Annotated in this window: 45 protein-coding genes (2 of these 45 cut by a window edge); 30 read left to right on the top strand and 15 right to left on the bottom strand. The window is 36.7% G+C overall.

All coding sequences use genetic code 11. The features are described 5' to 3' along the window. The 3 genes in view from AC0L6O_RS06945 to AC0L6O_RS06935 are tightly spaced (at most 37 nt apart) and all read left to right on the top strand, a layout consistent with a single transcriptional unit that may run on beyond the window. A protein-coding gene (locus AC0L6O_RS06945) for a response regulator (protein ID WP_473307344.1) crosses the window boundary here: on the top strand, nt 1-481 show its 3' end. It extends 662 nt beyond the left edge of the window; the window shows 481 of its 1,143 coding nt (coding positions 663-1,143); its start codon lies off the left edge, out of view; it ends in the stop codon at nt 479-481. Between the two features lie 11 nt (nt 482-492). After that, the gene (locus tag AC0L6O_RS06940; RefSeq protein WP_473307343.1) at nt 493-765 is read left to right on the top strand and encodes an STAS domain-containing protein; all 273 of its coding nucleotides are present in this window, start codon (nt 493-495) and stop codon (nt 763-765) included. A 37-nt stretch (nt 766-802) separates the two neighbouring features. Beyond that, nucleotides 803-2,044, top strand: a complete 1,242-nt coding sequence (locus tag AC0L6O_RS06935) for an oligosaccharide flippase family protein (RefSeq protein WP_473307341.1) — start codon at nt 803-805, stop codon at nt 2,042-2,044. A 55-nt stretch (nt 2,045-2,099) separates the two neighbouring features. Here AC0L6O_RS06935 and AC0L6O_RS06930 read toward each other — a convergent pair whose 3' ends face one another. The 5 genes from AC0L6O_RS06930 to AC0L6O_RS06910 all read right to left on the bottom strand — a co-directional run bounded on the left by AC0L6O_RS06930 (nt 2,100) and on the right by AC0L6O_RS06910 (nt 12,900). Further along, the gene (locus AC0L6O_RS06930) at nt 2,100-3,290 is read right to left on the bottom strand and encodes a glycosyltransferase (RefSeq protein WP_473307340.1); all 1,191 of its coding nucleotides are present in this window, start codon (nt 3,288-3,290) and stop codon (nt 2,100-2,102) included. Continuing rightward, nucleotides 3,287-4,981, bottom strand: a complete 1,695-nt coding sequence (locus AC0L6O_RS06925) for a cellulase family glycosylhydrolase (RefSeq protein ID WP_473307339.1) — start codon at nt 4,979-4,981, stop codon at nt 3,287-3,289. The genes AC0L6O_RS06930 and AC0L6O_RS06925 overlap by 4 nt, the downstream gene beginning before the upstream one ends. After that, nucleotides 4,974-6,221, bottom strand: coding sequence for a hypothetical protein (locus tag AC0L6O_RS06920; RefSeq protein ID WP_473307337.1), 1,248 nt, complete (start codon nt 6,219-6,221; stop codon nt 4,974-4,976). Before AC0L6O_RS06920 ends, AC0L6O_RS06925 begins: the two co-directional genes overlap by 8 nt. Next, entirely contained in the window at nt 6,221-9,340 is a 3,120-nt protein-coding gene (locus AC0L6O_RS06915; protein ID WP_473307336.1) for a hypothetical protein, read from the bottom strand. Before AC0L6O_RS06915 ends, AC0L6O_RS06920 begins: the two co-directional genes overlap by 1 nt. An 86-nt stretch (nt 9,341-9,426) precedes the next feature. Further along, on the bottom strand, nt 9,427-12,900 hold the full coding sequence (locus AC0L6O_RS06910; protein ID WP_473307334.1) for a M4 family metallopeptidase: 3,474 nt from the start codon (nt 12,898-12,900) through the stop codon (nt 9,427-9,429). Between the two features lie 274 nt (nt 12,901-13,174). Here AC0L6O_RS06910 and AC0L6O_RS06905 point away from each other — a divergent pair, with 274 nt between their 5' ends. From AC0L6O_RS06905 to hpf, 3 genes are all read left to right on the top strand, one after another. Further along, nucleotides 13,175-14,623, top strand: coding sequence for a TonB-dependent receptor (locus tag AC0L6O_RS06905; RefSeq protein ID WP_473307332.1), 1,449 nt, complete (start codon nt 13,175-13,177; stop codon nt 14,621-14,623). Further along, on the top strand, nt 14,623-16,176 hold the full coding sequence (locus AC0L6O_RS06900; protein WP_473307330.1) for a hypothetical protein: 1,554 nt from the start codon (nt 14,623-14,625) through the stop codon (nt 16,174-16,176). The genes AC0L6O_RS06905 and AC0L6O_RS06900 overlap by 1 nt, the downstream gene beginning before the upstream one ends. Nucleotides 16,177-16,283: 107 nt before the next feature. Next, nucleotides 16,284-16,634, top strand: a complete 351-nt coding sequence (hpf, locus tag AC0L6O_RS06895) for a ribosome hibernation-promoting factor, HPF/YfiA family (protein ID WP_341227094.1) — start codon at nt 16,284-16,286, stop codon at nt 16,632-16,634. 33 nt (nt 16,635-16,667) lie between these two features. On the opposite strand, the gene tsaB is transcribed toward hpf, so the two are convergent. The 4 genes from tsaB to rpmH all read right to left on the bottom strand — a co-directional run bounded on the left by tsaB (nt 16,668) and on the right by rpmH (nt 19,707). Then, on the bottom strand, nt 16,668-17,360 hold the full coding sequence (tsaB, locus tag AC0L6O_RS06890) for a tRNA (adenosine(37)-N6)-threonylcarbamoyltransferase complex dimerization subunit type 1 TsaB (protein WP_473307328.1): 693 nt from the start codon (nt 17,358-17,360) through the stop codon (nt 16,668-16,670). Next, nucleotides 17,360-19,009 carry a S41 family peptidase gene (locus AC0L6O_RS06885; RefSeq protein WP_473307326.1) on the bottom strand — a complete coding sequence of 550 codons (1,650 nt, stop codon included), beginning with the start codon at nt 19,007-19,009 and terminating at the stop codon, nt 17,360-17,362. Before AC0L6O_RS06885 ends, tsaB begins: the two co-directional genes overlap by 1 nt. Nucleotides 19,010-19,077: 68 nt before the next feature. After that, nucleotides 19,078-19,437 (bottom strand): ribonuclease P protein component, encoded by a 360-nt coding sequence (gene rnpA, locus AC0L6O_RS06880; RefSeq protein WP_473307325.1) that lies wholly within the window; start codon nt 19,435-19,437, stop codon nt 19,078-19,080. Between the two features lie 114 nt (nt 19,438-19,551). Beyond that, nucleotides 19,552-19,707 (bottom strand): 50S ribosomal protein L34, encoded by a 156-nt coding sequence (gene rpmH / locus AC0L6O_RS06875; protein WP_341227090.1) that lies wholly within the window; start codon nt 19,705-19,707, stop codon nt 19,552-19,554. A gap of 86 nt (nt 19,708-19,793) precedes the next feature. On the opposite strand from rpmH, the gene AC0L6O_RS06870 reads away from it, so the two are divergent. The 6 genes from AC0L6O_RS06870 (at nt 19,794) to ytxJ (ending at nt 26,699) form a co-directional block, all read left to right on the top strand. Beyond that, a complete protein-coding gene (locus tag AC0L6O_RS06870; RefSeq protein WP_473307323.1) occupies nt 19,794-21,218 on the top strand; it encodes a M61 family metallopeptidase in 1,425 nt (474 codons plus the stop codon). Nucleotides 21,219-21,347: 129 nt separating this feature from the next. Next, nucleotides 21,348-22,157 (top strand): glycogen/starch synthase, encoded by an 810-nt coding sequence (locus AC0L6O_RS06865; protein ID WP_473307321.1) that lies wholly within the window; start codon nt 21,348-21,350, stop codon nt 22,155-22,157. 25 nt (nt 22,158-22,182) lie between these two features. Continuing rightward, nucleotides 22,183-23,508: a DUF4270 family protein gene (locus AC0L6O_RS06860; protein ID WP_473307319.1), complete on the top strand. Its 1,326-nt coding sequence runs from the start codon at nt 22,183-22,185 to the stop codon at nt 23,506-23,508. Nucleotides 23,509-23,603: 95 nt separating this feature from the next. Then, nucleotides 23,604-25,442 (top strand): glutamine--fructose-6-phosphate transaminase (isomerizing), encoded by a 1,839-nt coding sequence (gene glmS / locus AC0L6O_RS06855; RefSeq protein WP_473307318.1) that lies wholly within the window; start codon nt 23,604-23,606, stop codon nt 25,440-25,442. A gap of 8 nt (nt 25,443-25,450) precedes the next feature. After that, complete coding sequence (panC, locus tag AC0L6O_RS06850) at nt 25,451-26,293, top strand: pantoate--beta-alanine ligase (protein WP_473307316.1); 843 nt, start codon at nt 25,451-25,453, stop codon at nt 26,291-26,293. Nucleotides 26,294-26,363: 70 nt separating this feature from the next. Then, entirely contained in the window at nt 26,364-26,699 is a 336-nt protein-coding gene (gene ytxJ / locus AC0L6O_RS06845; RefSeq protein WP_473307314.1) for a bacillithiol system redox-active protein YtxJ, read from the top strand. Here ytxJ and AC0L6O_RS06840 read toward each other — a convergent pair. Continuing rightward, a complete protein-coding gene (locus tag AC0L6O_RS06840) occupies nt 26,696-27,319 on the bottom strand; it encodes a 4'-phosphopantetheinyl transferase family protein (protein WP_473307312.1) in 624 nt (207 codons plus the stop codon). The two genes, ytxJ and AC0L6O_RS06840, sit on opposite strands and share 4 nt — an antisense overlap. Before the next feature lie 43 nt (nt 27,320-27,362). On the opposite strand from AC0L6O_RS06840, the gene AC0L6O_RS06835 reads away from it, so the two are divergent. The 3 genes from AC0L6O_RS06835 to folB all read left to right on the top strand — a co-directional run bounded on the left by AC0L6O_RS06835 (nt 27,363) and on the right by folB (nt 30,026). Next, the gene (locus tag AC0L6O_RS06835) at nt 27,363-28,277 is read left to right on the top strand and encodes a WD40 repeat domain-containing protein (protein ID WP_473307310.1); all 915 of its coding nucleotides are present in this window, start codon (nt 27,363-27,365) and stop codon (nt 28,275-28,277) included. A gap of 93 nt (nt 28,278-28,370) precedes the next feature. Beyond that, nucleotides 28,371-29,660, top strand: coding sequence for a DivIVA domain-containing protein (locus AC0L6O_RS06830; RefSeq protein ID WP_473307309.1), 1,290 nt, complete (start codon nt 28,371-28,373; stop codon nt 29,658-29,660). Between the two features lie 15 nt (nt 29,661-29,675). Then, nucleotides 29,676-30,026, top strand: a complete 351-nt coding sequence (gene folB, locus AC0L6O_RS06825) for a dihydroneopterin aldolase (protein ID WP_473307308.1) — start codon at nt 29,676-29,678, stop codon at nt 30,024-30,026. 6 nt (nt 30,027-30,032) lie between these two features. On the opposite strand, the gene AC0L6O_RS06820 is transcribed toward folB, so the two are convergent. Together AC0L6O_RS06820 and AC0L6O_RS06815 are read right to left on the bottom strand one after the other, a co-directional pair. After that, nucleotides 30,033-31,889, bottom strand: a complete 1,857-nt coding sequence (locus tag AC0L6O_RS06820) for a M1 family metallopeptidase (protein WP_473307306.1) — start codon at nt 31,887-31,889, stop codon at nt 30,033-30,035. 5 nt (nt 31,890-31,894) lie between these two features. Further along, complete coding sequence (locus tag AC0L6O_RS06815) at nt 31,895-32,674, bottom strand: TatD family hydrolase (RefSeq protein ID WP_473307304.1); 780 nt, start codon at nt 32,672-32,674, stop codon at nt 31,895-31,897. A gap of 141 nt (nt 32,675-32,815) precedes the next feature. Here AC0L6O_RS06815 and AC0L6O_RS06810 point away from each other — a divergent pair, with 141 nt between their 5' ends. From AC0L6O_RS06810 to AC0L6O_RS06800, 3 genes are all read left to right on the top strand, one after another. Further along, nucleotides 32,816-35,263 carry a bifunctional UDP-N-acetylmuramoyl-tripeptide:D-alanyl-D-alanine ligase/alanine racemase gene (locus AC0L6O_RS06810; protein ID WP_473307303.1) on the top strand — a complete coding sequence of 816 codons (2,448 nt, stop codon included), beginning with the start codon at nt 32,816-32,818 and terminating at the stop codon, nt 35,261-35,263. 293 nt (nt 35,264-35,556) lie between these two features. Further along, a complete protein-coding gene (locus tag AC0L6O_RS06805; RefSeq protein WP_473307301.1) occupies nt 35,557-36,492 on the top strand; it encodes a helix-hairpin-helix domain-containing protein in 936 nt (311 codons plus the stop codon). A gap of 1 nt (nt 36,493) precedes the next feature. Further along, the gene (locus AC0L6O_RS06800) at nt 36,494-37,870 is read left to right on the top strand and encodes a vanadium-dependent haloperoxidase (RefSeq protein ID WP_473307300.1); all 1,377 of its coding nucleotides are present in this window, start codon (nt 36,494-36,496) and stop codon (nt 37,868-37,870) included. A gap of 2 nt (nt 37,871-37,872) precedes the next feature. On the opposite strand, the gene AC0L6O_RS06795 is transcribed toward AC0L6O_RS06800, so the two are convergent. After that, the gene (locus AC0L6O_RS06795) at nt 37,873-38,592 is read right to left on the bottom strand and encodes an LOG family protein (RefSeq protein ID WP_473307299.1); all 720 of its coding nucleotides are present in this window, start codon (nt 38,590-38,592) and stop codon (nt 37,873-37,875) included. Between the two features lie 79 nt (nt 38,593-38,671). On the opposite strand from AC0L6O_RS06795, the gene rpiB reads away from it, so the two are divergent. Further along, nucleotides 38,672-39,103, top strand: a complete 432-nt coding sequence (gene rpiB, locus AC0L6O_RS06790) for a ribose 5-phosphate isomerase B (RefSeq protein ID WP_473307298.1) — start codon at nt 38,672-38,674, stop codon at nt 39,101-39,103. Between the two features lie 261 nt (nt 39,104-39,364). Here the strand turns inward: rpiB and AC0L6O_RS06785 are convergent, their stop codons facing one another. After that, on the bottom strand, nt 39,365-40,774 hold the full coding sequence (locus AC0L6O_RS06785) for a hypothetical protein (RefSeq protein ID WP_473307296.1): 1,410 nt from the start codon (nt 40,772-40,774) through the stop codon (nt 39,365-39,367). A 115-nt stretch (nt 40,775-40,889) separates the two neighbouring features. Between AC0L6O_RS06785 and rbfA the strand changes: the two genes are divergently transcribed. From rbfA to AC0L6O_RS06750, 7 genes are all read left to right on the top strand, one after another. After that, nucleotides 40,890-41,279 carry a 30S ribosome-binding factor RbfA gene (gene rbfA, locus AC0L6O_RS06780; RefSeq protein WP_473307295.1) on the top strand — a complete coding sequence of 130 codons (390 nt, stop codon included), beginning with the start codon at nt 40,890-40,892 and terminating at the stop codon, nt 41,277-41,279. Between the two features lie 9 nt (nt 41,280-41,288). Then, nucleotides 41,289-42,518 carry an FtsX-like permease family protein gene (locus AC0L6O_RS06775; protein ID WP_473307294.1) on the top strand — a complete coding sequence of 410 codons (1,230 nt, stop codon included), beginning with the start codon at nt 41,289-41,291 and terminating at the stop codon, nt 42,516-42,518. A gap of 3 nt (nt 42,519-42,521) precedes the next feature. Beyond that, the gene (locus tag AC0L6O_RS06770; RefSeq protein ID WP_473307293.1) at nt 42,522-42,980 is read left to right on the top strand and encodes a hypothetical protein; all 459 of its coding nucleotides are present in this window, start codon (nt 42,522-42,524) and stop codon (nt 42,978-42,980) included. Nucleotides 42,981-42,990: 10 nt separating this feature from the next. Further along, entirely contained in the window at nt 42,991-45,462 is a 2,472-nt protein-coding gene (locus AC0L6O_RS06765) for a M1 family aminopeptidase (protein WP_473307292.1), read from the top strand. After that, a complete protein-coding gene (locus AC0L6O_RS06760; protein WP_473307290.1) occupies nt 45,462-46,472 on the top strand; it encodes an SPASM domain-containing protein in 1,011 nt (336 codons plus the stop codon). The genes AC0L6O_RS06765 and AC0L6O_RS06760 overlap by 1 nt, the downstream gene beginning before the upstream one ends. Before the next feature lie 85 nt (nt 46,473-46,557). Beyond that, complete coding sequence (locus AC0L6O_RS06755; RefSeq protein WP_473307288.1) at nt 46,558-49,518, top strand: T9SS type A sorting domain-containing protein; 2,961 nt, start codon at nt 46,558-46,560, stop codon at nt 49,516-49,518. 93 nt (nt 49,519-49,611) lie between these two features. Next, nucleotides 49,612-53,892, top strand: coding sequence for a T9SS type A sorting domain-containing protein (locus AC0L6O_RS06750; protein ID WP_473307286.1), 4,281 nt, complete (start codon nt 49,612-49,614; stop codon nt 53,890-53,892). A 2-nt stretch (nt 53,893-53,894) separates the two neighbouring features. On the opposite strand, the gene AC0L6O_RS06745 is transcribed toward AC0L6O_RS06750, so the two are convergent. Then, nucleotides 53,895-54,734, bottom strand: coding sequence for a sulfurtransferase (locus AC0L6O_RS06745; RefSeq protein ID WP_473307284.1), 840 nt, complete (start codon nt 54,732-54,734; stop codon nt 53,895-53,897). Nucleotides 54,735-54,901: 167 nt separating this feature from the next. Here AC0L6O_RS06745 and AC0L6O_RS06740 point away from each other — a divergent pair, with 167 nt between their 5' ends. The 4 genes from AC0L6O_RS06740 to AC0L6O_RS06725 form a co-directional block, all read left to right on the top strand. Beyond that, a complete protein-coding gene (locus AC0L6O_RS06740) occupies nt 54,902-56,386 on the top strand; it encodes a glycine--tRNA ligase (RefSeq protein ID WP_473307282.1) in 1,485 nt (494 codons plus the stop codon). Nucleotides 56,387-56,496: 110 nt separating this feature from the next. Then, complete coding sequence (gene parS / locus AC0L6O_RS06735; RefSeq protein WP_473307280.1) at nt 56,497-56,907, top strand: type II RES/Xre toxin-antitoxin system antitoxin; 411 nt, start codon at nt 56,497-56,499, stop codon at nt 56,905-56,907. After that, nucleotides 56,904-57,362 carry an RES family NAD+ phosphorylase gene (locus tag AC0L6O_RS06730; protein WP_473307278.1) on the top strand — a complete coding sequence of 153 codons (459 nt, stop codon included), beginning with the start codon at nt 56,904-56,906 and terminating at the stop codon, nt 57,360-57,362. Before parS ends, AC0L6O_RS06730 begins: the two co-directional genes overlap by 4 nt. A gap of 113 nt (nt 57,363-57,475) precedes the next feature. Continuing rightward, nucleotides 57,476-57,671: the 5' portion of an SMP-30/gluconolactonase/LRE family protein gene (locus AC0L6O_RS06725; protein ID WP_473307277.1), read on the top strand. The gene runs 680 nt beyond the window's last position; the window shows 196 of its 876 coding nt (coding positions 1-196); its start codon is at nt 57,476-57,478; its stop codon lies off the right edge, out of view.

Below are 57,671 nucleotides of genomic sequence, written 5' to 3'. Positions count from 1 at the left end.
GCAAGACCGCTCTTTAGATTACCTTGGTTTTTTAGATGCCGACCTTTCTACCAACTTTGCAGATTTTGAAGATTTAGTAAAAACACTTTCTGGCTCCGAATACAAATTAGTGGCCGGCTCTAGAATTCAACGAATAGGTGCTTCTATTTTCAGACAATCTTCAAGAGGAATTATTAGTAAAACGGTCAATTGGGTGATTAGAAAAATTCTTGGAATGGAGTTTCAAGATACCCAATGTGGTGCCAAAGTAATGCGACGAGAAGTAGTAGAAAATCTTTTCAATGAGAAATTTCTAACCCGTTGGATTTTTGATGTAGAGATATTCTTAAGAATGAAAAAATTCTATGGAGCTGACAAGGTTCAATCCATGATTTGCGAACAGCCATTAAAAAGATGGGTGCATGAAGATGGCTCAAAACTATCTATGAGAGACTCGATAACAATTTTAGGGCAGCTGCTTCAAATAGCTATTAAATATTAAACGGTACAGAAATGGAAACAATGATAATAGAAGGTGATTTCACCACTGAAAAAGCCTTAGAATGGAAAAAACTGCTTAACAAAGCAGCTCAAAGAACATCCACACTTCACCTAGACCTTAGTGCTACAGAAGATGCGGACATAGTAGGTGTAAATGCCATTGCTACCACATTTAAAATGCTTCAAGATAAAGATGGAAGTATGAAACTAAAAATAAACGAGGATAGTACTATCTATAAACTACTGAGCCAAACCAAGTTTTTAGATATGATTAAGAAGTCTTAAAAGAATTAAGATTTAAACCACATTAAAATCAATTAGGATGGCATCCACACAGAAAAAACTTGTTACCGATGGCAGTATACTTTTTGCGAGTACTTTACTGGTAAACGCAGGAAACTATGCCATTAATTTAGTTTTTGGAAGGTGGTTGGGTCCTTCAGACTTTTCTGAGGTCAGTCTTTTAGTAACCTTAATTCTTATGGTTTCGTTTTTTGCTTTAGCTTTCCAGCTTACCGCTGCAAAGTATGTAGCCTCTTACGAGGCCGAAGGAAAACAAAGCTTAATTACAGGAATAAGTGCTTGGTTAAATAGACGTGCTGTTATAGGTGGAATAGCCATGATGGTGATTGTGGTATCAATGTCTGTTTTTTGGCAAGACTTTTTCCAAACCTCCTCTTACCTCCCTTTTGCCATTTTAGGAATAGGAATGCCATTTTATATGCTCATGAGCGTAAATAGAGGTATACTTCAAGGTAAATTGAATTACAAAAAACTGGCACTTACATATCAAAGCGAAATGTGGGTACGACTAATAGTCTCCATGGCTTTGGTCTATTTAGGTTACCGTGTAAACGGTGTGGCCTGGGGACTTACACTTTCCCTTATAGCTACCTGGTGGATTTCTAGAGTAAAAACAGAGAGTTCTACTAGCGAAACCACTTTTGACCAAAAAGATGTTCTGAAGTTTCTTTTGATGATTTTGCTTTATGAGTGCAGTCAAATATTGATAAATAATAGCGACATCATTTTGGTTAAACATTTCTATGAGCCAGAAGAAGCAGGTCTTTATGCTGCTATGGCTCTTATTGGCCGTATCGTTTATTTTGGAACGTGGACGGTAGTAACCCTACTTTTCCCAATAGTGGTAAAACTAGAAAAAGAGGGGAAAGACCATACTCTTTATTTTGTAGGTGGTTTAGCTGTAGTAGGTATTATAGCAGCTGGTATAGTGCTCTTCAGTTATCTATTCCCTGAAATGATGGTTAACATACTTTTTGGTGAAGCCTATATCTCTATAGCTCCTTTGCTTTGGAAATACGCATTGGCTACTGCACTATTTGCCCTTTCTAATGTCTTTGTTTATTACCATATTTCCCTCGACAGAGTTTTACCTGTTTGGATTACCATTTTAGGTGGTATAGCCCAAATTGTACTTATCACACTCTTCCATGCTGATTTTGAACAAATTATTAACGTTCAAATTTACTTAATGATGGGCTTAATGACTTCTATGATTCTCTTTCACTTCGGGCATACGTTTCTTAAAAGCAGTAAATCTTAAAACAAAAAAAATGCACACCTAAAGGCATGCATTTCAAAATCAATCAAAAAAAGTGCTAGTCAACCAGCAACTTTTGAAAATGGAGGTAGTACCAGTCTACCAAATCTTCCATAGGAAGTGAAGCTGCCGCAAAGTAGTTTCTTCTACCCAACTGCAATCTATATTCCTCATTTTCTAAAACCTTTTGAATGGCATCGGCTAAACTCTCAACAGAATCTGGCTCAAAAAACTCGCCTGCATAACCTTCTTCTTCTACCAGCATGGCCAAATCGCCAAGCATAGGCATCACCACGGCGTTACCATAACTACCAGCTTGATGAAGTACCCCTGAGCTACCTGTGGTAGATGTGTAAGGAAATACTGAAACAGCAGACTCGCCAAAAATCACTGGCACATCTTCTTCTGCCACATAACCGGTAAATCTTAACTGAGATACCTCTTTATATTTTTCTTTGACACCCTCTAAATACCCTGGAGTATTAGGACTGTCTGTTCCCGCTACCACAATTTCTATGTCTAAAGATGTTCTTTTTCTGATAAGCTCTACAGCTTCAATCATCCCTTCCACCTTTTTATAGGTTCCAAACTTACCAAATGCCATTACTTGAAGAGGCCCTTCTGGTAGTTTGAACGTAGGCATGGGAGGAACTTCAAAACTTCCATGTGGAATAAGGGCTACATTTTTAGCTCTATATTTCTTCTCTAAAATTTCAACATATTTTGGAATAGTTACTGCCAAAACATTGGCAGAAAGAATAAAACGCGTAAGCATGGTGCCTATCATGTTATAAATTCCTGAAACCAACTTATTTTTTGTAATTCCTGCCTCGTTAAGATCTACCTGCTCTAAAATATTATGCAGAAGCACCACAGACGGCACACCACTCATTCTAGTAAGTAGCGGTGTCAAAAGCCCTAAAGCTGCAGGTATTTTTTTGTCTCCAAAAGAAAGAAACTGAATATTATAAAGTACAATATCAGCCTGTGAGCGTTTTACCGCTTTCAATATTTTTAAGGGATTAGTCCACCAGTTAAAATCCCATACTTGATGATCTTCAATAGGTACTGGCTGGTCTAAAAAGTCAAACGTTTTCCCATCAGGAAGTTGGTCTGAAAGAAGGATAATTTTCTCATAATCTTCCGGCTTATTCCTAAAATGATTTATGAGATAATACCCATACTCATTTAAGGTACGCTTACCCGGAGGATAACTCGAAACTACTGCAATTTTAAGTTTCTTTTTCATTTGTTAAATCTCTTTATCGTGCGAACAATGGATTTCCTAAAAATCAAAACACTCGCAGCTAGTACAGAAAAGATGAGGTATACAAAAACAAATTTTGGAATCTTACTCAATTTAGAAAACTGATGCGTTTGTTCTGGATTTACCAGCACCTCATACACTTTCTTAGGCTTCCCTTTTTGATTCAATACACCAAAACCTTTCTGAGGACCTTTTTGCCAAGGCATACTCCCAGCCACATCTCCTGCTACTTCTGAAAAGTCGTAGAGTGTCCAATACATGTATGGAATATCACCCTTACTTTTAAGAATATCTTGAACGCTCTTTAAATGCTCTGCTTGTTGACTTTGTGTTTTACCCAGTGGCATAATGCTACTTTGATAAGACGACAAACCGAATTCCTCTAAAAGAAGTGTTTTTTGATTGGTTTCCTCTTTTAATCTATCAATATCCTTGCCTAAATTCTCTAAATCTCGATAATAATGGAAAGATACAAAATCTAAACTATCTGCCAGATACTGAGCACTTTCCGGATATGCCCACCCTACAGTGATAGGATGACTTGGGTCATACTTTCTCGCTTTGCTAATTATAAACCGTAACCACTGCTTCACATCGTCAGGGTTTTGATAGTGATAATCTATGTCTGGCTCGTTTTTTAAGTCATAAGCCAATATCGCTGGATGATTTTTGAATCGCTTCATTATCACCTCCAATTGCCTATCTGTGTTTGCGAAGTTTAAAAGGTTGTAATTAGAGTTAAAATCAAACATTGTGACCAATACTTGAAGCTCATTTGCCTCCGCAGTGTTTAATAAATGCTCTAACCTTAAAAGCATTTCTGGCACTACCACACCTTTACCAAACTGCTCATAATTGATAAAAACACGAACTGTGTTTAAGTTCATTTCTTTTATCAACTCAAAATCACTTTCTACTGCCGAGGTGTCATAATTTATCCAAAAATCTTTAAAAGGATGGTCTTTGGGGTAGTAGTTAATGCCTTTTATTTTAGGCACTTTGGCCAATAATGAATCACGATGTTCTTGAAATATCACTAATGAATCCTGTACAAAATCTGGATATAACTCTTCAAAAATGCCTCTTTCTAAATGCTTTATTCGCCAGTAACCATCATCTAGCTGCATGATAACTTTATAAGAAGACGTATCTGCGGTAGAGAGTATACGTTCGTTTTTTGAGGTATTTAATCGTTTTAAAGTTTGAACTTCATAATCGGTAAAAGAAACGATTTGCCCATCAGCAGAGTAAAAATGAAGTTTTAGATTATGATTGAGTTCTACTCGCTCCACACTCATCTTTTTCTCATTCACCAAGCTTATTTGATGAAAGATTTTAGGACGAGCTTCTCTGGTATAATACTCTTTTACCCCATCTGAATTACCTGTAAACAAACTCAAATCTCTTTGATATAATGCTCTCACATAACCTCCTGCTATAATATCACGACTAAAAACCTCCATAGGTCTCCCAGTATTAGCATCATCAGGAAGCCAATTTATTTCTGGATTTATTTCATCTGGCAAAACCTCCGCTAGTTTCAAAAGGTCTTCCCTATCCCCTCCAGAATTAAAATAGGCTAAGAATTTAGCAGCTCCACCTGCCAAAAGCCCAAGCAAAAGCATGACACCAATGGAGAACACTATTTTGAAAAATAACTTATCCTTATTCATTGGTTTTTAATTTAATATCAACTTCGCTTTCCAGTCCTCCAGAACTTACTAACCCTTTATAGTTGCCAGCCTTCATGTCTGTCAAATCAATTTTGGCGTAGCCATTTTTCACCACGCCTATTTTCAGCATGTCCAAAGATTCTATATACATTTCTATTTCGGCTCCGTCAGACATATATTGTTTCAGTGGTCCTACTAATGGTCCTACTATTACCGCTTTTTCCTCGGCACTAAATCTCACAGGCAATATGGCTAAATACTTTTTGAAAGAGAGCTCAAGTTTGTTGCTTTTAGCATCACCATAAATACTTCCATTTATTGATATTTTACCTGCTAGAGAAGGATTTTGGATATCTAATTCTGCCACGCCATCCATGGTATAGCTGGTCAATATTCTTTTTGAATTATCACTATCAGTCACATCAATATTTAAGAGTGTTCCATCAGCCACAATATTTCCGTATTTGTCTTTAATCACGGAAGTCTTTAAATGAAAATTCTGACGTTTATCAGCATACGAATACACCCGTTCTGCATAAATTTTAAAGTTTACAGGAAAGCCTGGCATCTCTAAAAGCTCCTTTTCTTTAGCAGTGGCTGCCCCAGCCCTTACTCCTATAATCGTCTTCCCTACCTTGCTTTTACTATAAATTTTATGATAAGCTACACCATGCTCGGTATTCCTATTAAGCTTTTCAAAACGCTCATCTGGCCTATATAAACTAAAATTTACTAGCGTTTTATCGGCAGTTAAGTTTTCAAAAGTATCGGTAGGTATAGCCAATATCATAGCCCAATGCCCTCCATTATCTGCCTCTATAGATTTGGAACCTATAAATGCCTCAAGCGGCTCAGCTGGCAAACCACTAAAAACCTGCATCTGCTTACTTTTTATAAGCCTGCCTGCACAGGCCAAATCCAAAATATAAACACCAGCCGTTTGCGTTAAACTATCTTCAATCGCAAAAAACCATTTATCATTTTCTTGCTGCGGTTCTACCACATAATTACCCCATGATGTACTTAGTAACAAATGACAATTAGAAGCATCAAAACCCACCTCATGCCTAAGTTTTCTCCCCACAGAAATACTGTCTGGAAAACTTAAATCCTTTATTTCGCTCGGAACTAAAGTTGGCTCCTCCACATGCCCACCTTTGCTAAAAACAAACAAATAGCAAAACACCATCAGTAAAAATGATGCTATAAAAATGGTCGCTATTTTTAATTTCTTTGTCATTAATAAATGGTAGGGCTACCCAAATAGCCGTCTATTCTTAATCCTAGTTTATCATTATTCCCTAGTGGTATTTTATGCGTCATTTTTTGGGTTTGCGGCACGCTTATATAGGAAATACTTGGTAAGCCATTGACATAAAAATCGGCCTCAGTTCCTTCATAGATTATACTATAGTCTGAAAAATCAGCGAGTTTATGCTTTAGCTTTCGCTTTCTCTGCTGTCTTATTCCCTCTCTCATAAAGAAAACCTCCACCCATTTCACTTTTTCATCATTATCATAATAAGACACCAGCACCTTAGGTACACTCACCTCTTCTGTACCATAATTAAAGCCTTCTCCTTCCAGTATATTATCATGAATCTGCACGTTTTGTAAACCTACAGAGCGGTATAAGTCATTTTTGTCAATTACGGCTCTTGCCAATATTTTAAATTTGACGGGTGCCATAGGAAAATCATATTCCGTAAACTCTTCTGGGTTAAACTCCCCTGGGTCTAAATCATCGGTTTTTACCCAGGCTGTTGATTCAAAATTGATTCTGAAAGAAACTACCTCCTTTGGCATAATGCGGTGAATACTGCCATATTTCACATTATAACTCACCAGTTTTCTATTGTACTCGTCATACAAATCTGCCAATACAGTTATATGAGCAGGATAATTATCAATATTTTGAAGCTCACCCACCACCGTGTAGCTGCTATCCTTTTTTACCAATCTCGCATTTAAAATCTTAAGCTCTGGCCTGTCCATTACGTCATCATGCTGAGTTGGGTCTGTGCCCGTTTGCCTCTTCCCCTGACTGTGCATGCTTAATAAAGACTCCTCCACAAAAGTGTCAGGCGGAATACTGTTGTCAAATTTCGGGGCTATTATATACCACTTTCCTTTTACTTTGGTAACTCTATGCTCGTTATGCGTCATGTATTGCTCCACAGGCGTAATCCACTCGGCATCTACTTTCGCCAAATAATTATTCTTATCAATTTTCTCTGTAGATATGACCATGTTATCCAGTTTGGCGTATGACGCCACAATACCGTCTTCTACCGAAAGCTTAATAAAATAGTCTTCAAAACTAGGACGTGTCTCGGGCTCAAAAAACTCATAAGCTGCTCCAAAATATTTAAAATCAACAGCATCATAGTAGGCCTCCACCACACTTTCAGGGTCGTCATAAGGCGAGTGAAACAAACCTTTGATAATTACTACACTAGTCACTGTCACAATTACTCCTATCCAAACTCCCAAGAAAATAAAAGTCCATTTGCTTAATGGAGCTATTAAAAAATTGTCGTTCCGGTATTCGTCATCAAACTCGTGATTTTTCTTTATTCGAGTATACCATACATAAACGAAATTAACCCCAAAAGCTATCAAAAGCGAAAGTACCGGCATAATACCCCACCAAAGTTTCATGATTTTAGGTAGCTCTTTTTTCTTCAAAGCAGAAGGCAAGGGAGGCACGTCTTGTTTTTGCCAAACCATAATTCCGTTTTCTAAACGCTGCACTCTTTCCCAGCCTGAAAAGTATAAAATGGGGTCATAGAATTTGTCGTTTGAAAAAACGTACTTCAAATAATATTTTTCTGGCACCGTGAGAAATTGCTGCAAAGAACCTAAACCTTGAACACCTTTAAACTTTGAATTTTCTAACCTTTCTAAGGGTCTTGTGGTCATTTCTGGCAGTCGCCTTGCCGAGTGATAATTTCCATCTACGGATTGTGCTTTGGTCTGAGCAGAAAGCCAAGCCATTTGGTCACCAAAACCCAAAGTCATGTAACGCCATTTGTCATGCTGGTCTCTTTCCAGAAACTGAAGCATTGGTTTTGTATCTATGCTTTGGGGCTGTAAAGGCCTAAATGTACCTAAGTTGATAATAAAAGTAGTCAGTATACTTAAAATCCCCGCCAACAGAATCCAAGTTAATCGATGTGGCCAAACACCTAACTTTTCTCTCAAATAGTCTTTTAAGTCAGCTTCTAATAAGCGATAAAAAAACTCGCCAATAAACGGAATACTAATTATGGTAGCCCAAAAGGTAAACCTATCAAGCGTTAAGATATTAAAGGCATTTTCGCCCAACATTAGCTTAGGTAAAGGCGTGGTTCCTCCGGTACCTAAAAGCACCATGAGTGTAAAAGAAAGACCAATGAAAAAGTTTCTTCTGGTCCAAACCCGTATAAAGATGTACGGCATGAGGAGCAGGATAATTCCCATGGGAATCAAAAAGAACATTAAGCCAGAAGATGTAACCTCAATAAAAGAATCACGAGAGCCATGCGGAATAGAAACCTGATTTATTGGGTCGGTGGCCGACCAATAAAAATAAGGAAATATCAGCATCATAATTAAAGGAACACTACCCACAAAAAGCACCAGCTCTTTCCTTTTATTCCATGTCTCTTCCAGAAACCCTCTAAGCGTAATTTTGAATTTTGATACGTTCTGCTCCACAAAACTGTAATACCATTTATCAGCCCCTTCTACGTCCTTATTTTTAGCAATAATAGTATCTACCACTGCCAAACCCATTACAGGGGCAATGAAGAAGACCATTCCAAAAATAGTAGTTACATGGTGAGAGGTAACTCCCACTCCCATGATAGACAATGCAGTAGCCAATCTATAATACTTCCCATACCGCATCCATCTATAAACTTCTGGTAAGGCATTAAGAAGACAGGCAATACCCATTAGCGTGGGTAGCTGGCCAAAAAGATGTAATGCTTCTACTATGGAAGAGCAGAAACAAGCAAAAATAGCAGCATAACCTGCGGCTCTTGGGGTCGTCCACAGTTTTGAAAATCGATACGCCCCTACTATAAGAAGTTGAACTATGGCTGCCGCCAAAAACACAAAGGCGTATTTTAAACCAACTATCTTAGAAAGTAAAGCCGTTAACTGATGAACTAAGGGCGGATAGCTGGTTACATTAAAACCTGTGTACCACCGATTATCCCAAGGTTCAAACCACGACCGAGAATAATGGTCTGCAAAGAAAATATGAACGAAGGCGTCGTAAGTAGAATCAAACGTAAAAAAGAAAATAGTGCCATGGAAAACCAGGCCAATAAACATGGCAATGAGTAAAAGTTTGTCGGGCTTTTGTATCATTCTTATCAGGAACTAGGCACTTTTTTATTTGTCCTAACTGTATTTATCAGCTAGTAACATCTAATATAATACAATAATTAAGCCGTTTACTGTTTCACTACCTTTCTATACGCATCTCCCTTATCAGTAGTTACTTTAATAATATAAACACCTGCATTAAAGTGTCCTATATTTATCACTTCCTTATCCGAATTTAAAATAGACTTACCACTTGTGTTTCGTATCTCAGCAGACACAAAACTGCTTCCCTTTGGAACGCTAATTTTGATTTCGTTTTGAGCAGGATTTGGGTAAACATTTAAAGCGGCTAATTCACTCGGTTCTGTACCCAAAACTCTTTGAAGCTGTAATTGTATTTGGTTTGAAAACCCACTTAAACAGCCGTCGGCTGTAGCTGCTTTTACACTGTAAGTTCCATTTCTGTCAACTACTAGTTGGCTGTTTGTGGTTTGACCGCCCAGCGGATTTCCATTAACATACCATTGGTATAAACTGGAGTTTGAAGCAAAAACTGTTTCTCCGTCTGATGTAATAGACAAAGCTTGTGGATTTAAACAAAAACTTTGCTCGGCACTGGCCGAAGTAAAGTCACTCCCTCCTACTTGAAAAGCTTGTACTGTTATTAGACCAGGAGTACTCCCTACCACTACAGTATTACCCTGAATAGTAGCATCACCCGCTATTACAGAATACTGAACTCCAAAACCAGAACTTGCCACGGCATTAAGATTAACTGTGGCTCCTGCGTTTTGGTCTGAAAGGCTAGGAAATGAAATAGTTTGTGCCTCTTTAGTAGGTAACTTACGCTGCCCTTGAGCATAATAAACAACCCATTTGTCTTGTCCATCCCCAAAAACCCTTCTGCCAGAAGTAGCATTCGTAGAAATTCTATCTGCATTTAAAGGAATAGTCTTAACTACCTCTCCCACGGCTTCCTCCGCTGTGTAAGCTAGCTTTTTATCATCTATAGAATAGTCTGGATAGCCAATAGCATTATTTTCAATCATCAGGTTTAATCCACCTGAATAAAGGTTAACGCCAAGAATGTAAAACTTGTCTTCCCGAGCATCTAAGTAATCAAATGCAATAATATTCGGATTCGTTTTTGACAAAGCAGGATTACCAATATTATCTCCCTCATCTAAATCGGAAAATATTTTTTCAATATCACCATCGCCAAAACTATTGGTACTTAAATCCCAGGCTCTTAGCAAACCTACATCCCAATATTCTAAATCGCCGAACAAACTACTGACTCTGTTAAAAGCATCATAAACCAGATACTCTCCAGAATAATCCCACTCTAAGGCATCTGCATATAGCACCTCCCCAGTAGATATTCCTTGCGAATACGTAGGATTAAAAAGTTCAAAACTAGCTTGCTGGTCAGTTTCTAAATTAAAGACATAGATTTTTCCATCTTCTGAAGAGGTAAGTGCTGCCAGTAAAATTCCATTTTTAGAAATAGCCACATTTGACCAAGCTCCATTGGTACTTAACGCCTGTGCAGTAGCATTAGATGCCGTTAAATCCACATAGTAAATATTGCCATCATCACCCACAAAAAACATAGCCGTACCATCATCCGAAATACTTGGCTTTCTTTGACAGCCTATACCATCTGAAATTATATCATAGTTTTGTCCGCCCTCTAAACCTCGGTAAATACTCTTTCCTACGGGCTCGTAAACTACTAAAAACTGGTCACCCGGATTCACGTCAATAATTTCTTCTTCTATTTCAGGAACCTGCTGTCCACTTCCTGGTGCTGTAATTCCTACTTGGTCAAAAGCTGAAGCAGCAGCTGCCGACTCCTGTCCTTCTCCATAAAGGTCTTTTGCCGCTTGAATTACTGCTAATCTTAAATCTACAAATTTGGAAGTTCTGGTAATGTAATTAGTTAGCGTATGGTAATAAACACGTTCAGCTTTATCCTTATTCATCCCAGTACCTGTAGCAAAAAGATAAAAAGCATGATTAGGTATGCCTGAATTAATATGAACACCTCCATTATCCTCACTAGGAGTATCTCTTAAGTAAACATATTGACTCATGTTTTTGGGTTGATATCCTGGGTCATTTTTCCCTCCTTGGTTAGGGTTTTCTAAACTCCTTAAAGCACCCGACGGAAAAACGTTAGGTTTCACCACATCTTCACCCAAAGTCCAATCATCTCTATCTATTAAAGCCCCAAAAATATCGGCGAATGATTCGTTCAGTGCTCCTGATTGATTTCTGTATTCTAAACGAGCTGTATTTTCAATAACCCCATGAGTCATTTCATGGCCTGCTACATCTAAAGCCCCTGCTAGTGGTTTAAACCCTTGTGCTCCATTTCCGTAACCCATAAACTCACCATTCCAGTAAGCATTATCCATTCCTTTACCATCTTCATCCGTAATGTTAATTACCGAAATGATATTCCCACCTTTTCCATTCAGGGAGTTTCTGTTAAACTTAGTTCTATAATAATCATAGCAGATAGAAGCATTATTATGAGCCGAAACCGCAGTGGGGCTCCATGTTGTTCCATCATTTGATGTAACGTGAGCAAATTCCATTTCTCCACTAATCCTTGAATCCAAAGCATCAATAGTCCATACAGCACCTACAGGAGCATCTGGCAGTTTTGATTGATTGTTATCAAACATCGGTTTTGAAGGGTCCACCATGAAGTAATTTGCACCGCTCTGAATAATATTGAAGCTCCGTGTAAAACCATTCAAATCTTTTGCGGAAGTTTGAAAAACACCATCCAGCGTGCATGTATGATTGTATTTGTCAATTATCTCTCCTGACTGAGCATCCATAAAAACTACCCACCTCTCCAGCAGATTCGGTTTCAATGTCATTTCATAAGCTAAAACTGGAGTCTTTTCATTATAATATATGATGAGGTCTGCTTTGTCTTGAGCTATCTCAAAAAAGCCATTCTCAAAACCATCTTTCCGTAGAATAGAAGATTTGGCCAATTCCTGTAAGCCTAAACTAATGGCTTCTTTTTCATTTATCTTCGGTTTGATATTCAAATTGCTTGGTGTTGGAAAAGCTTTCCCATTCAAGCTCTTTACCTTTTTATCATCGGCATGCGTGACTATTTCTGCCCCATAAATTTTAATTCCTTTATATTCCTGCTGAAACTTAAGATGGCTCAAACCCTGCTCATCGTTAATACTAGAAATAGCAGTAAACTCCTTTTTAGGATTCTCTACGTTCAACTGTCCTTTAACATCTTCAAGGAAATCGTAAGCCTGAGCACTTGCCGTTTTTCTTTGCTGTTTACCAGAAAGACCTTCTTTATTGTTTTCAATAAAAATCACTGAACCAGATTCTGAATCTCTATATGTTTTGTAATCTATAGAAGAATGTAATTCCACACTAGATTTAACAGGTCTCTGCCTCAGTCTTGAGCTGCTATTTTGAGAACCATCTATTTCCTTAAATACATGTTCTAAATTGGGTACACCTTTGTTTTTCTTAGTTTTTGCGTCAAATCCAGATTGTGCGAAAGCACCAAAACTAAATAAACTTATAATTACAAAATATACAATTCTTTTCATATTTTCAATACTTATTGAAACTTTAGGATTTAAAATCGCGTTCTTATTTTAGAGCCTGTCAAAGATAATTAAAAAATAAACTGGAATAACTCCTAAACTTAGAACATATCTAGAAGTAATCACTTTCAGTAAGTATCTGAGCACAATAAAAAAGGCGATTTCGAGTTAAATGACTTTAAAAAGTGCAAATTTTTGTAAGTTTGTAATTGGACAAAATTCCTAAACGGAATATGTCAAAGAAACCTCTTTCTAAACCATTTTGTTTTAATAAAATATGGCAATCACGCATGAAAAAAACTTGGCCACCAAGCAAAAGGCCTTAAAATTAAACCTTGATAAAAGGATTTATGGGTCATTTGCGGAGATTGGTGCAGGTCAGGAAGTAGCTGCCCAGTTTTTTAAATCAGGTGGAGCTAGTGGAACCATCGCGAAAACCATGTCGGCCTATGACATGACATTTTCTGATGCCATTTATGGAGAGGTAAAGTCAAAGAGATACGTAAGCCAGGAGCGTTTATTAAGTATGCTTGATCACGAGTATAACCTTCTAGACGAAAGGCTGAGTAAAAAAAGAGGTGAGAGCACTCATTTCTTTTCTTTTTCCAATACGGTAGTTGCTCTTAATTACCATAAAAACAATAATGCTCATGGCTGGATAGGCTGTAGGTTCCAAACCGAACCATGTGGAAAGTATAATGATGTTATTATTCATATCTCTATGCATGATAATGATAACCTACTTCAGCAGCAAGCTTTAGGCATTATTGGCGTTAATCTTATTTATGGGTGTTTTTATTATTATGAAAACCCTGAGGTTCTTTTAGTTTCCTTAATGGATAATCTGGATTCTGAGCGTATCCAAATTGACATGATTAGGTTTGACGGGCCAGAGTTTAAAGATGTTGATAGTAGGCTTATGAGTCTACATTTAGTTAAGTATGGTTTTTCCGATGTTGCTTTATTCGGACCTGATGGAAAAAATCTTCAACCTTCAGACACACTTTATAAAAAGCATATAGTAGTGTTAAGGGGTAGATTTAGGCCTGTTATTAATGTACATCTTGACATGCTTGATAACGGTGTTAAACAATATTTAAGAGAACCAGACGTAGATAAAGAGAATGTACTGGTGGTAAATGAGCTTACCTTACAGTCGCTCCAAGAAGATCAAGATGGTGACATTATTGATGAAAAAGATTTTTTAGACAGGGTAGATATTCTGTGTTCTTTAGGTCAAACTGTGATGATTACCAATTATCACGAGTACTATAAATTGGTTTCATACCTCTCTAAGGTAACACAGCATAAAATTGGTTTAATCATAGGATACCCTAACTTAGAATACATTTTTGAAGGCGAACACTATAAGAGTCTTCCGGGAGGTATTCTTGAATCTTTTGCAACCCTCTTTGGCAGAAAAGTTAAACTTTATGTTTACCCAACCCGAAGAGACGACGACATACTTAACTGTATGAAATTCAATCCAAGAATGGAGCTCATTGACCTTTACAGGTATTTGATTGCCAATCACAAGATTGAAGACATTTATCATTACAACCCAAAAAATCTAGACGTACAAACCGACAACATGCTAGAATTAATCAAACAAGGCGAAATTGGATGGGAAGAAAACGTCCCTCACGAAGTAGCTGAAATGATTAAATCAAGGTGCCTTTTCGGTTTCCCATGCGTAGTTTTTCCTAAAAAAGAAATAGCCCAATAATGCGATTAGCAATTTCAACAATCTTTCTATTCCTATTTAGTATTTCTTTGGCTTCAGCCCAAACAAATTACAAAATACTAACTCCTTATGGCGACCATTGGAGTAAATTCCAAGAAGGTTTAAATGGGGAATTCAAGCTTGGTATATCTGGTAATACAGATGACCGCGGCTTTACTTTCAATATTAGTCAAGGAAAGCAAATTGGTATGTCTTTAGACTCTGCTGGTCTTTTTCAGTGGGCTCCAGACTACAATATGGTAGACCGCATAGAGAAAGAGAAAATATTCCAAATTTTGGTAGAGGCCAAGTCTGACTCTGGTGATTTTGTATCTCGCACGCTAGACATTTATGTTAAACATACCAATAGGGCTCCTCAAGTAAATGAGTTGACTCCATTTTATATTCAATATAATACCCAAAATAAGTATCAAGTAGATGGCTCTTTGGTTTATGATGAAGATGGTGACCCACTAGTTTTCATACCTTCTATAGAGGATTTACCAGAAGGAATGAACATTAACTCTCGTGGAGAAGTTACTTGGTCTCCATCCTACACGCAGTTTAAAGACTTGCAAGAAGGACCTAGATTCATAAGCTTCTCCGTAGAGGATCAGCCTAGCAAAAAAAGGTCTGAAGGGCGAATTAAACTTATGCCAACCAAGCTAGACCTCCCTCCTGCTATTACGGTTTTACCAAAGGTGGATAGAATTGTATTGAAAGAAAACGAGACTATTAATATTGGTTTTTACCTATCTGACCCTAACGGCGATGAAGATATTGACACCTTTGATTTCTTGGCAAATAACCCAGAAGTAAAAAAGCAGAGCTTGGTCAAAAACACCCAAAACCAATACGAGTTTTTCTGGACTCCAGATTATAATTTCGTTAAAGACCCAGCTGACTCGGTCAACTTTTATATCGACTTTTTCGTGATTGATAAAACGCAAAAAAGAGAAGTAAAAAGAATAGTTTTTAGGGTAGATAATGCTATCAACGAAGAAGAAACTGACCAGAAAAACTTCAACCTATATAAGGGAACGTTAACACGTGCTTGGGAATTACTAGAGCAGCTTAAAGAGAAAGAAGAAGAACTCAAAAAGTCTTATAACAAAGCTAAAAAAGGAAAGAAAAACAGGTCTGTAATCAATGCATCTTTAGGTGCTACTACTGGCTTATCGAGCATTTTTGCCAAAAATAAACAAAACCTTCAAACCACTATCTCTACTGTAGGTGGTACCACTGTTTTGACCATTGGTACACTAGAAGCCACAGAGGTTATAGGTAAATCAATGAAAGACTTGATAGACCGACTAAACTATGTGATTGAGAAGAAAAACGAAATTCAAACCAAAGGAGACATCTTTGCCCGAGATTTTGCTTTAAAGTCATCTCGAAGAGAAAACGGTTTCAATAAATCCATAGACGGTTTCATGACAGCCATGAACCTTAAAGGGCTGGTAGCCTTAGAACTGGATGCAAGTTGGGAATCGAAGAAAAAAGCGTCTGATGCCAACATCAAAAAAAGTTTTAAAGATTATAGGACTTCTGATTGATTTTATTGTCAAATATACCTACATTCATTCTATAGATAAGGGGCTTTAAAAAAGCAGCATTTATCTAATAATTGGTCATATTCATAACATTAAAATCCAAGAGAAATATGAAGCTGAAAGTAAATGCAGTTCGTTTTACCGCTGACAATTCGTTAGTAGATTTCATCCAACGCAAACTGAATAAGTTAGATCAATTTCATGACCGAATAACTGGAGCAGACGTTTACCTTAAACTAGAAAAAGGTGAAAAATCAGCTGTCCAGAAAAAACTAGTAGAAGTTAGTTTACACGTGCCAGGAAAGACGATTTTTGTGAAAGAGCAAGGTGATTCCTTTGAAGAAGCAACAGACATTGCACTTGACGTACTAACACGTCAGGTAAAAAAAGTAAAACAAAAACAGAACGACGTAAGTCATAAAAAACCAGAACTTGTTATTGAGTCTTCAGACGAAGATTAAAAGTCAAAAACAAGTTAATTTTAAGTCACGGTCTTAGGCCGTGACTTTTTTGTTTTTAGAGGGTGTAGTGCCCACAAACTCTTTAAGATAAAAAGGTTCAAAATCTGAAACGTTTTCAAAATATCCCTTCTCAAATTTAGCGAAAGCCGCTTTGCCCATATCAGAAGCTTTTGGCCTTACTTCAGTCCCTAAAAAAAGAGCATTTTCATGCGTAATTACATTCTTAATCTTTTCAGCTCCTTCGCCACAAAAAAGCACTTTGCCATCTTTTAAAAATTCACCAAACGAAGTTTCATTCACCACCACAGCAGTAGTTGCCATTTTCTCTGCACCAGTTGAATCTATTACCTTACAGTAAACCTCCATTCGCCTAGCATCTAACATAGGACATACTAAACCCTCAAACGTAGGTTTAATCTGATTTGCCATAATGTCTAATGAGTTAATAGAAACCAAAGGTAAATCAGTAGCGAAACAAATCCCTTTGACCGTACTCACCCCTATTCTTAAGCCTGTATATGAACCCGGCCCTTTAGATACAGCCACTGCATCTAAATCAGAAAAACCCTTCTTTAAAACCTCTAAAGCTTGCTCTATCAAGACGGTCAGCATTTCTGCCGAAGAACGTTCTTCGAATAGTTCAAAATTTGAGCGTACCACTCCATTTTCATGAATAGCCGCAGAACACCCATTTACAGACGTTTCAACACTTAGAATTAAAGCCATTATTTTCCAGCAAGAATAGATTTATAGCGAGGCATATCTTTAAATAATTTTAATGCCTCTTGAACCTCTTGGTCCTTTTCAAAAGAAACAAACTTCATGGCATTATCATAATGATATCTACTTAGGATTTCTAAGGCTAGTTCATCCCTAATTTCATTTTGATAAGTCACCAAATCCAAATTCTTCTTTTTATTCAATAAGGCTCTCAAAGGACTTAAAGTAGATTTAAAATCAGCATAGCCCTCCTCTTCATTAGCCAATGCTTCCAAATCAGCTAGAGCTTCTTCTGCATCATTCACATACTTAAAGCCTGAGGTCTTTACATACTCCTTAAACGCAGCATACAAATCATCTGAAGGCGTAAAGTTATCGCCTGGAATGTTCGTTTGATTACTGAAATAATATTGCGTAGCAAAATCAAAAATGAAACCTTCGCGAATTAGTTGCCTTGTTAATTCTGAAAGCTCTTTCGGTTCCAGCTTAATATCAGGGTCAACTCCCCCGCCATCATAAACAGGTCTTCCATTTTTAGTATAAAAAGTAGACTTCAAAGAGTCAGGCACTTTACCTACACTTCCATCCTCATTTCTATGACTATAATCAATAGCCTGAATACACCTTCCCGAAGGGATATAATATTTAGCTGTAGTAACTTTAAGTTGCGTATTAAAACTTAAAGGTCTAGTAGTTTGCACTAAACCTTTTCCAAAAGACTTCTGCCCTATTACCACACCTCTATCATAATCTTGCAGTGTTCCACTCACAATTTCAGATGCAGATGCACTTCCACTACTTATCAATACCGCAATAGGCATTTCTAAATCCAGTGGATTAAATCTAGCAGAGTACTTTTTATTCCATTGCCCTACTTTCCCTTTAGTTTCCACCACCAGTTTACCTTTTGGAATAAAGAAATTACAGATATCGATAGCCATATTTAAAAGCCCACCAGGGTTGCCTCTTAAATCCAAAACCAAGCTTTTCATGCCTTGCCCTTTCATTTCTTCAAAGGCTGTTTTTATTTCCGCAGCCGCCGTAGCACTAAAATCGTTCAGCTGAATATATCCAACCTCATCATTTATTAATCCATAGTGAGGTACATTTGGCGTTTTCACCACGGCTCTTTTCACACTTAAATCGAGCGGTTTCTTCTGACCAAATCTCTTTATAGTTAAGTCTACCTCAGTATCCGTTTGGCCTTTTAATAGTCTACCAAGCTGTTCACTGTCTCTTCCAGCTAGGCTAACGCCGTTTATTTTACTAAAAACGTCTCCTATTTTTATCCCAGCTTTATCTGCAGGTGAACCTTCATATATCATCACTACAGTATGCTCACCATAAACATTACTCACCGTGGCACCTATACCATTATATTTCCCAGTAGCCATAGTTCTGTAGTCTTCTATATCATCTTCTGGGTAGAAGTTTGTATAAGGGTCTAGCTCCTTCAGCATTGAAGTAATGCTGGTACGCATAGCCTTATTAGGATTTATTTCATCCACATAGAGAGCATTTAACTCTTTAAACAGCGTAGCAAAGATGTCTAGATTTTTAGCGATTTCGAAATAGCGGTCTTCGTACTTAAAACCAACCAAAGCCAGTGTAGAAGCAATAAGCCCAATTGTCAGAAATCTAAAGGTCTTTTTCATTAATAAGAGTTGACAGTAATTTAGTTATACAACGCAAAATCCAATCCAGTCTTTTATAATCAAAGAAATCAATCTTTAAAACTAGTCAAAAGTTTGACCATAGCCTTTTCTAATTGCCCATAATCATGAATTTCCTTTGCAATATAAAGGAAGGCAATATTATAATTCTGATTTTCTGGAATAAGGTTTTTATTTAAGCGATAAGCCTCCTTTAACCTTCTTTTTAAAAGATTTCTATCTACCGCATGCTTAAATTTTCTTTTCGGTACAGAAAAAAGGACTTTAGAGTGGTTTAACTCATTTAAGCTATAAATCATCAAAATAGGAAACGAGCTAAAACTCTTGTTTTGCTTATTCTTCCTATCGAATAAACCTTCAATCACCTTTACGTGACAAAGTCGCTCTGTTTTTCTGAAAGACCTATTCAAAGTAATTAAAGTTAAATTAGCACTTAAAGATAGTTATAAAAAGGCCACGATGAGCACAAACAAGAAAAGCCACCCAGAATGGTGGCCTCACAAAGTCCGTAAATGCTATAAAAATTACTTATGCGTCTTTTCGTCAGAAACGGTCAATTTCCATCTTCCTCTGGTACGACGAGCCTTAATAACCTTTCTTCCACCTACTGTGGCAGAACGCTCGCGAAAACCATGTTTATTTTTACGCTTTCTATTTGACGGCTGGAATGTACGTTTCATTCTAATTCAATTAATTTTGTCCTTATCTTAAATTTGGGACTGCAAAAGTAAAAATTTAATTCTTTATTTCAAAAGCAAACGCAAGAATGAATTACAAAATTTCATACAAAGAACCTGACACCAAGTATCTTCACATAGAAGCTACCTTTTCAAACATAAGCCAAAAGCTCTTAAAGGTAAACTTACCCGCTTGGAGACCGGGTCGATACGAAATACAAAACTTTGCAAAAAACATCCGAAATGTTTCATGCAAAGCATTAAATGGCGAAGACTTATCTATCAAAAAAGTCAAAAAAGACATTTGGCAAGTAAAAACTGAAGGCCATTCTGAAATAATTATACACTATCAGTTCTATGCCGACATTCAAAACGCGGGAGGGAGCTATGTAGAACCAAATTTTCTTTACCTCAATCCTATCAACTTCTGCATGTATCTAGAAAATCAGCAGAATGAGCCATGTGAGTTAAATATTGATTTTGCCGCCAATACCGACATAGCCACTGGCATGAGTTTTCAAAAGAAAGGCAACACAAGCACCTTTACCTGCAACAGCTTTCATGACTTAGTAGACTCCCCTATCATGATTTCCTCGGCTATTCAGCACAAAACCTATATGTGCCAAGGCTATAAATTTCATATATGGGTCAAAGGAAAGATTGAAATTCCATGGGACAAAGTACTCTTGGATTTTGAAAAATTCACTTCTGAACAAATTGACGTTTTTGGCGAATTCCCTGTAAAAGAATATCACTTCATGCTTTGGATGATGAGCAAACCTTATTATCACGGTGTTGAACATCATAACTCTACCATGATGACACTTGGCCCCGATGCTCAAAACTTTGATGAAATTTACGTAGACATTTTAGGCCTTGCTTCGCACGAATTGTTTCACACTTGGAACGTCAAAAAAATCAGACCAAAAGAACTGCTGCCATACGATTACAGTAAAGAAAACTATTTTGAAACATGTTTTGTAGCCGAAGGCTTAACCACTTTTTATGGCGACTGGATTCTGTATAGAAGTGGCGTTTTCAACAAAGAACAATATCAAAAAGAACTTGAGACAACACTAAAAAGGCATTTTGAAGCTTCAAATAAAGCATCTCAATCTTTACTAAACTCGTCTTTTGATTTATGGCTTGATGGATATGAGAAAGGAGTTCCAGACAGAAAAGTATCTGTTTATCATAAAGGAGCCATAGCTGCATTAATATTGCATCACCTTATTCAACAAAACTCAGACAATAAAAACGGACTGGATGACCTCATGCGAGAACTTTGGATAAACTATGGAAAACCCTTCAAAGGATACTCTTACAGGGATTATCAAAACATTTCTAAAAAATTTATTGGCAAAAATGCTTCAAATTACTTCAAAGATATTATTGCAGGAAACCAAAGCATTAAAAATCAAACAAAAGCGGCCCTAGAGTCTTTGAATTTTCAATTTGTAGAAGAATCAAAAGACACTATCTCATTAGCCTATTTAAAGCCCTATTCTGACTAATTTTCAAAGGTTTAATTAGTCTTTGAAAAAAGCAAAAGCGAATTGTTTGGGAAAGTTTAGTTTTTTTTTTAGTATCTTTGCACCCTAATTTGGAAGCACCTTCCGCATATTTAACGAAATATTGTCTTTATGAGCAAAATCCGAATTCTCTATCTTACGAGCGAGATCGATCCTTTTTTAGAATTATCAAAAATTGCTACTCTTACTAAAAAACTACCTCAAGAAATGCAGGAAAGAGGCATGGAAATCAGAATACTGATGCCACGTTTCGGAACTATCAATGAGCGTAAAAACAGACTTCATGAAGTTGTTAGACTTTCTGGAATCAATATTACTGTAGGCGACGAAGAAAAACCTTTAATTATTAAAGTTGCTTCTATCCCGTCAGCCAAATTACAGGTTTATTTTTTAGATAACGAAGACTATTTCCAAAGAAAAACTGTTTTTACTGACAAGCAAGGAGCTTTTTATGATGACAATGACGAACGTGCCATTTTCTTCTGTAAAGGTGCTTTAGAAACGGTCAAAAAACTAGGATGGGCTCCTGATATTGTACACTGTACAGACTGGATGACAGCTCTTGTTCCTCTTTATTTAAAAACAACTTATAAAAACGACCCAATATTTAAAAATACGAAGTCGGTTTTCACCGTTTACAATAATGTATTCGAACATAAGTTTACAGAAGACATGATCCCTAAGGCTAAAATGTTAGATATTTCTGACGAAAACTTAGCTAATTTAAGATCAAGAGATTTTGCTGGCTTTATAAAAATTGGTTGTGAATACGCTGATGTGGTAGTTAAGGCTAATGAAAACCTTAGTGCGGATATCAGTAATATAGTTAACGAAATTGCTGAAAAGAAAATTGATGCTCAAATTGAAGATGAGAACATTGCAGAAACATTTTTCCAACTTTATACAGATTTGGCAGAATAGTTTTATGCTTAATAAAATAGATCTAATGCGGAATTCAGTACTTGTACTGGTTTCCGCTTTCTTTTTATCCTGTGAAGAACCAGGTGAAATTGGCTTTACTGGAGAAGAAGGCTTGGAACAAACTTTTTTTAGCGATACGTTAAGTGTAGAAACGAGCACATACCTCATGGACTCGGCTATTACTAGTGGTCAAGGTGCTGCTTTAGTAGGTTCTTTTAACGATCCTATCTTCGGAAAAATCACTTCGGTGGCTTACCTACAACCTGCGTTATTGGCTAACTCATTTGCAACAGGTGATTCTCCGCTAACAACTCCTGCTGATGCAATTTTTGATTCATTATCAATTAGCCTTATAAACAGGAGTCTACTTTTCTTTGGAGATAGTTTAGCAAATATGACCATTCAGATACACAGGCTTAAAGAGCCTTTAATATCTGGTAGAAATTATAACTATGATGACGTACAAGCTTATGATGCAACACCACTAGCGACTAAAACAATTAGTCGTGAAGACCATTACAATCCTGCCGATTCCTCGATCCTTTACATTAACTTAAAGCTTCCAGACGCTGTTGGACAAGAGTTAATGGCTTTGGCAAATAAAGATGAATCTGCAACGAATGAAGCTTTCTCTAAAGCTTTTAGAGGATTTAGAATATCTGCTCTATCTGGTACAGAAACCATAGCCACATTTAATTTAGGCTCTGCTTCTGCCGGCGGCTTCTCTACTATGAATCTGTTTTATCACACCCCTAGTAGTACTACCGCGGAGGGTAATATTTTTGATTTCACCACCACACGTTATAACCAAGTTACTAGTGATAGAACCACCACTGATTTAAATCTCTTAACTCAGAAAGCATCTAGTTTAAGTAGCTCTTTAACTAATAACAAAACTTATGTTCAGGCTGGAACAGGAATAGCCACCAAGCTTACCTTCCCAAGCTTAAATGCATTAACTAGGCCTCAGATTGGCAGAGCTGAACTTTTTTTCAAAGCAGATTCTCTTACTTTTAATAGCGAAACACCTTTAGCACCATACATAACCTTCTTGACCTTGGATAACAGCCAAAAAGTCACTAGAAGTAACAATACGTATGGTTTTGTAAATTATGCTACAAGTCCTACTTCAGGCATTCTTAGCACTTATGTAGACTCTACTAATTTATTTGTAGCAGACATTACACCATACTTGCAAGGAATAACTGGTCAAAATAAGCAAGATAATGGTATAATTTTAGTTGCAGGTGTACCTGCTGGAACTGCGAGTTCTGGTGCAGTTTTTAATGCTGGACTTAATAGAATTGTTTTAAAAGATTTCAAATTAAACCTTTATTACTCAGAGAAATAAAGATTTAGTTCTAAAATGATATTCTTAAGAATCCTTATCAGTAAAACGTTAAGGATTCTTTATTTTTGACCTAAATATAAAATTCATAAAAACTTATGTGCGGAATAGTAGCTTATGTAGGGCATAGAGAAGCAGCCCCTTTAATTATCAAAGGACTTAAAAGACTAGAATATAGAGGATATGACAGCTCTGGAATTTCTCTTCTTAACGGAAACGGTCTTAAAGTTTATAAAAAGAAAGGGAAAGTAGCTGACCTAGAAGCCGAACTTAAAGACAAGCCGCTTCATGCAACAATAGGTATTGGACATACAAGGTGGGCCACACATGGCGAGCCAAATGACATAAATGCTCACCCTCATTATTCTCAAGGGCAAAACTTAGCAATCATTCATAATGGTATCATTGAGAATTATGCTTCAATAAAACAGTCTCTTATCAATAAAGGTTACACTTTTGAGAGTGAGACAGATACCGAAGTTTTAATAAACTTCATTGAAGATATTAAAAAACATAAAGGCTGTTCTACCGAAGAAGCTGTCAGATTAGCCCTTCTTAAGGTTGAAGGTGCTTATGCCATTGTCATTATTGACAAGGACCATCCAAATCAACTGATTGCCGCCAGAAAAGGTAGCCCTTTAGTTATAGGAATTGGAAAAGATGAATTCTTTTTCGCCTCTGATGCTACGCCAATTATTGAATATACCAAAGAGGTGGTTTATTTAGATGACCTTGAAATAGCCGTAGTTTCTAATGGAGAGCTAGTTGTCAAAAATCTTGAAAATGTAGAAACAGGTGCTTTTATACAAACCGTAGAAATGGAGTTAGAATCCATTGAAAAAGGTGGTTTTGAGCATTTCATGCTTAAAGAGATTTATGAGCAGCCTAAATCAATTGGCGACTGCATGAGAGGACGACTAAATGTAGGTACTTCTCATATCCAACTTGGTGGTTTGATAAATCACTTAGAAAAGCTTTCAAAAGCTAAAAGAATTATTTTTATAGCTTGTGGTACTTCATGGCATGCTGGCCTGGTAGGTGAGTATTTGTTTGAAGAACTAGCTAGAATTAATGTAGAAGTAGAATACGCTTCTGAATTCCGCTACAGAAACCCAATTATTAAAGAAGGAGATTTTGTTATAGCCATTTCGCAATCAGGAGAAACCGCAGATACCATGGCAGCTTTAGAACTAGCCAAACAACGTGGTGCCACTATCTTAGGTATTTGCAATGTGGTTGGTTCTTCTATCTCTAGGTTAACCGAGGCAGGAGTGTACACCCATGCTGGCCCAGAAATAGGTGTAGCTAGTACCAAGGCATTTACTGCTCAAGTAACCGTTTTAGCTATGATTGCAATAGCTACTGCCAAACAAAAAGGAACCATTAACGATGACGTTTACAGAAGACTACTTTCTGAATTAGCTGCCATACCTAAAAAGATAGAAGATATACTAACTAAGGTAGATGAGATAAAAGACATTGCTAAGCTCTTCACTTTTGCTTCTAACTTCATTTTCTTGGGTAGAGGAATCAACTTCCCTGTAGCCTTAGAAGGAGCTTTAAAGCTTAAAGAAATTTCATACATCCATGCTGAGGGATATCCAGCTGCAGAAATGAAACATGGCCCTATTGCCCTTATTGATGAAGATATGCCTGTGGTTTTCATAGCAACTAAAGATAGTTCTTATGAAAAAGTGGTTTCTAATATTCAGGAAGTAAAAGCTAGAAAAGGTCGTGTGATAGCAGTAATTAACGAAGGTGATGAAACTTTGAAAGCAATGGTTGATTTTGCCATTGAAATCCCTGAAAGTCATGAAATGGTTTCACCATTGTTAACGTCTATTCCACTGCAACTTTTGTCATATTATATAGCAGTGTTAAGAGGAAGAAACGTAGACCAGCCAAGAAACTTGGCTAAATCAGTAACGGTAGAATAAAGAGTTCAATGCAGGTTCTAAACACTATTTCAGAGACAAAGTCATTTCTAAAGTCTCAAAGAAAGCTTGGTAAAAGCATAGGTTTTGTTCCTACTATGGGGGCATTACACGAAGGTCATACTTCTTTAATATCAAGAGCTAGGGAAGAAAATGATGTGGTGGTTTGTAGCATTTTTGTCAATCCAACGCAGTTTGGAAATCCAGAAGACCTAAAAATGTACCCCAGAACATTAGAAGCTGACAGTCAGCTTCTAGAGCCAGCTGGTTGTGACATAGTTTTTGCTCCAAATGCAGATGAGATGTATCCGAGCCTCCCTAATCTTACCCTGGATTTTGGAAACTTAGAACATGTCATGGAAGGTAAATTTAGAACAGGACATTTTAATGGTGTAGGCATTGTAGTTTCTAAGCTTTTCCATATTGTCAATCCTGATAAAGCCTACTTTGGACTGAAAGATTTACAACAAGTAGCCGTTTTGAATAGAATGGTGAAAGACCTAAGCTTTGACTTAGAGCTTATCCCCTGTCCCATTGTTCGTGAAAAAGACGGTTTAGCTATGTCTTCAAGAAACAGAAGACTTTCTCCTGACGCAAGAGGCATTGCACCCGTTATTTCAAAGACATTAACTAGAGCCAAATCTTTACTATTAAACGGTAAGGATAGTAAAAGTGTTATTGCCGAGATTACAAGTCATTTTAGTCAAATGCCTGAATTTCAATTAGAGTATTTTGAGATTTCTGATTTTGAGCACTTAGAGCCTATTGAAAAGCAAAACGAAAGCGGAAAAACTGCTATCTGTATTGCTGCATATCTTGACAATGTAAGGCTAATTGATAATATAGTTTTTTGATATGAGTTTTTTGAAACTTTTGATATCCAAATTGACGTTAGGCTCAAGTAAAACATCAGCAAAAAATAAGATGAACTGGACTCCATTAAATCAAGAACAACAACTTCAAACTATTAAAGAGGAATCTCAAGAAAGACCCGTTTTAATATTCAAACATAGTACTACCTGCCCTATAAGCGGCACTTCTATGTCTAGATTAGAAAGAAACTGGAACGAGGATGAAGCTAAAAATATAAAAGCTTACTACTTGGATTTGTTACAAAACAGAAGTTTATCTGCTGCAGTAGCGGAAACCTTTTCTGTGGAGCATGAATCACCACAAGTACTACTGATTAAAGATGGTAAAAGTATCTATACCGAATCTCACTTTGGAATCTCTTTCTCTGACTTATTAACTGCGGTTTAAACAGTCCAGACTAAGATATAGTCTTCAATTTTTTCTTGAAGAATATGGTGTCTTTTGTGATAGTTCGGCATAATAATTTCGCCCATAAGCCCTTCTGTACTTTCGTGTAATCTGAGGTTTTTGACAAAATCAACGCCTCGTTTTCCGTAAAGTTTATATAAGGCTTCTTTGGCTGACCAATACACAGACAATGTTTCCAGATTATTGCCTACGGCTTTAATTTCAGTTTCGGAATATAACCTTGGCAATATCCGCCACATTTTAGTTTGTGGTTTTTCAATGTCGATACCTACCGGTAAATGTGGATGCATAATTACACCAATAAAATTCTTGGAGTGTGTAATTGACATTTCCCATTTGGTATTAACCAAATAAGGCTTGCCGTGTTCGTCTTTTTTGACACCGTCAAAAGAAATATTTAGGTATTTGGCTAAATGCCGAATAGCAACTCTACTGGTAAGCATTTCCAGTTTTTTTCTCGGTGTAATAATTTTCTCGAGCTCAGCATCTGTCAAAATACTTGAAGGCAACTCAGACATTAACTGAATTTCCTCCTCTATTGACTCCCATACTAATATATGAGCTCCACTTGCACATTCCTTTTGAAACCGTACTGGCATAATCTATCTTTGAAAATCAAATATCTCCTTTTTAGAAGTCTATATGAAATATGAAGCCGAGAAATTAGAATCTTACACAGGTCATAGGGATTGCGTTTATAACGTCACTGGCCACTCCGATGAAAATAAATTTATTTCTGCATCTGGAGATGGACTCTTAGTGGAATGGGATACCCGGAACTCTGATTTGGGCAAGCCACTTGCTCAAATGAAAAACTCAATCTATGCTGTGCATTTTGAAAAATCACAAAATAGAGTTTGGGCCGCTCAGAACTTTGAAGGTTTACATTTAATTGACCTAGCTACCAGAAAAGAGATAGCGACATTGGCCTTAAACAAAGCCGCAGTGTTTGACATCAAAACGTATAAGAACTTGGTGTTTGTAGCTGGTGGCGATGGTGTCATTACTGTGATTGATAGTGAGCTCATGGCTTTTAAGAAACATATTAAATCATCTGCAAAAAGTGTCCGATCCTTATCAATTAATCCCGTTGAAAGGGAATTGGCCGCAGGCTTTTCAGACAATACCATCCGAATTTTTGATTTACAAACACTAGAACTCAAAAAACAAATAAACGCTCACAGGAATTCTGTTTTTGCGGTGAAGTATAGTGCCGATTATCAAACGCTTTTAAGTGGTTCTCGAGATGCTCATTTGAAAGTTTGGAATATAAATGATAACTATAAACTAGAAGAGCAAATGGTGGCTCACATGTTTACCATCAATCATATTGCGGTAAATCCTTCTGGAACATTGATAGCTACCTGCAGTATGGACAAGTCAATAAAGCTATGGGATGCTCAAACCTATAAGCTCTTAAAAGTGATAGATCAAGCCAGACATGCAGGACATGGTACATCGGTAAACCGACTGCACTGGTTATCAGATGAAAAATTCGTTTCGGCAAGTGATGATAGAAGCTTATCTTTATGGAAAGCCACTCAATATGAGCCTTAAATAGTCGTTTTATTTAAAAAAGGGCAATAAATTCCCTTTTTGGTAAAAGTGCTGTAATTTTGCGTTTTACGTTTCCTGATTAAAAAAAGAAGAATGAAAATAACTGCTTTAGAGATAAAACAACACGAATTTGAAAAATCCTTTAGAGGATATAACATTGAAGAAGTAGATATATTTTTAAATAATTTAGCCTCTGAGTGGGAAAGAACGAGCAATGAATCCAAAATGCTTAGAATGCAGTTGGAAATTGCGGAGAAGGAAGCGGCTAAACTTAGAGAGGTAGAAATGTCTCTTATTAAAACACTTCAAAGTGCTGAAACTACAAGCAATAAAATCACAGAGCACGCAAGAATAGAGGCGGAAAGAAAACTTGAAGAAGCTCAACTTTCGTCATCAAACATTGTTGAAAACGCGAAAAAAGAGGCGGAAATGATTTTGGTTAAAGCCAAAAGTGAATCTGAAACTATATTATCGTCTGCCAATAGTCAATCAGAGAGTATTCTTTCAAATGCAAAAACTGCTGTTAGTGAAAGCCAACAGGCTTTGATAAATCAAGAATCTAGTCTAAAAACAGAAATAGCAGCTCTAGAATCATATAAACAAGAGGTTGTAAATCAACTACAAGCAATTAGCTCGCTTACTTCACAAAAAATTGAAGGTATTGCTATTGCTCCGCCAGTAGCTTCTCCTAAAATTGAAGCTAAACTTCCGGAAGTGATTGAAGAAAACACTCCGGAAGTTGAAACTCCTCAAGAAATTTATAAAGAAGAACTTCAAACTGAAGAGCCTGAAGATGTTCAAGGTTTTGCTTCCTCTGCAAACAATCTTGTTTTAGAGAAAAATGACCCTACTCCGGAGTCAGCAGAGGCTGAAGAAGAAGAAATCCCTCAAAAAGAGGATGATTTAACCGTAATTGAAGGTATTGGGCCAAAAATAGCTGAGGTATTAAACGCCAACGATATTAAATCTTATAGAGACTTAGCCACTAAACCAGGTTATCAAGTAAAGGAGATTTTAGGTTACGCTGGCTCTAACTTTGCCATGCATGACCCTTCTACATGGGCTGAGCAAGCTATGTTAGCCGACTCAGGCAAATGGGACGAATTAGAAGCTCTGAAAGAAGAATTAATTGGTGGTAAAAAAGAAGCACCAAAGGCTGCTGAGCCAAAACCAGATTTCGAAGCTACTCCTACGCCAGAACAAGCTACTGAAGAAATGCTTGATAGAGTAAACAAAGTAAAAGCCGCTCTTAAAAAAGCGATGGTTGAGAAAGAAGGAACGAGTATTGCAGAAACAGCTCCTAAAGTAAAAACTATCAATGACATGGTTGCCGATAAGACTTCGGAAGAAGGTAGTGGCTCATTCTTCGATAGTTTAGGATAAGTAAAAACACAAATTATGGATTTAATTTCCTTAGAAGGAATGGAGTTTTTCGCTTATCATGGTTATTATGATGAGGAGCAGAAGATTGGCAACAAATATTCGATTGACCTTAGTATTGAGGCTGATTTAAGCAATGCTGCCGAATCTGACAAGCTAAAAGACACTATCAATTACGAAGAACTTTATCAACTTGTGCTATCTGTCATGCAGACCAAGCACAGACTTTTAGAGCACGTAGCCCATGATATTATAGAGAAAATAAAGGATACCTACAGCTCTGTCAAAAAAGTGACCGTAGGCGTTTCAAAATACAATCCTCCTATTGGTGGAATTTGTGAAAGGGCAAAAGTGATTATCACCAGATAATTGCTTTTATCCTATCCAGAATAAGAAGGCGGAAACAAAGTGCTGTAGCCAAAATAAAGCCTTTGTATTATACTTCGCCAAAAATGTATCTGAGGGCTCTACAGCATATTGATTATTAATCAAATTCAAATCCATTAGATTTTTCTTTTGCGGGTCAATTTTGACAAACTTCAACGATTTAGTATAATCGAACTGCTCGCTATACTTTTCACTCTCCCAAACAAAAGCTTCCTCACTACCATCTTCAAAGCCTACTAAAACTTCTACGGGGAATTTAAATTTGCCCTTTCTTTTTAAAATGAAATATGATTCATTCTCTTCATTGCTCAGGGTATCTACGGAGTAATCGCATGAATATGACTTTTCAAAAGCTTGGTTAAAATACCAGTTATAATCTTCACCCAAGACCTCATTCACCTCTAACACAAAATCGCTCAATTTAGGGTGTTTAAATCGCCACTTTTCATAATAGCTTTTCAATACCAAATCCATTTTTTCACGACCTACTAAATTTTCAAAAGACATTAAGATAGTAGCAGTTTTGGTATAGGTTAACTCACCGTAAACACCTTTTGGGTATTTCCATGAAGGTTTATTTATACTTGCCATTTCTGGATATTCCATAGTAACGTATGAGTACCTAGAAGATTCCGTATCGCCAATTTTAAAACCAAAAAGGTCAAACTGTGCTCCGGAACCATAGCTTTCATCCATTATTCTCCCCTCCATATACTGGTTAAAGCCTTCATCTAAAAAAGACTGTTCAAACTCATTACTCGCCAAAATACCTTGGAAATACTGATGCCCTAGCTCATGCACCGTAACCATCTCTGCCATTTTTAACCACTGCCCTACACCCCAATAAGAGCCACAAGTAATAAAAGTAGGATATTCCATTCCCCCTGAGCCGCTACTCTCTACAGGAGGGTCTACCATGGTGAGCGTGCTATATGGATATATCCCCAGTGTTTTTTCAAAATAAGCCATAGACTTTTCTGCAGCATCAAAATACCTTTTAGCCTGTCCAGCATGCTCGGGCTGCATCATGGCTTTCATAGTCACGTGCTTCCATTTTTTCTCAAAAACCTTAAATGTAGGGGAAGCCGTCCAAGCAAAATCATGCACATCATCTGCTTCAAAAACCACAGTTTTTAAACCATTTTTAAGTCGAGTACTTAGTACTTGCTTGCCAGTAGCTCCCACTTTTAAAGACTCGGGCAGCGTAATATTAACTTTGTATTTGCCAAAATCTGCATAAAACTCAGAGTTAGCATGAAACTGATGGCAGTTCCAAGCCCATTTACCCACAGCGTTTTGTTCAAAAACACCAATTTTAGGAAACCACTGCCCTACTAAATAATAATCGTTGGCTCCATAACCTGTTCTCGCAAATACTTTGGGTAATTTAGCTTTAAAGCCAATAGTTAAAACAATAGTCTCTCCCGCTTTCAATTCCTTCTTTAAAGGGACAGAAATTACCGTACGGTCATCTTTATTAAAATCATCTGGCTGAATATATTTTATACCACCTAGCAGTTGCTCTCCACGGTCAGATTTAAAATCAGTAATATAAATATTACCATAACCCGATTTTTTGAAAGTGTTGTTTCTTAGTCTACCGCCAGACTCTTTCATCAAAGTAGATTTCTTATCCCTAAAAGCATTTAAATAGAGATGAAATTGAAGCTCATTGACAGGAACCGGACTTGTATTAGTCCATGTTAAAACTTGCCCACCAAAAAGGGTTTTAGTCTTAGTATCTAAACTGACAGTAATGTCATAATTGGCAATCTCAGGTGCTAAGTTTTGAGCGAAAGATGAACTCGAAATAAAAACTAATAATACTATCCAAACTTTACCCATAAGGCTTATGATATCAATTTAACTGCGTTTTCACTTGTTTTGCTTATAACCTCTTCCTTTTCTATTGTCATAAGAAAAGCCACCCTGTCTGCCACTAAATCTATGTAACTCACTTCGTTTCGTTTTCCCCTATGAGGCACTGGAGCTAAATAGGGAGAATCCGTTTCTAAAACTATGTTTTCCAAAGAAAGGTAAGGCAAAACCTTATCTAAACCTCCATTTTTAAAAGTAGCCACACCGCCAATACCTAATAAAAAATTAAGACTAATTACCCGTTTGGCTTCTTCTAGGTTTCCAGAGAAACAATGAAATATACCTCGTAAATCCTTCCAGCCAAATTCCTCTATAAGCTCGCAGCATCTAATGATAGCGTTATGCTCATTTTTCTTCGAGTTTCTAGAATGTATACAAATTGGAATGTTATATTTCTTTGCTAAAGCTAATTGAGCTAAAAAAGCATCTTCCTGCTCTTTGACAAATGTTAGATCCCAATAAAAATCAAGACCAATCTCGCCAATCATTTTGAAGCTTCTCTTCTCTAGCCAAGAGGCCACTAAATCAAGTTCTTCCTGATAGTCGGCTTTAACATAACAAGGATGCAAACCCATCATAGGCCTACAGAAATCAGGATTTTCCTCCTCTAAGCTAAGCATCCCCCCTATAGTTTCGCTATTGCAGTTCGGCATCCAAATCTCTTTAATTCCCACAGCTCTAGCCCTCGCCAGCATTGCATCTTTGTCTTCCTTAAATTGCTCATCATAAATATGAGCATGCGTCTCTATCATTCTTCTTCACTTATTTGGTTGCAAGTTACCAAATACCCTAGGTTTTAAACAGCCGTTTAATAGAGAAATTCTGATTTTGAATACCTCTCTTTCGTATGATTAAATGTAACTTTGCATTTTACATCACAATAAATTTTAGCAGTGCTTAAGCCTAAAAATAAAATACTTCTTACCGATAGCAGATTCTTATCTCAACCTTCAGAAACCCTTTTCATAGCTATTGAGGGCGACAGGCACAACGGACATTTATTTATAGAACAACTTATCAAAGAAGGTGTTGGAGAGTTTGTGGTACAAAAAGAGTGGCTTGAAAAACATAGTGATTTAGAAAAAAAGGCTACTTTTTGGCCCGTCGAAAACACCATTCAAGCCTTACAATCTTTAGTAAAAAAGCATCGTGAATCCTTTGATTTACCCGTAGTAGGCATTACTGGAAGTAATGGAAAAACCATAGTAAAAGAATGGCTTTCTGTAATTCTTCAGGGAAGTTTCTCTTTAGTAAAGAGTCCTAGGAGCTATAATTCACAAATTGGCGTTCCACTTTCGGCTTGGCAAATAAATGAAAATCATAATTTAGGAATTTTTGAAGCAGGTATTTCGCAACCTGCTGAGATGCAAAAATTACAAGACATTTTACAGCCAGATTATGGGATTTTTACCAATATTGGCTCTGCCCATAATGAAGGCTTTAGAAGTAAAAAACAGAAGATAACCGAAAAGCTTAGGCTTTTCAGGCATAGCAAAGTATTGGTTTACTGCCAAGATTATTTAGAGCTTCACGAAGAAATAAGAATTTTCTTATCTGCTGTCAATCCTAAAATAGAACTGATAGCTTGGTCTAAAAACCAGAAAGGAACTACGCAAATAGAAGTAATAAAAAAGAAAGACTTCAGCTTATTATCTATCTATTGGAACGGTGGAGATTATGCTCTTAGAATACCATTTATTGATGATGCATCTATAGAAAACGTAATTCACTGCTTTTTCACAGCCTTTACACTTTTAAAAGAAAATCATTCCGACAAAGAATGCCTTTCTATCATTCAGGCTGGCATTGACGGTTTAAAACCCGTAGCAATGCGATTAGAGCTGAAAGAAGGTATTAGAAACTGTTATTTGATTGACGACAGTTATAATAACGATTTTGGCGGACTAGCCATGGCTTTAAACTTTATGAACCAACATCACATAAACAGACAGAAAACTGTCATACTTAGTGATGTACTTCAATCTGGCTTAAACGAGCGTGCCTTATATCAACAAATAAACGATTTACTCCTTGGTGCTGGTGTTGAAAAAGTAATAGGTATTGGTCCTGACATTTCAAAAAATGCAGCTTTTATCCGAAACATTGATTGTTACCTATCGGTCAATGAGTTTTTAGAGAAGCATCCGCTCAAATCATTTGAAAACGAATTGATTCTTATCAAAGGAGCTCGAAATTTCTCTTTTGAAAAAATAGTCAAAAAGTTGGTCAGCAAGGCTCATGGAACTGTTTTTGAAATCAATTTGGACGCTATTACTCATAACTTAAATTATTATAAGAGTAAGGTTAAACCCGAAACCAAAATAATGGCGATGGTAAAAGCCTCGGCATACGGCAGTGGCAGCACTGAAATAGCTAGTTTGCTACAGTATCACCGGGTTGACTATTTGGCAGTAGCCTATACAGACGAGGCGGTAGAGCTGCGTCAAAATGGTATAGAATCGCCAATTCTAATATTAAATACGCAGCCAGAAAGTTTTTCGAAGGTTTTAGAATACGATTTAGAACCAGAGCTTTATAGTCTTAAAAATGTAAGAGAATTTTCTGCATTTATAGATGCAGCCCATGTAAGTGACGTCAAGATTAAAGTGCATTTAAAACTGGACACCGGGATGAATAGACTTGGTTTCAAATCAGATGACATTAAGGAGTTAATAAAGTTATTAGAAGCGAACAGTAAGTTAGAAGTGGCGTCTATATTTAGTCACTTAGCTGGAGCAGATAATAAAGCTCACGACTCGTTTTCAAAAGAGCAGATAAATACGTTTAAAGAACTTTCTGATGCAATAATTGAAAAGTTAGGCTACCAGCCACTCCGCCACATTCTTAATTCTGCAGGAATCATTAGATATCCTAATGCAGCTTTTGATATGGTTAGGTTAGGAATTGGTCTTTACGGCATTGAAGCCAATCATCAATCGCAAGAAGACTTACAGACCGTAGGGACTTTAAAAACAACTATCTCTCAAATAAAAACTGTTAAAAAGGGAGAAACTATTGGTTACGGTAGAATTGGGATAGCCAAGTCTGACATAAAAGTGGCAACCATAGCCATAGGTTATGCAGATGGTTTTGACAGACATCTTTCTAACGGAAAAGGCAAGGTATGGGTTAATGGCACCTTATGCCCAACTATAGGCAATGTATGCATGGACATGACCATGATAGACATTACAAACGCCATAGCGGCAGAAGATGATACCGTAGAGATTTTCGGAGCAAATCAGCCTATTTTCAGCATTGCCGAAACTCTTCAAACCATACCTTATGAAATACTAACAAAAATTGGTCACCGCGTTAAACGAGTATTTTTCAAAGAATGAATTCTCTGACTAAAATATTATCAAAAATGGCACTCCTTTTTGGGGTGTCACTTTTATTTTTTTGGCTAGCATTTCAATCTATGTTTGAAAAGGGATACCCTCCAGAAAAGTGTATTTCTACTGCTTCTGGCGGAAATATTTGCTTTAAATTTAGTTCCCTTGTTCTTTTAGGATTTATAGCACTTTCAATCATGGTATACTTTATGTCTAAACTGGAAAAAAGATAAAGCAAGCTTTTTAAAAAGCCCGAATTATTCGTAAATTTCTGATGAGTAACCTACTAACTCATCTACATGACAAAAGTAATTCAATTTCTCAAAGACTATTTTGAGGTTAACAAACACGAATCGTTAAGAATCCTTTGGGGAACTTGTGCTGGAATACTACTCACTTCCGGTGTCATCTTCTTTAATCATTATTTTAGCAACAATGAGATTAAAATTGTGCTTTCCGAATATAACAATCTCGATAAGCCTTTAAGCGAACTTAAATCAAAGGAACGGGATAGGTTTAAATCCAAGATTCCCTCATCTAAAAACTTCAACTACTCCATTTTCAATCCAAATACGGCAACAGAAGAAACATTGCTAAAAAATGGGATACCAAAATATGCGGCCAAAAACCTCATAAATTTCAGAAACAAAGGAAAAGTGTATAAGACTAAAGAAGAATTACTCAAAGTATATGGTCTTAGCGAAAATGTATACAAGCGAATAGAACCCTACATAGACTTACCATCGCAAGAAGATGATAGGGATTACAATAACTTTGAAAGAATTTATGAGGACACCACGAGTGTAAAAATTGCATTTAAAGCCCCCGTCATAGCTCCATTTGATGTAAATTTGGCTTCCATTGAAGATTTAACCCAAATCAGAGGGATTGGCGAAGTTTTTGCCAAAAGAATTATTAAATACCGTGATGGCTTAGGTGGCTTTTATAAATTAGAACAAGTAAAAAACACCTATGGATTATCGGACAGCACTTATAAAGAATTAGTCAAATTTGCTTTTCTTAATGAGCCCCATAAAAAAGTAAAAATTAACAAAATCGAAGCTATTGACTGGAAAATCTCTCTTTTAAAAACCTATCAGAAAAAAGCGATTATTGCCTATAGAAAGCAACATGGTAATTTTGAAACGATAGAAGACTTAAAACCCATTAGAGTTTTAAATCCTGAATTAATAAGAGAACTTTCTCCATACATCGATTTTAGTATCGAAGATTAAAATGAAAAAGAATTTAACCTACCTCCTTGGCATTTTATTATTTGCAAGTTTTCATGCTTGTAAAGAGAAAACCCAAGAAGAAATTATTCCTGAGCCAGAGCCAGAACCCGTAGAACTTTCTATTTCCCCCGAAACGGCATTAAGGTGGTCTGAAGTAACACTTGCGGTGGTTAAAGGGTCGCCTGACAACTCCCCTACTTATGCTTCTAGATGTCTTGGTTACTTTGGATTGACCATGTATGAGTCTACCGTAAAAGGTAGTATTGTTTTCAAGTCTATTACCTCAGACTTAAGTGGTTTAGGGTCTACACCAGACCCAGAAGAAGGCCAAGAAATGAACTGGGAAATAGCTCTAAATGCGGGTCAAAAAGAAATCATTCATGCTTTATATCCCCATGCACCTACCCAAATCAGTGCAAAAATTGATTCACTTTATGACCTAATAATTGCAGAAAAGTTAAAAGATTCTGTAACTCAGGCCACTGTCAATGCTTCTGACCTTTACGGAAAACTAGTGGCTCGTCAAATCTTTGAATGGTCTAAACTAGATAAAGGGCACGAAGGCTTTTTAAAAACCTTTGATTTTGATTATGATTACCCAACAGGTAGAACGTATTGGTCACCACCAGTTGCTGGTCAATCAAGCATTGCCGCCCCTATGCACCCATACTGGGGAGAAAACAGAACTTTTGCCCCAGCAAATTCAGAAATGGAGATACCTGTCTTCATGGAATCAGACAATGATAAAGACAGCCAGTACTACAAAGATATGATGCTGGTTTACGAAAAAAACATTTCGCTTACACAGGAAGAAAAGGAAATAGCATTATGGTGGGGAGATGACCCTGCCGTTTCTTCAAGCCCTCCAGGTCACTCTTATTATTTAACAGCTGGTTTGATAAAAGAAAAGCAAAATAACCTTTTTGAGGCCACTTCTGCTTTTGCTAAAGTAGGAATGTCTACTGCAGATGCTTTTATTAACGTATGGAAATGCAAATACTTTTACCATGCAGAAAGACCTAAAAACTTTATTTCAAGAAATATAGATGGCAGGTTTGTTCAGTTTTGGCCAGAGCCACCTTTCCCAGCTTTTACATCAGGGCATTCGTCTCAAATAGCTGCTACTGCTACTGCTTTAATTGATGTTTTCGGCAACGAAAATAAAATCTCAGATGATTTCCACACAGGAAGACCTTGGGATAGTATTAGAAAAGTGGAATTCAAAACTCGCAATTTTGATACTATCTGGGAACTAGCCGAAGAGTGTGGATATTCTAGAATTCTAGGCGGCATTCATACACCTCAAGACAACATAGTTGGATTAGATGAGGGTAAGAAAATTGCCGAAAACATCAATTCTTTTGACTGGAAATACTAAGCTTAGAAGTTAGGTTTAAGCATGTATTTGTCATAAAACTCTGTAATAACATTGATGGCATCGTCTGGTGAATCTACTAGTTTTACCAAGTCGATGTCTTCAGGACTAATATTACCACCCTCGTCTCCCATCACATTTTTTATCCATTCTAAAAGGCCTCCCCAGTAAGAAATACCTACAAGGACTATTGGAAACCTTCCAACTTTCTTAGTTTGAATAAGTGTTAAAGCTTCAAAAAGCTCGTCCATAGTTCCAAAACCACCAGGCATCACAATGAAACCCTGAGAATATTTCATAAAGCAGACTTTACGAGCAAAGAAATAATCAAAGTTGATACTCTTATCTACGTCCACATATTTGTTAGGAACGGCCTCAAAAGGCAACTTAATATTCAGTCCAATTGACTTTCCTCCACTTTGCTGAGCACCTTTATTACCCGCTTCCATAATCCCAGGCCCGCCACCAGTTATAACACCATAGCCTTTCTCCACTAATTTCTCAGCTATTTCTACAGACATCTTGTAATATTTATGGTCAGGTTTTGTTCTTGCCGAACCAAAAATTGATACGCTAGGACCAATTTTGGCCATTTTATCATAACCTTCTACAAATTCCGCAATAGCCTTAAATATCTGCCAGCTGTCTTGGCTCTGAATCTCGCTCCAATCCTTTTCAGCAAAAGCCTTTTTGATTTTTATTTCTTCTTCGTTATTATTTAACATAGTTCGTTGATTGATTTTATAAAGTCTTGTACTTTTACCCGTGAAACGTAAGTACGCTTTAAAAATAGATAATTCTAAGATGAAAATAGCAATTGGAGGAGATCATGCAGGTTTTGATTACAAAAAGTTAATTCTTAACTGGATGCAAGGGCAAAACTTTGAAACAGCAGATTTTGGACCTTACTCTACAGACTCCTTTGACTACCCTGACTCTGTACATCCATTATGCGATGCTATTGAAAAAGGCGAATACGAATTTGGTATTTTAATTTGTGGTAGCGGTAACGGCGTTTGCATGACTGCAAATAAACATCAAGGCATAAGAGCTGGCTTAGCTTGGGATTTAGAGGTAGTAAAGCTTATTAGATTACATAACAATGCCAATGTTATCTGTATTCCAGCAAGATTTGTTTCAGAAGAAACTGCTCTAGAGTTTGTCAAAACGTTTCTTGCTACCGAATTTGAAGGCGGAAGACATGGCAGAAGAGTTGATAAAATAGCTTGTGCCTAAATACAACTTATCAATAGCACTTTAGCCTTTATAGCAAGACCATATAAATTTGTAGCGATTATAGTTCGTCCATTTTTCAATAAATGGATGCTGATTTGTTGAATACTCTAAGGCTGGTTTTTAATATATTCTGAATACTCGATTGATTACTTCTACCAAAGGGTCTTGCATCTTATTGAGAAAAGGAAAAAAACGATGTAAAATGGATTCTTACCAGAAGATGCTAGGAGGATAAAATCAGGCAAATTAAATATCTAATACTTAGTCTTTCAAACGGAAGTTTCGAGTGCCTGCTACTCGCTCATACTTACGGCCTATTTCAGGTATTCTTCTGAATATTTCAGGAAAAACCTGCTCATTATCAATGATATATTCTGGCATTTCTTTCTGAAAAATAGCATCTATATTTATTAAACTCTCATAGATATCAGCGTGGTCTAAGTCAAATTTAGAAACGCTCCAGTTCAAATAAGGCGAACCAGATTTGGCTTGAAAATAATCATCGTTCTTAGACCCAGTGATTAGGATAGCTTTATCTATTATGTATGACTTCTCTGTTTCCTTCTCTATTCGCAAGTCGGCCAAATGCGTATAACCTTTACCCACAAAAGGACTAACACCAAAGTTATTTATCAAAACCACTAGCGTTAGAAAAACCAAAAACAAGATTTCTGGAAAAGCAGTACCCTTCAGATGCAAGAAATAGCCAGCCATAAAAAAGCCTAAAAAGGGAGAAATACATAACAGCTGATAAGTAGCTAAATTATCAGAAAGTAAGAATGCTAATAAGGCAAAAATGCCTAAAAGCACCATTATTTGCTGTTTCCTGTTTTGAAAGTTAGAATAACGAGTATTCCCAAAAACCTTAAACATTCCGAAAATGGCGAGTAGCAGAGGTAGTCCATAGACTAATAACACCTCAAATACTTCTATTCTTTTTAAGAACTCTAGGCTAGCCCCTTTTTGAATCCAAAACCCGTAAAACTCTGGAAAAGCCCCTAGCACATAAAAGAAAAGAGCTGAGACAAAAATCGGTAAAACAAAACCTAATACTAATAAAAGCACTTGGTTAAATTTAACAGGTGTAAACATTATCAAACTCAATAAAGCCCAAACTAAAAAGACAGGAAAAGGATACCAGAATAAAGAACCTATACCCAAAAACAAACCCATCTCAAAAACGGGCTCTGAACTCCCATCATTATTTTCAATATGACGGAAAATACTATTTATGGCAAGTAGCAAAAATGTGGTAGCTAATAATGCTGGAGAGAGCTTATTGGCGTCAAAAGAAAGAGATACTGCTATGGCATAAAATAAACCAGGCAGATAGTTACGCTCCACAAAAGCCTTATTATTATTTACTATAAGAGTAAATAAGATAGTTTGAATAAAGACCAAACAGAAAGCCACTATTTCCTGATAAAACTGCCCTCTACCCAATAAAAAATGAACCAGGCCATAGAAATAAGCACTTAGTGGTCCAGTATTGGTCCAAATCTCGCTGTACAAACTTTTATCTGAATTTAAGCGTTCGCCTATCAACAGCCATTCTAACTCTGTATTTAAAACTGGTAGCACGTTTAAAATGTAAAGCATCTTAAACAGCATCAGTAATACTAGAATAGAAAAAACGTGGAAAAAGGTATTTGCTCTAAAGAAGGTTATCAAAAGCCTTGTTTTTTATCAATTGAAAAGGCAAAATTATACTTTTGACAAGCGATTAACCAAAATAAACCAAGATATTTGCAAAGAATTAGCATAGTGCATTTTACACTTCACATTCATGGAAAATAAGAGACCAAAACAAATAGCCCGTCAGATTCAAAAAGACCTTGGAGAAATTTTCCAAAAAGACCTCAAGGATGTCATTGGCAGCTCTTTTGTAACCATTACTGATGTTCAAACTACACCAGACTTGGCCATAGCCCGCATCTACCTAAGCTTTATGATGGTAGATAATAAGGAGGAGCTTCTTGAAAAAATCAAAGATAACGGAAAGAAGATTCGTGGACTTTTTGGAAACAGAGTAAGAAATCAGTTTAGAATAGTACCAAACTTTCAGTTTTATATTGACGAAACGGCAGAGTACGCTCAAAAAATGGATGAGCTTTTCTCCACTTTAGATATTCCTTCAGAAGAAACTGATTTAGACGAAGACGTCTACCCTAATTAAGAGCTCTACATGAACTTGTCTTTTCACATTGCGAAAAAGTATTTTTTCTCTCGAAAGAAAAGGAGTTTCATTCATTTCATTTCGTTGATTTCGATGCTGGGCGTATGCGTGGGTACAGCCTCGCTCATCATAGTTTTATCGGTTTTTAATGGCCTAGAAGAGCTTAACAGAACTATTTTCAAAAGTAGTGACCCCGACGTTAAGGTTAAATCTGCCAATTCAAAGGCTTTCGATTTTGACCCAGAAGCATTTCAAAAAATAGTAGAACTTGATAATGTAATCAATGTGATTCAGGTTATTGAGGACAATGCCCTGGCCAGAAGAGAAGATGACCAGATAATAGTTCAGGTCAAAGGCGTTGACAGTACTTTTGAAACGCACTCACAGTTAAAGGAAAGTGTAATTGATGGTGAAATTCTCTTAAAATACGAAGAAGAGAATTATGCCTTTGTAGGTGGTGGCGTTTATAACACCCTAAATCTTCAAACTTTCAACTATCTCAGGCAGCTCGAACTTTGGTATCCTAAGAATCAAAAAATGAATGTTCTTAATCCAGAGAGTAACATCAGTAAGGTTACGTTACCTGTTTCTGGTGCCTTTGTTTTAGAACAACAGTTTGACAACTTGGTCTATATCCCAATAGAGCTAATGGCGAAACTCACCGAAATGGAAGGAGAAAGAACCAGTTATGAAATTCAGGTTGCTAACGAAAACCAAATAGCTCAAGTCAAAAAAGAGATTAAATCTATTTTAGGCGATAGCTTCGAAGTAAAAGATAGAGATGAGCAAAACGCTAGTTTATACCGAGCCATTAAAATTGAAAAACTATTTATTTTTATTGCCTTACTTTTTATTATCGGTATTGCCAGCTTTAATATATTCTTTGCACTCACCATGCTTGTTTTAGACAAAAAAGAAGATATAAAAACGCTATCTGCTTTAGGAGCAAGCGAATCATTGGTAAAAAGAATATTCTTATCAGAAGGAGGAATAATAGCTCTTACTGGAGGAATTATTGGTTTAATAATTGGCGTAGGAATTTGCTGGTCTCAAATGCACTTCGGTTGGTTAAAAATGGGCATGCAATACGCTATCGTAGACGCCTACCCTATTTTATTGAAAACGTCCGATGTAATTATCTCCATTATTGGTATTAGTTTAATTGCTTTCTTGGCCTCGTACTTTCCAGCGAAAAAAGCCGTTAAATTTATGAACGAAACAATAACTACTATTTCTTAGAAAATGAAAAAACTCCTTTTTATAGGGTTAATCCTATTTGGTAATGCGGCGTCTGCTCAGTATTTGCAGCTTTTAGACGCATCCACAAATTGGATTCTTAAAACATCAGACATTAAAGACAACTCTTTGGTATTTGTCAACTATGAAAAAAAGAAAGTTGACCTAAACACCATGATTTGGAAATTTTTACCAAACGGACGTTTGGAATACGATTATCAAAGCAGCGAAACTATTTACGCCTGTGCTGGGGTCAATTTTCTTGACATGGATGTAGACGAATGTCGCTGGACGTATAATCCTTCTACCTTGATTTTAACACTTCAGATAAAAGGCGGCTATGCCAGTTTAGATGATTTTGTTTTTAAGCGAGATTATAAGGTGAGCATGTTAGACGAAAACGACGAGTACGGCTATACCTTGACGCTAGACAAGGAGCAGTATTTTAATGACTTAAATAATTGAAACTATATTCATGAAGAAACTTTCAGGGAGCTTATTTTTTATAATGTTTTTGGTGAGCATTTCTTATGCTCAACAAAATTATAATCCCTCAGAAACAAAACTCTTTGACCTTATTCATACTAAACTTGATGTTAAGCCAGATTGGTCTACAAATCATTTGGAGGCACAGGCTGAATTGACCTTAAAGCCATGGTTTTACCCACAGGAAAACCTGATACTTGATGCCAAAGGTTTTGATATAAAAAAAATAGCCTTAAATAACCAAACTGTTGATTTCAAATACAATGGACTCAAATTAGAGATACCATTGGGCAGACCTTTTAATGCCAAAGAGACTATCAACATAAAAATAAACTACACCGCAAAACCGGACGAACTTGGTAAAATCCCAGCTTTAAAAGACTTAGAATATAAAGGTTTGTATTTCATTAATCCTGACAAAAACAAGCCACAGCAAATTTGGTCTGAAGGAGAAACTGAATACAACTCTTGTTGGTTTCCCACTTTAGATTCGCCAAATCAAAAACATACACAAGAAATTTCTATCACTGTTCCTAAGCAGTTTACCACGCTGTCAAACGGCCTGCTAAAAAACAGCAAAGAAAATGCAGATGGCACCAAAACCGACACTTGGTCTCAAAACATACCACATTCTGTTTATTTGACCATGATAGCTGCTGGTGACTTTAAAAAAGTCACCGATTCGACCTATAAAGCTTTTGAGCTTAGTTATTATGTAGAACCTCAATATGAGAAATACGCCTATCACATTTTTGGTAGAACACCAGAAATGATAAGGTATTTTGAAGAGCTTCTTCAAACCAAGTATCCATGGCAAAAATATGCTCAAATAGCTGTAAGAGACTATGTGAGCGGAGCCATGGAAAACACCTCAGCCACCATTCATGGTAGCGGCATTCAGAAAAACGATAATCAAATAATTGACAATAATGACGACGCCGTAATTGCTCATGAGCTTTTCCATCATTGGTTTGGTAATTTAGTAACGGCAGAATCTTGGGCTAATTTACCTTTGAACGAAGCTTTTGCCGACTACTCTGAATATTTGTGGGCACACCATAAATATGGAAAGGATGAAGGTGATTGGTTAAATTTTACTGCCTTAAATCAATACCTGGATGAAGCAGAAGATAAACAAGAGCCCGTTATTAGATATGGCTATGCCGACAAGGAAGACATGTTTGACAGCCACTCCTACGCTAAAGGCGGTCGTATTTTACATATGTTAAGAAATGAAGTGGGCGACCAAGCCTTCTTTGAAGCTCTAAGGCAATATCTGGAAGAGAATAAATTTGAAAATGCTGAAATAAGTGACCTTAGAGTAGCTTTTGAAAATGTTACGGGTAGAGACCTCAATTGGTTCTTTGACCAATGGTTTTTAAAGAAAGGGCACCCAAGGTTAGCTATCGACTATTCCTACAAATCGGAGGTTTTATCTCTTAATATTAGCCAAACTATTGACTCCTTAAATGACTGGGTATACCAACTACCGCTAGTGGTAGAAATAGGTACAGATGAAGGTTTGACACATAAAAAAGTTTATATAAATAAAGAAAGTCAAACGTTTAGCTTTCAGTTAGAAAACAAACCTACTTACGTGGCTATAGACCCAGACGGATATGCTCTTGCGGTAATTAGTCAAAACCAGAAAACGAAAGAACTAATTAGCCAATTTGAAAATTCTAAATCTGCTATAGCTAGATTTAAGGCCTTTAAAGAAATAACAGCAGAAAAGGAATCAGACAATAATATGGGTCCTAACCCGATGTTTGACAAAGCGAAAAGGAACTTAGCTTTAAAAGCAATGGAAGATGATTTTTGGAAAATAAGAGAACTAGCGGCTCACAAGTTTTTCAATTATGATGGCGACGAGTTTTTAAAGGTTGAAAAAAATCTACAGTCCTTAATTCGGATTGACCCTAGGTCTCAGGTTAGAGGAGCGGCTATTTTAGCCATGAAGAATTTCCTAAACCCTCAAAATGACCTCCTCTTCAGAAAAGCACTAGAAGACACTGCCTATACGGTAAGGGCTGCTGCTTTAGAAGCTATTTTGATTAACCAGCCACCTGATGCAGATGAATTAACAGCGAAATTTGAAAACATTGACGACGTAAATATTTTTTCAGCCGTGGCTGGCTACAAAGCTTTGCAAGGAAAACCTGAAGATTTAGATTGGTTTAAGAATAAATTAGGTCAACTTAGCAGCGGAGAGCTTTACCAAACTATGGGGATTTTTGGTTCCTATCTAGTAAGCACTGATACCGCTACACAGATTGCAAGCATTCCTTTCTTAAAAGATATTGCTGTTCATAACTCTGAATGGTATGGAAGATTTTCTGCCACACAGGCCTTAATGCTTCTAATGGACTTAAAAGATGCAAATAGTGCCTTAAAAGAAGTATTTGCATCAGAAACCGAAGAACGTTTACAATCAATTTATAGTCAAATCCCATTAGATTAATGAATTTGAAAGACCAACTAAATTTTGCAAGCAAACTCACGCCTAAACGAGTGTGGAACGGTTTGTCGATTTTAGGAAGTTACGGCCTTTCAAAACTCACCAAACGTCCAAAAATAGCGGGGCTTCCTTTAGCATTAGGTTTTGAACCGACAACCAGTTGCAACCTCCGCTGTCCTGAGTGCCCCAGCGGGCTTCGGTCATTCACTCGCCCTACTGGCATGCTTCAAAAAGACCTTTACGAGAAAGCAATTGAAGAGCTAAAGGATACATTGATTTATATGACCTTTTACTTTCAGGGAGAGCCTTACCTACATCCAGATTTCCTAGAAATGGTGAAATTTGCTTCAGAAAGGAAAATATACACAGCCACCTCTACCAATGCTCATTATTTGACACCAAACGTGGCAGAGAAAACAGTCAAGTCTGGTATTGACAGAATGATAGTTTCTATTGATGGCACTACCCAAGAAACCTACCAACAGTACCGTGTGGGCGGCAAACTAGAGAAGGTTTTGGAGGGTACGAAAAACTTAATTGAAGCTAAAAAAAGATTAAAATCTAAAACACCCCATGTTATTTTTCAGTTTTTGGTGGTAAAACCAAATGAGCACCAAATAGCCGATGTTTACAAGCTTGCAAATGAATTAGGGGTAGACGAAGTTAAGCTCAAAACTGCTCAAATATATGAGTATGAAAATGGCAATGAACTTATCCCGACCATAGACAAATACTCTCGATATAAAGACAATCAAGACGGTACTTTCAGTATTAAAAACAAACTGCTGGACCACTGCTGGAAAATGTGGCATAGCTGCGTAATCACATGGGATGGCACTTTAGTACCTTGCTGTTTTGACAAAGATGCTGAGCACCCAATGGGTTCTTTGCAAGACCAGTCTTTCAAAGAAGTCTGGAATTCGTCTTCTTATACTAATTTCAGAAGGGCCTTAATTTCATCTCGCTCAGAGGTGGAAATATGCAAGAATTGCAGTGAGGGGGCTTTGGTTTAAGAAGCTTTCAAACTATCTTAGTCAAGCCGACCAAAGGCTGAAATTAAACTATGATTTTCGCAATACATACATCAATATTGGCGATATGAAACAACTTTTATCTCTTCTTCTATTTCTTTGCTTTTTGTCTTCTCCTGTTTTTGCTCAAAATTTCATCGACCAGACTAAGAAGAACACTTTAGATAAAATTTCAAAAGTCAATCAAATAGAACATGCCGATTTTAACCTGGATGGGAATATGGATTTAATGATGTCTGGTAAAGAAATCCTTATTAATGATGGTTCAGGTAATTTCAAAACTCAATTGCTCCAAAACGACCTTGATGACCCTTTCAAGGTTATAGATTTAGATAATGATGGAGATACCGATATTGTTTTCTTGACTATTCTATCCTCAGAGGAAGACGTAAAAAAGTTTTCCTATATCAAGTTCATTAATGATGGAACGGGAAATTTTTCTAAACATTCTATCGATTTAGATATCCCCACACTTCATAATTCCAATTTTGAAATTGGTGACATTGATTCAGATAATGATATTGATCTGATTGTCTCAGGTAGAACGTTAGAAATAGACTCATCAATAAGTATTTATGCCTCTAAAAGCTATCCTCTTACATATCTTTTAGAAAACAAAAATGACACTTCCTTTATTTTATATCCAGAGCAGAACATCTTTGGATGTTATGATGCCAATTCAAAATTAAACGATATTGATGGAGATGGAGATATTGATATAGTTATTGGAGGAAATATTCAATGGCACCCAACATGGCCATCAGCTTATGTCACAAAATTATACATGAATAATGGAACAGGAGTATTTCAGGAAAATATAGGGGCCAAGTTGATTGGGGCTAACAGACCTAAAATAAAGATTAAGGACTTGAATTTAGATGGAAATAAAGATATTATAATCTCAGGTCCTAATGATTATTCCTATTTAACTGAAACTTATCTCAATGATGCAGTAGGTGGTTTCGAAAAGGTAAATAATGAACCTTTTCAGGGCTATAATTCCAATATTGATTTCATTGACATCAATAATGATGGCTTCCCAGATATGTTATTATCTGGCTACAAAAACATCACTAGCCAATTATACCCTCATATAGTATCTGAGCTGAATTTATACATTAATCAAAAAAATGGAAGGTTCTTAAAAGATACTGTTCAGAACCTTGTCAATGTGACGGGTGAGTTGAAAGTCGTAGATCTGGACAATGATGGTAATTTAGACTTCATAGTTAATGGATATCGTAATGAAGCTCGTGGGTCTTGGTATGAAAATTATGTATACAAAAATGGTGGTAATGGTAGATTTATCTTGGAGAGAGGAAAGCTTTTTGGAGAACTTGTAAATCCAGCAAGCAGCTTCATCCATTTGAATAATGACCAATACCCTGACCTTATATTATCAGGAGAAAATCAGGCAGGAGACCCACAAACTTTATTGTTTTTGAATAAAAAAAACGGTGAGTTTATGCCTTTCAATAATACCCAATTTCCTAATTTAAAAAATGCATTTTTACTAAATTCTGATTTTAATAATGACAAAAATGACGACCTTTTTATGTCTGGAATCGACGCTGATGGTGGTAGTTTTTCAAAAGTATTTATTAAAACTGACTCTGGAAATTATACAGAACAAGCTTTTCTAGGCTTCAAGGAAGAAATAGTGGAAAGAATAAAAATGGCGGACATCAATGGAGATGCCATCAATGACTTTGGAATTTCGGGCATGAACAATCAAAAACCATTTCTCTATTTATACTTAGGATTAGAGAATGGCACCTTTACCAAAGTTGACTATTCAGAGTTATTGTCTGGTTTGCAATATCAATTTGATTTCGGTTTCATCAATGATGATCAATTACCAGATTTATTTTTGAGCCCATCCATTTGGCTTTCAGAAGAGGGATACAATACCAAAGCATTCTTTAATTCAAATGGCTCCTTTAGCCTCGAAGACATTGAATTTTATGATTTGCAACTAAGTGGAAGTCCGACGGGTTTGAAAACTTTAATTGATATTGATGGTGATGGCGATCATGACATTTTTAACGAAAGACATTACGGTTGGCAAAGTGAATCTACCTCCGCATTTTTTAGAAATGACGCCGGCCAATTCAAAGCAATAAGTTCTCAGAAAAGCTTCGGTAATGCTGGTACAGCTGTAGCTGACTTTAATAATGACCTAACAAATGATCTAATAGCTATTGGTCGTGGAAAAGGGAGTTATAGTAGGGTTCATGCAAATATTACCTTTTATGAATATAATTCCAGTCTTTTTATTAATGTTGAAAACAGAAGATTCAAAGAAACCTGTGACAATTTTAAAACACTTGCAACCGCCAATATCATTGCTAAAGACATTGATTTAGATGGAGATATTGATTTATTTGTTTCTGGAACAGATTTGGTAGGTTTACCCGATGCCAGAATATATTTAAATGATGGCAGTGCATCACGCTATTCCATTGATGAGGTAAAGAGCTGTGACTCTAGTTATACCTGGATAAACGGAGAGACATTTTATAGTAGCAATTACAATGCTGAATATATTGCAACTGGTGACAGTATTTCCCCCCGCTCTGAATGTAATCCAACAGTTTTACTCTATCTCAATCTGTTCAAACCTTCATTCTATTCAGACACTGTAAACGCCACAGGCGAATACCAATGGATAGACGGCAATACATATTATGAAAGTAATAACACCGCCACCTACACTTTAACAAATCAGTCTGGCTGTGACTCTACTGTTAGCCTAAATCTCACACTGATTCCATTAGCAAATGAGTTGGAATCATCAATAGTACTTTATCCTAACCCAAGCGGAGAACATCTAAAGCTTGACCTTGGGTATGAGCCTGAAGAAAACTTTGAATATCAGATTTTCAATGCTTCAGGTTTAGAGATAAAAACTTGGGAAAGCAGTCTCAAAGAACAAGTGATTGACATTAGCAGATTACCTTTAGGAACCTATATTATCAAATACCAAGAAGGACTTAAGAGTGAGTCTTTGAAGTTTGTTAAGCGATGAGTTTAGATGGATAATCTTTTTAGTAATAATTTACCTGAATTGTGAATCATTTAATTAGAAGGGATTATATTGGATTCAAATAAACCCGAATCCATGAATCTTTGGCAAAAAACTCTTTTACTTCTCCTATTATTTGCAACTACTAGCCAAGCACAAACTTTCACAGAGTTAGCCCCTTCCCCTTTTACTGCTACTACGTGGTCATCGATAGATGTTTCAGATGTCAATAATGATGGTAGAGAAGATGTCTTAATTTCTGGTGTAGCTCCTGGAGGAATAAACGTTTCAAAATTATATTTAAATAAGTCTGGAGGAAACTTTACTGAACAGGCTGACAGCCCGTTTGAAGGGGTCTATCGTTCTTCAGTATCGTTTGCAGATATCGACATGGATAATGATGAAGACTTACTCATCACCGGAATGAATAGTGACGATATTCCAATAGCTCTAATATATATAAACGACGGCCTTGGAAACTTCACTTTAACTGAAACAAACAACTTACCGGGAGTGTATTTCTCTTCTGTGGCTTTTGCTGATGTAGATGCTGACAATGACCCCGACTTGTTTATAACAGGCAGTAAAGGTCAAGATAATAGTATTGCCAAACTTTTTATAAATGATGGCTCCGGTTTTTTCGAAGAGTCTTCCCAAAACTTATTTGAAGGCGTTCACCAATCTTCTATTGCCTTTAATGATATCGATCTTGATTCAGATTATGACCTCATCATAACGGGTCATAACGGAAGCGGAGGAAGTACTAAACTCTATAAAAATGATGGAAGTGGTAACTTTTCAGAAGATTTAAATATCCCTTTCGATAATGTTTATGCATCGTCTATCGCATTTGGAGATATTGAAAATGACGGAGACGACGACCTTCTTATTACAGGCTTTAGTACCGAGGCGAATAAACCCATTTCCAAACTTTATACCAATGACGGATTAGGTAACTTCCTAGAAGACACAATGTCAACCTTTCAAGATTTCGTATTATCTTCCATAAGCTTTGCTGACATGAACTCCGATGGTTTTCAGGATATTTTGATGAACGGGTTTAGTCAATCAATTGGAATATCAACAGCCTACTATTATAGAAATAATAAAAATGGAACTTTTGTTTTTGCCAGCGAAATTAAACCTTCGACTACTGATATAAGCCCAACCTCCATTATCAGTTTCGATGCAGACAATGACGATGACCTAGATATTTTCATAACGGGTCCGGTAGACTCGACAGGGAAAGGGAGGTTTTATATTTCAGAAGGAAAAGGGTGTATAGTTTATAATGAATATGATTTTATAAATGCCTGTGATTCTTTAAAATGGATTGACGGTATTACTTATTATGAAAGCAACGCTACAGCACAGCTTAGACTTAGGAGTGAATTTGGCTGCGATTCTATAATAAATTTAAGATTAAACCTAGGCCATACTGCATTCTCAAATAACACTTTCACTAGCAGAAAACCCCTTTATTTAAATGAACACAATTATATTGAGAGCTCATATGGGATAAGTGACACGCTTATAAATACCAACGGCTGTGATTCGATAGCAAATATTGACGTTGAAATAATTCGTGAAATCTCTGGCGGTGGATTTACACGAGACACCGTGTTTTCATTTATTTCAAAAAACAGAGAAAAGTGTTTCGCCGATATAGATAATGACGGAGATTTAGACATTATAACATACATTACGGGTTCCCTTTCTTCAGATTTAAGAGTTTATTTAAATAAATCTAAAGGAATTTACGAGTTAGATAATTCATTCTTATCATTTTTGGATATTCGGACGAACCTACTTGTCTTTGAGGATATTAATAATGATGGCTTAGATGATTTTTTAGTTTATGGCTATAATCCAAAGAGTTTTACTTCGGAGTTTAGATTATATCTCAATGATAAAGAGCAAGGCTTTATTCGCCAAACCGAACTAGAGGGAGATTTCCCTGAGTTTCGTATGATTATCCCATTTGACTATAACTCCGACGAATTAATCGACTTTTTGGGTTTTGGAAAAATCCTAGTAAGGCAAGATTCTTTTATAACATATATCGCAAAAACTGTTTTAATAAAAAACATGGGCTTCGGAAAGCTAGAAATTGTTGATAGCAATTTACCAGATTTACAATACGCCCAAACTTCTTTTGGAGATGTTGACGGTGATGATGATTTAGATATTCTTCTTAGAGGTTTCGGCGAAACTTTTTCCGACAGAACAGAAACTCTTTTTATAAATAACGGTTCCAGCCAATTTGAAGAAGAAAGAAGTTTTGTGTCCGATTACTATTATATCGGGTCTGGAAACCTAGAGGATATTGATAATGATGGCTTTGACGATATAATTATTCATGGAAGAACTATTGTAGACTCTGTTTATTCCACCACCATCTTCTCAGGTTCAAGTGACAATTCACTCGTAAGAAAACCTTATGATTCCTCCTCTCCATTCATTCAGTCACAAATAAGCAAATATGGAGACTTTGATAATGATGGAGATCTAGATCTAATCGCCAGTAATTATCCATGGCCTTTTGTATATACTAATGATGGAACAGGAAACTTCACAAAAGCTATTGACAGCCCATTTTTAGAACACATGGGATATAACCCTGACTTAATAGATTTAGATGAAGATGGTTATTTGGACATTGTTTCTTATGATAAAATTTACTTTAATGATGGCTGTACCCCTAATTATGTGGTAGATAGCATAGTTTCATACTATCCTTATACATGGATTGATGGTAAAACTTATGATGAATCAAATGACTATTCCAGAGTCATTTTTAAAAACCAATATAATTGCGACTCAATTATTGCCCTCAACCTAGAAATCCGAAACACTCCTAGGGAGGGTGGATTTATAGAAGTTACACCAAAAGTCTTTGAAGCCGCGAAGTACGCTTCTATAGCATTAGGAGATATTGATGGCAATAACAAAATAGATTTAGCCATCTCTGGTATAGCGAATAATTTAGGATCAAACATTTACATAAATCAAGGCGACAGAAAATTTATCAACCATTCTCAAAGAGGCTTCCCAGATGGTTACAATAGTCAAATTGAGTTCATAGATATTGATGGAGACAAAGACAAGGATTTAATTATCCTTAATGACCTGATTACAATTTACATAAATACGGGTTCAGGGTTTTTCAAAAACACAAATCAATCAATTGCACCTAGTTTATCCTCAGCCGCTATTGAGTTCGGAGATCTTAATCAAGACGGTTTTCCAGATTATGTCTTAAGTGGCTATGATAGTGCTTTTCAAAGGTATTATTCAAATATTTTCATAAATAATGGTAATGGGTTATATAGCACCACTAATCAAGCTATAATTGATCCATTTGTTGGCGATGTCAAACTAGTGGATATTGATGGTGACATAGATCTCGATATAATTATTGTGGGAGAAAACACTAGAGAATCCTTCTTCAAAGTTTATAAAAATGATGGACTGGGCTCTTTTGATTTATTTGACTCTAAAATCCCAATTATTATAAGACCAAACTGGGGCTTTCAAGACCTCGATGGAGACTTTGACTTGGATCTTGTAATTTCCGGATGGGATAGTGGCTCGAATATCAGTTTTACTAGAATCTACCAGAATAACGGTAATGGCGAATTCACACAAATAGACAGCTTAGACGATGAATATTTTTTCTGGGCTATGGACTTCGCAGACCTAGATAGAGATGGAGATTTTGATTTTATTGTTAATGAAGAAGATAATTCAGGAAATCTATTTACCTCCATTTATAGAAATAACGGGAGCCTAAATTTCTCTAGAAACCCAAATAGTGCCATGGTCGGTGTACGCTATTCAGACATAAAAGTGGCAGATTTAGATGGAGACACTGCACCCGATGTGATTATTACTGGTATTCTTGAGTCGGATAAGGCCGTAACTAAAATCTATTATAGCGAAAACAAAGACAATGAGTGCTATACTACATATTCGTCAGATTTAATCATTTCAGATGCTCCGGTAAGTTGGATAGATGGAAATACTTATTTTGAAACCACAAACTCAGTAACGCATACACTAATCAATGCAATGGGCTGCGACTCGATAGTTACTTTAAACCTTCTTTTAAAAGAAAAAGTACTTTCTAATGAAAGTATAAATATGGTAATTTCGGTATATCCAAACCCATCAAATAATCTTTTAAAGATTAAAAATAAAGGAGTTATTCAACCGCATGATTACGCCATTATAAACTCCCAAGGTCAACTACTGGTCAATTGGAAGAGTGCGAAGCAGGAGCAATTAATTGACATTAGCCCATTACCTTCTGGAACTTATATACTCAAATATCACGAAGGACTTAAGAGCGAGTCTTTGAAATTTGTTAAGCGGTGATTTTAAGAAATATGAACCGGTAATTCCCCAGGTATCCCCCACTCTGCCCAGCTTCCGTCATAAACTGCGGCGTTTTTATAGCCTGCTATTTCGGCTGCTAGAGCAATAACCGAGGCTGTTACGCCAGAGCCGCAGGTCATTACTAGACTTTTATTTTCTAATTGAAAGTTATCAAAGATTGCTTTCAACTCCTCTTCAGATTTCATGTAAATGCCATTTTGAACCGAAGGGAAAGGCAAACAAACGGAATTAGGTATATGACCTCCTCTTAAACCAGCTCTTGGTTCAGGGGCTGTTCCATCAAATCGTCCTTGTGACCTTGCATCCATTATTTGGAATGTCTTATTATCAATAATTGTCAAGACATCTTCTGCTTTATAAAACAGGCTTTTATTGGTTTTAGCTTCAAAGTCGCCCTTCTCCACTTTTGGCCATTCGGCTTTCACCGTTTCAAAACCTGCTTCTTTCCAAGCTGGATACCCTCCACTTAAGACGTAAACATGCTCGTGCCCCATGGCTCTAAACATCCACCATGTCCTTGCACTTCCATAAGTACCCACTTGGTCGTAAACCACAATAATAGAGTCTTTATTGATACCAATATTTTGAGCGGCAGCTGTAAAATATTCTTCCGTAGGCATCATGTGTGGTAAGTCGGTATCTAAGATGCTAAAATCCGCATTTATATCCATCATTACCGCTCCAGGAATCTTAAAACCTGACTCCCAATCTTCAGCCGCTTTTACAGGTTTCATTTTAGCTTCTACTATTATAACTTTAGAATCATCCTGCTGAGTTGCTAGCCATTTTACACTTACTAAAGGAATATTTTGCTTTTGCATGTTAGAGTTTGTTATTAGTCACCATCAATTAATCGAAATTTAAGAGCATTTCCTTAGTTTTGCGATGCATTTAAGGGATTTAATGCTTTACGAAGAAAATTCAGTTTCAATCTTCCTATTAAATAGCCCTATATTCAGATTTTCTTAGAACAAAAAAGGATACAATCATGTCGGCACCAGCCACAACTCTTCAGGATATCATTGCTCACGCAAAAGAATACGGTTTTGTATTTCCATCTTCAGAAATTTATGATGGCCTTCAGGCTGTTTATGATTATGGACAAAACGGTGTAGAATTAAAAAATAATTTAAAGAATGTATGGTGGAAAGCCATGACGCAGCTTCACGACAATATTGTCGGGGTTGATGCGGCTATTTTCATGCATCCATTAACGTGGAAAGCTTCTGGTCACATAGATGGTTTTAACGACCCTATGATTGATAATAAAGACAGCAAGAAAAGATACCGTGCCGACCAACTTTTAGAAGGCAAAGCGGAACTGCTTGCAAATGCCGGTAAAGAAGACGAAGCAAATGCTCTTTTGGCTAAAATGGGTAAGCTTTTAGGCGATGAAGATTTAGAGGCTGTAAGAGAATTGATTATTTCTGAGAACATTGTTTGTCCTGTTTCAGGAACTTTAAATTGGACGGAAGTTCGTCAGTTCAACTTGATGTTTTCTACAAAAATAGGTTCTGTAGCTGATGACTCTAGTACCATTTATCTTCGCCCAGAAACGGCTCAAGGTATTTTTGTCAATTTTTTGAATGTTCAAAAAAGCGGCCGTATGAAAGTACCATTTGGTATTTCTCAAATTGGTAAAGCTTTTAGAAATGAGATTGTCGCTCGTCAATTCATTTTCAGAATGCGTGAGTTTGAACAAATGGAGATGCAATTCTTTGTTCGCCCTGGCACAGAAATGGAGTGGTATAACAAATGGAAAGAAACTCGTTTGAGCTTCCATAAAGCTATTGGTCTGCCAGCAGAAAGTTTGAAATATCACGACCACGACAAACTGGCTCACTATGCTAATGCCGCTGTAGATATAGAATACAAATTCCCATTTGGTTTTAGAGAGATTGAAGGTATTCACTCAAGAACTGACTTTGATTTGAGTAACCATCAGGCACTTTCTAAGAAAAAGCAGCAGTACTTTGACCCAAGTATTGACCCAGAAACTAATAAGCCTTACGGAAACTATATTCCTTACGTGGTGGAAACCTCTGTAGGTGCAGATAGACTTTTCTTAGCTACTTTCTGTAATGCATTTACCAAAGAGATGGTAGGTGAAGGCGACAAGCAAAAAGAAAGAACCTACATGAAGCTTCATCCGGCTCTTGCTCCTGTAAAAGCAGCTGTACTTCCTTTAGTGAAGAAAGACGGACTTGCAGAAATAGGAAAAGAAATAGCAGACTCATTGAAGTCTTCTTTCAGAACTATCTATGATGATGGTGGAGCCATAGGAAAAAGATACACACGTCAAGATTTGATAGGAACTCCGTTTTGTATCGCAGTAGATTATGAAACAAAAGATGATAACTGCGTTACGATAAGACATAGAGATTCTATGGGACAAGAGCGTGTGCCGATTTCAGAATTAAAAGAAAGAATAGGCAAAGAAGTAGCTATAGAGCGTATTTTGGAAGCTATTTAAGCATAATTTCATTGATTCTAAAGAGGGAGCACGGCGTGTTTCCTCTTTTTTTTGTTAAAAAACTTGACAATTGTCAAAAAAAATACGACATTTGAATAAAGGAGAATAGAATGGTAGAAGATAAAAAATATAAGGTTCCCGATGATAACAATAGCCTAAACATTGCTGAAGAAGCTTTGGCAGGTTACGGTTATGCATATGTAGCTAATTTGCCAGTAAGCCAGAGTTTCACTCAAAAAGACTGGTCAAACTTCCTTCATATTTCAGAGCGTACCATCATAAGATACCGGGAGCAAAACAAGAAATTTGACCCGCTTCAAACTGACAGAATAATACTCTTAGAGCATCTTTATGATTTTGGTTTAAGCATTTTTGGTAATGAAAATACCTTTAACCAGTGGCTCATTAATAAAAACCTCGCTCTCGGTGGCCGCACTCCCAAAGAGCTTTTAGTTACCTCGTTCGGAATTAGTATGGTCAAAGATGAAATAGGCCGTATAGCTCATGGTGTGCTCGCATGATAGTCTATCGTTTAGCTTCTGGGCCCTATAAAGATGACATTTCTGGTACAGGGGCTAGACTATTTGGTGGAAGATGGAACAGCAAAGGCATGCAAGTGCTTTACACCTCCTCTTCCATTGCACTTTGCACGGTAGAAATTGCGGTTAGAACTCCGCTCCATAGTTTACCATTGGATTATTTCTTAATCAAAGTTTATATACCAGACGACTTAGCCATTTACCAGATACCAAACGAAGTTCTTCCTGACAAGTGGGATGTACTTCCGCATGGAGATTTCACTCAAAAACTTGGCGATAGCTTTTTAAAAAAAGGTAATTATCTCCTTATGAAAACACCATCGGCGTGTGTAGCAGGTGATTTTAATTATCTTATTAATCCTTTTCACCCTGACTTTGACAAAGTAAAAGTTATTGAAATGCAACCCTTTGAATTTGACTCTAGACTTTTCAACTAGGATTCTTTCAACTAAAGTCAAGCTACATGACTCCAAATCAACATTTTGAAATAATCATTACTCATAAAACGCAATATTTTTCTAATTTTAATAATCATTAAAACCAACCCAAAATGAAATCAACCCTTTTACTAGCTCTACTTCCTTGTGCATTATTTTTTAGCTGCTCTAGCCAACCCGAACAAACAGAAGAGCAAGCAGAAACTGCAGTTAGCTCTGCTCCTACCTTAAGCTTAGCTTGGGAAACCGATACCACGTTAATTACGCCAGAATCTGTTATTTATGACGCTGCAAATGATGTTTACTATG

The organism is Arcticibacterium sp. GJ41-1, assembly GCF_055808875.1.
This window is presented reverse-complemented; position numbering and strand designations above follow the sequence as displayed.

Coding starts and splice junctions, on each gene's coding strand:
- AC0L6O_RS06940 (WP_473307343.1), top strand. CDS start 493: ATGGAAACAATGATAATAGAAGGTGATTTCACCACTGAAAAAGCCTTA.
- AC0L6O_RS06935 (WP_473307341.1), top strand. CDS start 803: ATGGCATCCACACAGAAAAAACTTGTTACCGATGGCAGTATACTTTTT.
- AC0L6O_RS06930 (WP_473307340.1), bottom strand. CDS start 3,290: ATGAAAAAGAAACTTAAAATTGCAGTAGTTTCGAGTTATCCTCCGGGT.
- AC0L6O_RS06925 (WP_473307339.1), bottom strand. CDS start 4,981: ATGAATAAGGATAAGTTATTTTTCAAAATAGTGTTCTCCATTGGTGTC.
- AC0L6O_RS06920 (WP_473307337.1), bottom strand. CDS start 6,221: ATGACAAAGAAATTAAAAATAGCGACCATTTTTATAGCATCATTTTTA.
- AC0L6O_RS06915 (WP_473307336.1), bottom strand. CDS start 9,340: ATGATACAAAAGCCCGACAAACTTTTACTCATTGCCATGTTTATTGGC.
- AC0L6O_RS06910 (WP_473307334.1), bottom strand. CDS start 12,900: ATGAAAAGAATTGTATATTTTGTAATTATAAGTTTATTTAGTTTTGGT.
- AC0L6O_RS06905 (WP_473307332.1), top strand. CDS start 13,175: ATGGCAATCACGCATGAAAAAAACTTGGCCACCAAGCAAAAGGCCTTA.
- AC0L6O_RS06900 (WP_473307330.1), top strand. CDS start 14,623: ATGCGATTAGCAATTTCAACAATCTTTCTATTCCTATTTAGTATTTCT.
- hpf (WP_341227094.1), top strand. CDS start 16,284: ATGAAGCTGAAAGTAAATGCAGTTCGTTTTACCGCTGACAATTCGTTA.
- tsaB (WP_473307328.1), bottom strand. CDS start 17,360: ATGGCTTTAATTCTAAGTGTTGAAACGTCTGTAAATGGGTGTTCTGCG.
- AC0L6O_RS06885 (WP_473307326.1), bottom strand. CDS start 19,009: ATGAAAAAGACCTTTAGATTTCTGACAATTGGGCTTATTGCTTCTACA.
- rpmH (WP_341227090.1), bottom strand. CDS start 19,707: ATGAAACGTACATTCCAGCCGTCAAATAGAAAGCGTAAAAATAAACAT.
- AC0L6O_RS06870 (WP_473307323.1), top strand. CDS start 19,794: ATGAATTACAAAATTTCATACAAAGAACCTGACACCAAGTATCTTCAC.
- AC0L6O_RS06865 (WP_473307321.1), top strand. CDS start 21,348: ATGAGCAAAATCCGAATTCTCTATCTTACGAGCGAGATCGATCCTTTT.
- AC0L6O_RS06860 (WP_473307319.1), top strand. CDS start 22,183: ATGCGGAATTCAGTACTTGTACTGGTTTCCGCTTTCTTTTTATCCTGT.
- glmS (WP_473307318.1), top strand. CDS start 23,604: ATGTGCGGAATAGTAGCTTATGTAGGGCATAGAGAAGCAGCCCCTTTA.
- panC (WP_473307316.1), top strand. CDS start 25,451: ATGCAGGTTCTAAACACTATTTCAGAGACAAAGTCATTTCTAAAGTCT.
- ytxJ (WP_473307314.1), top strand. CDS start 26,364: ATGAACTGGACTCCATTAAATCAAGAACAACAACTTCAAACTATTAAA.
- AC0L6O_RS06840 (WP_473307312.1), bottom strand. CDS start 27,319: ATGCCAGTACGGTTTCAAAAGGAATGTGCAAGTGGAGCTCATATATTA.
- AC0L6O_RS06835 (WP_473307310.1), top strand. CDS start 27,363: ATGAAATATGAAGCCGAGAAATTAGAATCTTACACAGGTCATAGGGAT.
- AC0L6O_RS06830 (WP_473307309.1), top strand. CDS start 28,371: ATGAAAATAACTGCTTTAGAGATAAAACAACACGAATTTGAAAAATCC.
- folB (WP_473307308.1), top strand. CDS start 29,676: ATGGATTTAATTTCCTTAGAAGGAATGGAGTTTTTCGCTTATCATGGT.
- AC0L6O_RS06820 (WP_473307306.1), bottom strand. CDS start 31,889: ATGGGTAAAGTTTGGATAGTATTATTAGTTTTTATTTCGAGTTCATCT.
- AC0L6O_RS06815 (WP_473307304.1), bottom strand. CDS start 32,674: ATGATAGAGACGCATGCTCATATTTATGATGAGCAATTTAAGGAAGAC.
- AC0L6O_RS06805 (WP_473307301.1), top strand. CDS start 35,557: ATGACAAAAGTAATTCAATTTCTCAAAGACTATTTTGAGGTTAACAAA.
- AC0L6O_RS06800 (WP_473307300.1), top strand. CDS start 36,494: ATGAAAAAGAATTTAACCTACCTCCTTGGCATTTTATTATTTGCAAGT.
- AC0L6O_RS06795 (WP_473307299.1), bottom strand. CDS start 38,592: ATGTTAAATAATAACGAAGAAGAAATAAAAATCAAAAAGGCTTTTGCT.
- rpiB (WP_473307298.1), top strand. CDS start 38,672: ATGAAAATAGCAATTGGAGGAGATCATGCAGGTTTTGATTACAAAAAG.
- rbfA (WP_473307295.1), top strand. CDS start 40,890: ATGGAAAATAAGAGACCAAAACAAATAGCCCGTCAGATTCAAAAAGAC.
- AC0L6O_RS06775 (WP_473307294.1), top strand. CDS start 41,289: ATGAACTTGTCTTTTCACATTGCGAAAAAGTATTTTTTCTCTCGAAAG.
- AC0L6O_RS06770 (WP_473307293.1), top strand. CDS start 42,522: ATGAAAAAACTCCTTTTTATAGGGTTAATCCTATTTGGTAATGCGGCG.
- AC0L6O_RS06765 (WP_473307292.1), top strand. CDS start 42,991: ATGAAGAAACTTTCAGGGAGCTTATTTTTTATAATGTTTTTGGTGAGC.
- AC0L6O_RS06760 (WP_473307290.1), top strand. CDS start 45,462: ATGAATTTGAAAGACCAACTAAATTTTGCAAGCAAACTCACGCCTAAA.
- AC0L6O_RS06755 (WP_473307288.1), top strand. CDS start 46,558: ATGAAACAACTTTTATCTCTTCTTCTATTTCTTTGCTTTTTGTCTTCT.
- AC0L6O_RS06750 (WP_473307286.1), top strand. CDS start 49,612: ATGAATCTTTGGCAAAAAACTCTTTTACTTCTCCTATTATTTGCAACT.
- AC0L6O_RS06745 (WP_473307284.1), bottom strand. CDS start 54,734: ATGCAAAAGCAAAATATTCCTTTAGTAAGTGTAAAATGGCTAGCAACT.
- AC0L6O_RS06740 (WP_473307282.1), top strand. CDS start 54,902: ATGTCGGCACCAGCCACAACTCTTCAGGATATCATTGCTCACGCAAAA.
- parS (WP_473307280.1), top strand. CDS start 56,497: ATGGTAGAAGATAAAAAATATAAGGTTCCCGATGATAACAATAGCCTA.
- AC0L6O_RS06730 (WP_473307278.1), top strand. CDS start 56,904: ATGATAGTCTATCGTTTAGCTTCTGGGCCCTATAAAGATGACATTTCT.